The sequence below is a fragment of the Tropicimonas omnivorans genome, assembly GCF_031846565.1.
GTDB lineage: Bacteria > Pseudomonadota > Alphaproteobacteria > Rhodobacterales > Rhodobacteraceae > Tropicimonas_B > Tropicimonas_B omnivorans.
In genome coordinates this window covers 729,514-786,373 of record NZ_JAVRHL010000002.1, presented here as the reverse complement: position 1 = coordinate 786,373, position 56,860 = coordinate 729,514, and the positions used below count along the sequence as shown (strand labels likewise).

50 protein-coding genes and 1 tRNA gene (2 of these 51 running past the window's edge) are annotated in these 56,860 nt (G+C 68.3%); 12 read left to right on the top strand and 39 right to left on the bottom strand.

The annotated features are described in order from the left end of the window. Window positions 1-1,036 carry the 3' portion of a capsule polysaccharide biogenesis protein gene (locus RM543_RS09110; RefSeq protein WP_311690774.1) on the top strand. Its footprint begins 995 nt before the window's first position, so only the last 1,036 of its 2,031 coding nucleotides appear in the window; its start codon lies off the left edge, out of view; its stop codon occupies window positions 1,034-1,036. Here RM543_RS09110 and ribD read toward each other — a convergent pair. Both ribD and nrdR read right to left on the bottom strand, forming a co-directional pair. Beyond that, complete coding sequence (gene ribD, locus RM543_RS09105; protein WP_311691358.1) at window positions 1,033-2,115, bottom strand: bifunctional diaminohydroxyphosphoribosylaminopyrimidine deaminase/5-amino-6-(5-phosphoribosylamino)uracil reductase RibD; 1,083 nt, start codon at window positions 2,113-2,115, stop codon at window positions 1,033-1,035. The two genes, RM543_RS09110 and ribD, sit on opposite strands and share 4 nt — an antisense overlap. Before the next feature lie 29 nt (window positions 2,116-2,144). Beyond that, the gene (gene nrdR, locus RM543_RS09100) at window positions 2,145-2,606 is read right to left on the bottom strand and encodes a transcriptional regulator NrdR (RefSeq protein WP_311690772.1); all 462 of its coding nucleotides are present in this window, start codon (window positions 2,604-2,606) and stop codon (window positions 2,145-2,147) included. 200 nt (window positions 2,607-2,806) lie between these two features. On the opposite strand from nrdR, the gene RM543_RS09095 reads away from it, so the two are divergent. Continuing rightward, complete coding sequence (locus RM543_RS09095; protein ID WP_311690770.1) at window positions 2,807-3,481, top strand: SDR family oxidoreductase; 675 nt, start codon at window positions 2,807-2,809, stop codon at window positions 3,479-3,481. Between the two features lie 3 nt (window positions 3,482-3,484). On the opposite strand, the gene RM543_RS09090 is transcribed toward RM543_RS09095, so the two are convergent. The 10 genes from RM543_RS09090 to mgtE form a co-directional block, all read right to left on the bottom strand. Further along, complete coding sequence (locus RM543_RS09090) at window positions 3,485-3,898, bottom strand: secondary thiamine-phosphate synthase enzyme YjbQ (RefSeq protein ID WP_311690768.1); 414 nt, start codon at window positions 3,896-3,898, stop codon at window positions 3,485-3,487. Then, window positions 3,895-4,335 (bottom strand): hypothetical protein, encoded by a 441-nt coding sequence (locus tag RM543_RS09085; protein WP_311690765.1) that lies wholly within the window; start codon window positions 4,333-4,335, stop codon window positions 3,895-3,897. The genes RM543_RS09090 and RM543_RS09085 overlap by 4 nt, the downstream gene beginning before the upstream one ends. 2 nt (window positions 4,336-4,337) lie before the next feature. Beyond that, on the bottom strand, window positions 4,338-4,742 hold the full coding sequence (locus RM543_RS09080) for a hypothetical protein (RefSeq protein ID WP_311690763.1): 405 nt from the start codon (window positions 4,740-4,742) through the stop codon (window positions 4,338-4,340). Between the two features lie 74 nt (window positions 4,743-4,816). Beyond that, entirely contained in the window at window positions 4,817-5,209 is a 393-nt protein-coding gene (locus tag RM543_RS09075; protein ID WP_311690761.1) for a hypothetical protein, read from the bottom strand. A gap of 160 nt (window positions 5,210-5,369) precedes the next feature. Then, the gene (locus RM543_RS09070) at window positions 5,370-6,866 is read right to left on the bottom strand and encodes a DNA recombination protein RmuC (RefSeq protein ID WP_311690760.1); all 1,497 of its coding nucleotides are present in this window, start codon (window positions 6,864-6,866) and stop codon (window positions 5,370-5,372) included. An 86-nt stretch (window positions 6,867-6,952) separates the two neighbouring features. Continuing rightward, window positions 6,953-8,941 (bottom strand): RNA polymerase sigma factor RpoD, encoded by a 1,989-nt coding sequence (gene rpoD, locus RM543_RS09065; protein ID WP_311691356.1) that lies wholly within the window; start codon window positions 8,939-8,941, stop codon window positions 6,953-6,955. A gap of 126 nt (window positions 8,942-9,067) precedes the next feature. After that, window positions 9,068-11,089, bottom strand: a complete 2,022-nt coding sequence (dnaG, locus tag RM543_RS09060) for a DNA primase (RefSeq protein ID WP_311690759.1) — start codon at window positions 11,087-11,089, stop codon at window positions 9,068-9,070. A gap of 119 nt (window positions 11,090-11,208) precedes the next feature. Continuing rightward, on the bottom strand, window positions 11,209-12,708 hold the full coding sequence (locus RM543_RS09055) for an FAD-dependent oxidoreductase (RefSeq protein WP_311690758.1): 1,500 nt from the start codon (window positions 12,706-12,708) through the stop codon (window positions 11,209-11,211). Window positions 12,709-12,760: 52 nt separating this feature from the next. Beyond that, a complete protein-coding gene (locus RM543_RS09050) occupies window positions 12,761-13,321 on the bottom strand; it encodes a 5-formyltetrahydrofolate cyclo-ligase (protein ID WP_311690757.1) in 561 nt (186 codons plus the stop codon). Beyond that, window positions 13,309-14,703: a magnesium transporter gene (mgtE, locus tag RM543_RS09045; protein ID WP_311690756.1), complete on the bottom strand. Its 1,395-nt coding sequence runs from the start codon at window positions 14,701-14,703 to the stop codon at window positions 13,309-13,311. Before mgtE ends, RM543_RS09050 begins: the two co-directional genes overlap by 13 nt. Before the next feature lie 119 nt (window positions 14,704-14,822). Between mgtE and guaD the strand changes: the two genes are divergently transcribed. After that, window positions 14,823-16,127, top strand: a complete 1,305-nt coding sequence (gene guaD / locus RM543_RS09040) for a guanine deaminase (RefSeq protein ID WP_311690755.1) — start codon at window positions 14,823-14,825, stop codon at window positions 16,125-16,127. Window positions 16,128-16,257: 130 nt separating this feature from the next. On the opposite strand, the gene hisN is transcribed toward guaD, so the two are convergent. From hisN to RM543_RS09025, 3 genes are all read right to left on the bottom strand, one after another. Beyond that, window positions 16,258-17,103 carry a histidinol-phosphatase gene (gene hisN / locus RM543_RS09035; protein WP_311690753.1) on the bottom strand — a complete coding sequence of 282 codons (846 nt, stop codon included), beginning with the start codon at window positions 17,101-17,103 and terminating at the stop codon, window positions 16,258-16,260. A gap of 69 nt (window positions 17,104-17,172) precedes the next feature. Continuing rightward, complete coding sequence (locus tag RM543_RS09030; protein WP_311690751.1) at window positions 17,173-17,541, bottom strand: helix-turn-helix domain-containing protein; 369 nt, start codon at window positions 17,539-17,541, stop codon at window positions 17,173-17,175. 313 nt (window positions 17,542-17,854) lie between these two features. Then, complete coding sequence (locus RM543_RS09025; RefSeq protein WP_311690749.1) at window positions 17,855-18,769, bottom strand: LysR family transcriptional regulator; 915 nt, start codon at window positions 18,767-18,769, stop codon at window positions 17,855-17,857. A gap of 106 nt (window positions 18,770-18,875) precedes the next feature. On the opposite strand from RM543_RS09025, the gene RM543_RS09020 reads away from it, so the two are divergent. Together RM543_RS09020 and metG are read left to right on the top strand one after the other, a co-directional pair. Continuing rightward, window positions 18,876-19,109 (top strand): DUF1127 domain-containing protein, encoded by a 234-nt coding sequence (locus RM543_RS09020; RefSeq protein ID WP_311690747.1) that lies wholly within the window; start codon window positions 18,876-18,878, stop codon window positions 19,107-19,109. A gap of 220 nt (window positions 19,110-19,329) precedes the next feature. After that, window positions 19,330-21,051: a methionine--tRNA ligase gene (gene metG, locus RM543_RS09015; RefSeq protein ID WP_311690745.1), complete on the top strand. Its 1,722-nt coding sequence runs from the start codon at window positions 19,330-19,332 to the stop codon at window positions 21,049-21,051. On the opposite strand, the gene recN is transcribed toward metG, so the two are convergent. From recN to RM543_RS08935, 16 genes are all read right to left on the bottom strand, one after another. Beyond that, the gene (recN, locus tag RM543_RS09010) at window positions 21,052-22,701 is read right to left on the bottom strand and encodes a DNA repair protein RecN (protein ID WP_311690743.1); all 1,650 of its coding nucleotides are present in this window, start codon (window positions 22,699-22,701) and stop codon (window positions 21,052-21,054) included. It abuts the gene before it with no gap. A gap of 92 nt (window positions 22,702-22,793) precedes the next feature. Further along, entirely contained in the window at window positions 22,794-23,645 is an 852-nt protein-coding gene (locus RM543_RS09005) for an outer membrane protein assembly factor BamD (RefSeq protein WP_311690741.1), read from the bottom strand. 164 nt (window positions 23,646-23,809) lie between these two features. After that, window positions 23,810-24,730, bottom strand: coding sequence for a UDP-3-O-acyl-N-acetylglucosamine deacetylase (lpxC, locus tag RM543_RS09000; RefSeq protein WP_311690739.1), 921 nt, complete (start codon window positions 24,728-24,730; stop codon window positions 23,810-23,812). A gap of 308 nt (window positions 24,731-25,038) precedes the next feature. Beyond that, window positions 25,039-26,790 (bottom strand): cell division protein FtsZ, encoded by a 1,752-nt coding sequence (gene ftsZ / locus RM543_RS08995; RefSeq protein ID WP_311690737.1) that lies wholly within the window; start codon window positions 26,788-26,790, stop codon window positions 25,039-25,041. Between the two features lie 273 nt (window positions 26,791-27,063). Beyond that, window positions 27,064-28,398, bottom strand: a complete 1,335-nt coding sequence (gene ftsA, locus RM543_RS08990; protein ID WP_311690735.1) for a cell division protein FtsA — start codon at window positions 28,396-28,398, stop codon at window positions 27,064-27,066. Beyond that, a complete protein-coding gene (locus tag RM543_RS08985) occupies window positions 28,395-29,615 on the bottom strand; it encodes a cell division protein FtsQ/DivIB (protein ID WP_311691354.1) in 1,221 nt (406 codons plus the stop codon). Before RM543_RS08985 ends, ftsA begins: the two co-directional genes overlap by 4 nt. Beyond that, complete coding sequence (locus RM543_RS08980) at window positions 29,612-30,499, bottom strand: D-alanine--D-alanine ligase (RefSeq protein ID WP_311690733.1); 888 nt, start codon at window positions 30,497-30,499, stop codon at window positions 29,612-29,614. The genes RM543_RS08985 and RM543_RS08980 overlap by 4 nt, the downstream gene beginning before the upstream one ends. Before the next feature lie 154 nt (window positions 30,500-30,653). Next, complete coding sequence (gene murB, locus RM543_RS08975; RefSeq protein ID WP_311690731.1) at window positions 30,654-31,589, bottom strand: UDP-N-acetylmuramate dehydrogenase; 936 nt, start codon at window positions 31,587-31,589, stop codon at window positions 30,654-30,656. Between the two features lie 59 nt (window positions 31,590-31,648). After that, on the bottom strand, window positions 31,649-31,930 hold the full coding sequence (locus tag RM543_RS08970) for a DUF2484 family protein (protein WP_311690729.1): 282 nt from the start codon (window positions 31,928-31,930) through the stop codon (window positions 31,649-31,651). 5 nt (window positions 31,931-31,935) lie between these two features. Beyond that, window positions 31,936-33,357 (bottom strand): UDP-N-acetylmuramate--L-alanine ligase, encoded by a 1,422-nt coding sequence (gene murC / locus RM543_RS08965; RefSeq protein WP_311691352.1) that lies wholly within the window; start codon window positions 33,355-33,357, stop codon window positions 31,936-31,938. A gap of 22 nt (window positions 33,358-33,379) precedes the next feature. Beyond that, window positions 33,380-34,501 carry a UDP-N-acetylglucosamine--N-acetylmuramyl-(pentapeptide) pyrophosphoryl-undecaprenol N-acetylglucosamine transferase gene (locus RM543_RS08960; RefSeq protein WP_311690727.1) on the bottom strand — a complete coding sequence of 374 codons (1,122 nt, stop codon included), beginning with the start codon at window positions 34,499-34,501 and terminating at the stop codon, window positions 33,380-33,382. A gap of 1 nt (window position 34,502) precedes the next feature. After that, window positions 34,503-35,669, bottom strand: a complete 1,167-nt coding sequence (ftsW, locus tag RM543_RS08955; protein ID WP_311690725.1) for a putative lipid II flippase FtsW — start codon at window positions 35,667-35,669, stop codon at window positions 34,503-34,505. 380 nt (window positions 35,670-36,049) lie between these two features. Beyond that, complete coding sequence (locus RM543_RS08950; protein WP_311690723.1) at window positions 36,050-37,051, bottom strand: LLM class flavin-dependent oxidoreductase; 1,002 nt, start codon at window positions 37,049-37,051, stop codon at window positions 36,050-36,052. 286 nt (window positions 37,052-37,337) lie between these two features. Then, window positions 37,338-38,744 (bottom strand): UDP-N-acetylmuramoyl-L-alanine--D-glutamate ligase, encoded by a 1,407-nt coding sequence (murD, locus tag RM543_RS08945; RefSeq protein ID WP_311690721.1) that lies wholly within the window; start codon window positions 38,742-38,744, stop codon window positions 37,338-37,340. Window positions 38,745-38,754: 10 nt separating this feature from the next. Then, a complete protein-coding gene (locus RM543_RS08940; RefSeq protein WP_311690719.1) occupies window positions 38,755-39,420 on the bottom strand; it encodes an SDR family NAD(P)-dependent oxidoreductase in 666 nt (221 codons plus the stop codon). A gap of 163 nt (window positions 39,421-39,583) precedes the next feature. Next, a tRNA-Leu gene (locus RM543_RS08935) sits at window positions 39,584-39,669 on the bottom strand. A gap of 90 nt (window positions 39,670-39,759) precedes the next feature. Between RM543_RS08935 and RM543_RS08930 the strand changes: the two genes are divergently transcribed. Then, complete coding sequence (locus RM543_RS08930; protein ID WP_311690717.1) at window positions 39,760-40,485, top strand: rhomboid family intramembrane serine protease; 726 nt, start codon at window positions 39,760-39,762, stop codon at window positions 40,483-40,485. Window positions 40,486-40,538: 53 nt separating this feature from the next. Here the strand turns inward: RM543_RS08930 and RM543_RS08925 are convergent, their stop codons facing one another. Continuing rightward, window positions 40,539-41,327 carry an inositol monophosphatase family protein gene (locus RM543_RS08925; RefSeq protein ID WP_311690715.1) on the bottom strand — a complete coding sequence of 263 codons (789 nt, stop codon included), beginning with the start codon at window positions 41,325-41,327 and terminating at the stop codon, window positions 40,539-40,541. A gap of 167 nt (window positions 41,328-41,494) precedes the next feature. On the opposite strand from RM543_RS08925, the gene RM543_RS08920 reads away from it, so the two are divergent. Together RM543_RS08920 and metF are read left to right on the top strand one after the other, a co-directional pair. After that, a complete protein-coding gene (locus RM543_RS08920) occupies window positions 41,495-42,610 on the top strand; it encodes a hypothetical protein (RefSeq protein ID WP_311690713.1) in 1,116 nt (371 codons plus the stop codon). Between the two features lie 334 nt (window positions 42,611-42,944). Then, window positions 42,945-43,814 (top strand): methylenetetrahydrofolate reductase [NAD(P)H], encoded by an 870-nt coding sequence (gene metF / locus RM543_RS08910; RefSeq protein WP_311690711.1) that lies wholly within the window; start codon window positions 42,945-42,947, stop codon window positions 43,812-43,814. Between the two features lie 138 nt (window positions 43,815-43,952). Here the strand turns inward: metF and RM543_RS08905 are convergent, their stop codons facing one another. After that, window positions 43,953-46,238, bottom strand: coding sequence for a xanthine dehydrogenase family protein molybdopterin-binding subunit (locus tag RM543_RS08905; protein WP_311690709.1), 2,286 nt, complete (start codon window positions 46,236-46,238; stop codon window positions 43,953-43,955). Between the two features lie 96 nt (window positions 46,239-46,334). Beyond that, window positions 46,335-47,483, bottom strand: a complete 1,149-nt coding sequence (locus RM543_RS08900; RefSeq protein ID WP_311690707.1) for a type III PLP-dependent enzyme — start codon at window positions 47,481-47,483, stop codon at window positions 46,335-46,337. 220 nt (window positions 47,484-47,703) lie between these two features. Between RM543_RS08900 and RM543_RS08895 the strand changes: the two genes are divergently transcribed. Together RM543_RS08895 and RM543_RS08890 are read left to right on the top strand one after the other, a co-directional pair. Next, window positions 47,704-48,135, top strand: coding sequence for an Lrp/AsnC family transcriptional regulator (locus RM543_RS08895; protein ID WP_311690705.1), 432 nt, complete (start codon window positions 47,704-47,706; stop codon window positions 48,133-48,135). 119 nt (window positions 48,136-48,254) lie between these two features. Further along, window positions 48,255-51,194 carry a valine--tRNA ligase gene (locus tag RM543_RS08890; protein ID WP_311690702.1) on the top strand — a complete coding sequence of 980 codons (2,940 nt, stop codon included), beginning with the start codon at window positions 48,255-48,257 and terminating at the stop codon, window positions 51,192-51,194. A gap of 157 nt (window positions 51,195-51,351) precedes the next feature. Here RM543_RS08890 and RM543_RS08885 read toward each other — a convergent pair whose 3' ends face one another. The 5 genes from RM543_RS08885 to RM543_RS08865 form a co-directional block, all read right to left on the bottom strand. Further along, window positions 51,352-51,570 carry a hypothetical protein gene (locus RM543_RS08885; RefSeq protein ID WP_311690700.1) on the bottom strand — a complete coding sequence of 73 codons (219 nt, stop codon included), beginning with the start codon at window positions 51,568-51,570 and terminating at the stop codon, window positions 51,352-51,354. 50 nt (window positions 51,571-51,620) lie between these two features. After that, window positions 51,621-52,787 carry an acetate/propionate family kinase gene (locus RM543_RS08880; protein WP_311690698.1) on the bottom strand — a complete coding sequence of 389 codons (1,167 nt, stop codon included), beginning with the start codon at window positions 52,785-52,787 and terminating at the stop codon, window positions 51,621-51,623. A 71-nt stretch (window positions 52,788-52,858) separates the two neighbouring features. Beyond that, entirely contained in the window at window positions 52,859-54,346 is a 1,488-nt protein-coding gene (ggpS, locus tag RM543_RS08875; protein ID WP_311690696.1) for a glucosylglycerol-phosphate synthase, read from the bottom strand. Then, window positions 54,336-55,109 (bottom strand): HAD-IIB family hydrolase, encoded by a 774-nt coding sequence (locus RM543_RS08870; protein WP_311690694.1) that lies wholly within the window; start codon window positions 55,107-55,109, stop codon window positions 54,336-54,338. Before RM543_RS08870 ends, ggpS begins: the two co-directional genes overlap by 11 nt. Beyond that, entirely contained in the window at window positions 55,106-56,242 is a 1,137-nt protein-coding gene (locus RM543_RS08865; RefSeq protein ID WP_311690692.1) for an NAD(P)H-dependent glycerol-3-phosphate dehydrogenase, read from the bottom strand. The genes RM543_RS08870 and RM543_RS08865 overlap by 4 nt, the downstream gene beginning before the upstream one ends. 363 nt (window positions 56,243-56,605) lie before the next feature. Here RM543_RS08865 and RM543_RS08860 point away from each other — a divergent pair, with 363 nt between their 5' ends. Then, entirely contained in the window at window positions 56,606-56,794 is a 189-nt protein-coding gene (locus RM543_RS08860) for a NepR family anti-sigma factor (RefSeq protein ID WP_311690690.1), read from the top strand. Continuing rightward, window positions 56,791-56,860, top strand: the 5' portion of a protein-coding gene (locus RM543_RS08855; protein ID WP_311690688.1) for an RNA polymerase sigma factor. It continues 488 nt past the right edge of the window; 70 of the gene's 558 nt are visible here — the first part of the coding sequence; it begins with the start codon at window positions 56,791-56,793; its stop codon lies beyond the right edge, outside the window. Before RM543_RS08860 ends, RM543_RS08855 begins: the two co-directional genes overlap by 4 nt.

The following is a 56,860-nucleotide window of genomic DNA, read 5'->3' as shown; positions in this document are numbered from 1 at the left end:
TGCCTACCGCGAAGACCGGGAGGGTCATGTGGCTCTCGGGATGCGGCTCTGGAAGCGGGGCCACCTCCAGCGGTTCTTCGGCCGGGAACGGCGCCTGCGGTTCGCGGGCTCGGAGGGTGCGGCCCTCAAGGCGAACCGCCCCATCCTCGCCTGGGCCGGAACGGCACCCGCGATCGCGGACCGCCCGCTTCGCCGTGTCGAGGACGGTTTCCTGCGCTCCCGCGGCCTCGGGGCGGAGCTGGTTCCGCCCCTGTCCCTCGTCTCCGATGATCTCGGCATCTACTACGATCCGGGCACGGAGAGCCGCCTCGAACGTCTCATCTCAGCGTCCGCGAGTCTGCCGCCGCACGCCCTCGCCCGCGCCGAACGCCTCGCCGCGCGGATCACGAAGGATCGTCTGACGAAGTACAACACCGGCGGAGCGGCGGATCTGCCTGAGCGTTCCGGGCGCCGCGTCGTCGTCGTCCCGGGCCAGGTCGAGGATGACGCCTCGATCCGTCTCGGCGCCGGAGACATCCGCACGAACCGGGACTGCCTCGCCGCCGCGCGCGCGGCGCATCCGGACGCCCTCCTGATCTACAAGCCCCATCCCGACGTCGAAGCCGGCCTCCGCATCGGCGCCGTTCCGGACGCGGCAGGGATCGCCGACGTGGTGGCGTCCCGCGCCGATCCCGCCTCGCTGATCGACGCCGCGGACGAGGTCTGGACGATGACGTCCCTCATGGGCTTCGAGGCGCTCCTGCGCGGGCGCGCCGTCACCGTCCTCGGCGCGCCGTTCTATGCCGGCTGGGGGCTGACGCGGGACCTCGGGCCGGTGCCGGCCCGCCGCACGGCACGCCCCGCGCTTGCCGGCCTGATCCACGCCACCCTCATCGGCTATCCGCGATATCTCGACCCGGTGAGCTCCCTGCCCTGCCCGCCGGAGATCGTGGCCGAACGTCTGGCCGCCGGCACCGGGCCGAGGACGGGACCCGCCCTGCGGCTCCTGTCGAAGGCGCAAGGCGTGGCGGCGGGCTTGGGCCCCTTCTGGCGCTAGGGGTTTTCGCGGTGCGGGCGCCAATACGCCACCGCGTCTCCCCCGATCTCCTCGAGCCGGTTCAGCCGGAACCTTGGCGCCTCGTCGAGCGCTCCGATCCCCATCGCCGCGAGCCCCGGCCACCCCTCGGCGCCGAGCGCGACACCGCCGGTGAACGCGATCAGCTCATCGACAAGCCCGGCGCCCAGGAGGCTCGCAGCAAGCTGCCCGCCGCCCTCGCAGAACACCCGCGTCAGGCCGGCGGCGCCGAGCGCGGCCATCAGTCCGGCCATGTCGAGCTGGGATCCCGCGAGGGGGCATTCGAGGAGAATCGCGCCCTGCTCCGTCCACTCTGCGATCCGCTTCGTCGGCGCGTCAGGCCCGTGGCAGAGCCAGAGCGGCACATCCCGGGCCGAGGCCGCGAGGCGGCCCTTCGGATTCAGATCGAGCCTGCGGGACGCAACGATGCGGACCGGCTGGCGATCCACACCGAGCCCGCGCACGGTCAGCATCGGATCGTCCGCACGCGCCGTACCCGACCCTATGAGAACGGCATCGTGCCGCGCCCGCATCCCGTGCACGAGCCGCCGGGCCTCCGGCCCGGTGATCCACCGACTTTCACCCGACGCGGTCGCGATCCGTCCGTCGAGACTGCCAGCGAGCTTCAGCGTCAGCATGGGCCGACCGGAGGTGACGCGGGCCAGGAACCCCTCCTGCAGACGCTCGGCCTCGTCCGCGAGGACCCCCGTCACGACATCTATGCCCGCCGCGCGGAGACGCGCGTGGCCCTGGCCGGCTGTCCGCGGATCGGGGTCCGTCAGGGCCGTGATCACGCGCGCGGGGCCCGCGGCGACGAGCGCATCGGAACAGGGCGGTGTCTTTCCGTGATGGGCGCAAGGCTCGAGCGTGACGTAGACATCGGCCCCCTCCGCCGCCCGGCCCGCCTGCGTCAGCGCGACCACCTCGGCATGGGGTCGCCCGCCATCCTGCGTCCGCCCCCGGCCGACGACACGGCCATCCCGGACGATGACGCAGCCAACAGCGGGATTGGGCCAGACCCGGCCGAGGCCGCGCGCGGCCAACCCCAGGGCCGCCCGCATCCAGCGGACATCAGCCTGTCGCACCGTACTCAAACCTTGGCGTCGGGGCGAAGCTCGCTGACGAATTTGTCGAAGTCGTCCGCTGCCTGGAAGTTCTTGTAGACACTGGCAAATCGCACGTAGGCCACCGTGTCGATCGACGCCAGACGCTCCATGACGATCTCGCCGATCACCTTGCTCTCGATATCGGTATCACCAAGGGATTCCAGCCGCCGGACGATGCCTGAGATCATCTGCTCCATGCGCTCGTGTTCGATGGGGCGCTTCTGCAGCGCGATCCGGATCGAGCGCTCCAGCTTGTCACGATCGAAATCCTCGCGCCGGCCGTTCGTCTTGATCACGACGAGATCGCGCAGTTGCACGCGCTCGTAGGTGGTGAATCGACCCGCGCAGGCCGGGCAGAAACGGCGCCGCCGGATCGCGACATGCTCCTCCGCCGGCCGGGAATCCTTCACCTGAGTATCGACATTTCCGCAAAACGGGCAGCGCATCCAGGCCGTCCCCCTCTTCGTTGTCCCGCCGTATCGTCGGGTTCGCCCCGACTTGTCCACAGCGACTATAGGGAGGCCGCGAGGGATTGGGTAGGGCGAATGGCCGGACGCATCATGTGGCCCGAATCATCTATGTGAAACCGTTGCAGCGAGGACGCGTTGATCGGCGTCATTTCTCGGGATCACGGAAAAGAGGCGACATGTCAGGCAAGGTTCTCTTCATCACAGGCGCGTCCAGCGGCATCGGCGCGGCCACCGCAAAGGCGGCGGCGGCCAGCGGCTGGAAGGTCGGCCTCATGGCCCGCAGTGCGGACAAGCTGGAGGCGCTCGCGGCCGAGATCGGCGAAAACGCCCTCGCCCTGCCCGGCGACGTCACGGATCTCGCGGCGCAGCAGGAGGCCATCGCCCGTCTCGTGGAGACGTTCGGCGGGCTCGACGCGGCCTATGCCAATGCGGGCCGGGGCACCAACTCCGCCGGCGTCGAGGCGGGAGACCCGGAGGCGTGGCATGACATGATCCACGTCAACGTCCTGGCTGCGCTCCATACCGCACATGCCGCCCTGCCCCATCTGCGCGCTCGCAAGGGCCACATGGTCTTCACCGGCTCCGCCGCCGGGCGCGCTCACATCAAGGGCTCGGTCTACGGCGCGACGAAGTTCTTCATCCACGGCCTCGCCGGGAACCTCGCGGAGGAGATGCGGGAGTGGGGCGGGCGCTGCACCCTGATCGCTCCGGGGATGGTGGACACGCCCTTCTTCGACGAGGCCAAGCCGGACAAGCTTCATGCGGAGGACGTTGCGGATGCCGTGGTCCACGCGCTGAACGCGGATCCGCGCAACACGGTGCGCGAGATCTTCCTCATGCCGACGAACTGACGTCTAGCGCGCCAGGTACGCCGCGACCTGGCGCCGATGCGGCCTGGCGCGATGCTCGAAGATGTAGATCCCCTGCCACGTCCCGAGCGCCATCCGCCCCCCTTCGACGGGGATGGAGAGCGAAACGGGCATCATCGCGGCCTTGATATGAGCCGGCATGTCGTCCGGCCCCTCCGCCCGGTGCAAGAGGTACTCCATCGATGGATCGTCGGCGGGGGGAACGAGCCGTCCGAAATAGGCTTTGAGGTCCCGCTGCACATCCGGATCCGCGTTCTCCTGGATGAGGAGCGAGGCGGACGTGTGGCGGATCATCAGCGTCAGTACGCCCTCCCCGCCCTGATCGGCAACCCAGCCGGCAACCTCGGAGGTGATCTCGGTCAGGCCCGGCCCGTTCGTCTTCAGCTCGAACATCTTCATGGGAAGGCAAGACCGAGGCGACGGAAGCGCTTGAGGCTGTCGGGGCAGAACGCCCGGGCATGCAGCGTACGCAGATTGTACCCCACGACGTCGAGCGGAACGGAATAGCTGCCGCCGTCGCCCGGACGCGAGCCGCCGTCGACTTCCGGATACGGCACGATGGTGAACGCGACGGAGCTTCGGCGGGGCGCGGCATTGGATTGGCCGAGCGGGCGGAGGAGATAGAGCCTGTCACTGCCGTCCCGCCCCATTGCGCGGCGGGCGTAATCCCCCGCGGCACACCAGTAATCCACGGGGCCGGCGCCGGCCTTCTGGTATACCTCGATGACGCCGGCCCGCGTCGGGTCCTCAGCGGCGATCATCCTGTTATACGCGATGTAATCGGCGCTCGCGGGGGCCGCGAGCAGCGAGAACGCCGCAGCGAGCAGGCACCGCACCTTCACCGGTCCCTCGTCTGATTGCAGAGCGACACGGCGTGACCGACTGTCCGGTTCTGCCCGGTGCGCTTTGTCGACAGGACCACGTCGCGGAACGTGAAGCCCTGCCGCTCCGGCGGCGTCACGACGAAGGTCACGGCGCGGCGGCCAGGATCGACGCGGGAGGGGCCGAGCGGCCGGGCGATTTCCACACGGTCCGTCGCCCGCGCCCCAAGTCGCTCGCGAGCGAACGTGCCGGCGGCACAGAAGTAGTCCGCGCCGGTCCGGTTGGGGAGGGACAGGACCTCGAAACCGCTCGCATCGCCAGCGGCATAGAGGCCGTTCGAGGCCATCTGTCGTTCGGCCTGCCCTGCCCCGGCGACGAGGCAGAGGGCGGCGGCAAGAACAAAGGGACTGGTGCGGGGCATGGGACGTCTCCTTGATTGGAACAAAGCCTGACCCGGCGCACGCCGCCGATCAAGGGCCTGGAGCGCACGCACCCTCACAGGCGCGGTGCGGCGCGCGAACGAGCGGCGAGATGCGGCACGAAGAGCGCCGCGAGAACAAGCTCGACGGCGATGGACGGCAGGGTCATCCACCCCGTCGTTCCCCGCACGAGCGCGATCAGGCCGAGGATGGCGAGGCCACCGAATGTCACGATCACCGCAAGGCAGATCGCGCGCCGCGCGTGGGAGGGGTCGCAGTCCCGCGCCGCGAAGAGCATCACGGCGAGCCCCGCGAACGGCAATGCGCCGCGGCGCGCCATGAACAGCCCGTCCGCGGTACGCTCCTGCGCAAAGGCGAAGAGTGGAATGGAGGGCAGGAGGAGATAGACCAGCGCCAGGCAGAGCGTGATGGCGGCGAGAAGGGTGGCGGAGGCTTTGAATGTGGGCATGACCGTCATCTAGATCGCCGCGTCCGGCTCGGCCAGTGGGCCGGTGCGCTGCGGGGACCCGGCTCGGGGGGCGAGAAAGCCCGATCTGGCCGCCGCCCTATCCTGAATTCGGCCGCCAAGATGCGGATCCATCGCCCGATTCTCAGGCCTCTAGAACGACTTACTCGGCCGCCTGATCCGGCAGCGCGCGCTGCCCCCCGTCGTCATCGGGCGCGGAATCGTGATCCATCGGCAGGCGCTTGTCGGTGCGGGCGCCGAGCGTGCGAAGCTTGTCCACCTGCCCGAGCACGTTGCCCCGACCGCGGGCGAGACGGTCGACGGCGCGGGAATGGGCATCGCGGGCATTGTCGAGATGCGAGCCGATCTTGTCGAACTCCTCCAGCACGCCGACGAACTTGTCGTAGAGCTTGCCCGCGCGGTCCGCGATGGCCTCGGCATTGCTCTCCCGGCGCTCGACGGCCCAGATATGCTCCACCGTGCGCAGCGTGACCATCATCGTGGTGGGCGTGACGATGCCGATTCCCTTGCGCAAGGCCATCGCGGTGAGATCGCCCTGCACCCGGAGGGCTTCGGAGAGCGCCCCCTCGATGGGCATGAACATCAGCACGTAATCGACGCTCCCGGCCTCCAGCGCCTGGTAGCCCTTTGCCGCGAGCGTCTCGATATGGGTCCTGACGGCGCGCACGTGATCGGCCAGGGCTCTCTTGCGCTCCTCCTCCGAGTCGGCGTTCGTCGCGGCCTCGTAGGCGATGAGGGAGACCTTGCTGTCGATCACGAGGGACTTGCCCTGCGGCATCCGCACGACGACGTCGGGGCGCCAGCGGGCGCCCTCCTCGTCCCGGCGGCTGGCCTGGACCTCGTAATGCACATCCCGTTCGAGGCCGGATTCCTCCAGGATGCGCTCGAGGATCATCTCCCCCCAGGCGCCCTGACGCTGCTTGTCACCCTTGAGGGCCTGGGTCAGGTTCACCGCCTCGCGGCTGATCTCCTCGGAGCGGCTGTGAAGCGTCGCGATCTGTTCCTTGAGGCGCGCGCGCTCCTCGTCCGCGGATTTGTGGACGTTGCGAAGCTCGATCTGGAAGTTGCCGACATGCTCCTTGAAGGGCGCGAGCAGCTCGTTCAGCTTCTGCTGGTTGGCCTTGGCGAAATCCTCGCCCTGCACCTTCAGCGTCTGGCTCGCGAGCTCCCGGAAGCGGGACGTCATCTCCTCGCGCAGGGTCTGGAGCGTGCGAATTTCCCGCTCGGCGGCTTCGCGGTCCTTGGTGATCTCGGTCTTGAGGCGGCTGATCTCCCGCTCGGAGGTGCCGTGAGCGATGCGCGTCTCCTCCAGCTTCTCCGCAAGGTCGGCCCGCTGGGCTCGGGCGCGGTCCACCTCCCGCGACAGGCTTTCGGCAGCTTCCTCCCGCCGCTCCGCGCGAATGCGGGCCGACGACAGGTCCGATCTCAGTTGCTCCGCCAGAAGCTCGAGCTCACCTGAGCGGGCCGTCGCCACGCTGCGCTCCTCGGCGAGGCGCGCCTCCGTCTCCGCCAGACGGCGGGACAGGTCCCGGACCTCCCGCCCCCGCGCCGCGGCACGCAGGAGAAGGGCGACGCAAACGAGCGCAAGAAGCGCGGCAGCGCCCGTAATGTAGAGGGGATCGATCTGGTCGAGCGGCATGGGGGAATCCTAGAGATGTTCCCCTAACGTTTCATGAATGCCCACCGGCAATCAAGATGCGGGCCGCCGAAGCGGCCCGCGGTAATTCACTGATCGAGGAAGCTGCGAAGCTTGCGGCTGCGCGAGGGGTGCTTGAGCTTGCGCAGGGCCTTCGCCTCGATCTGGCGGATCCGCTCGCGGGTGACCGAGAACTGCTGGCCGACCTCCTCGAGCGTGTGATCCGTGTTCATCCCGATGCCGAACCGCATCCGCAGGACACGCTCCTCCCGCGCCGTGAGCGAGGACAAAACGCGCGTCGTGGTCTCCTTCAGGTTCTCCTGAATGGCGCTGTCGAGCGGCAGGACGGCGTTCTTGTCCTCGATGAAATCGCCGAGCTGGCTGTCTTCCTCGTCGCCGATCGGCGTTTCGAGGGAGATCGGCTCCTTGGCGATCTTCATCACCTTGCGGACCTTCTCCAGCGGCATCTGGAGCTTCTCGGCCAGCTCTTCCGGCGTCGGCTCCCGACCGATCTCGTGCAGCATCTGGCGACCGGTGCGCACCAGCTTGTTGATCGTCTCGATCATGTGCACCGGGATACGGATCGTGCGGGCCTGGTCGGCGATGGAGCGGGTGATCGCCTGGCGGATCCACCACGTCGCATAGGTGGAGAACTTGTAGCCCCGGCGGTACTCGAACTTGTCCACCGCCTTCATCAGGCCGATGTTGCCTTCCTGAATGAGATCAAGGAATTGCAGGCCGCGGTTGGTGTACTTCTTGGCGATCGAGATCACGAGCCGGAGGTTGGCCTCGACCATCTCCTTCTTGGCCGCCCGGGCCTCCTTCTCACCCTTCTGCACCTGGTTCACGATGCGGCGGAATTCGTTGATGTCGACACCGACATACTGGCCCACCTGCGCCATCTCGGAGCGCAGATCCTGCACCTTGTCAGACGAGCGGTCGAACAGAGCCGTCCAGCCACGACCGGGCTGCTGGGCCATCCGGTCCATCCAGGTCGGATCGAGCTCGGAGCCGCGATACGCCTCGATAAACTCGCGACGGTTGATGCGGGCCTGATCGGCGAGCTTCACCATGTTCGAGTCGATCGACATGATCCGGCGGTTGATGCCGTAGAGCTGGTCGATCAGCGCCTCGATGCGGTTGTTGTGCAGGTGCAGCTCGTTGACGAGGAGCACGATCTCCGAGCGCAGCGTCTGGTAGGTGGACTCGTTCTCGGCGGAGAAGGACCCGTCCTCGTTCAGGGTTGCCGACATGCGGCGATCCTGCATCTCCTCGAGCCGGAGGTAATTCCGCGCGATGACCTCCAGCGTCTCCAGAACGCGAGGCTTCAGCGCCGCTTCCATGGCCGCAAGGGACATGTTGGCCTGTTCGTCCTCGTCCTCGTCGTCGTCGTCATTGTTGCGGATCGGGTTTCCGTCCGCATCGACCTCGGGCTGTTCGGCGGCGGCGGTCTTGGCGGCGGGGGTGGTGGTGTCCACCACCGGCGTGTCGTCGTCGTCCTCCTCGAGGGAGCGGCCGAAGGTCGCCTCGAGGTCGATGACGTCACGCAGCAGAATGTCTTCGCTCAGAAGCTCGTCCCGCCAGATCGTGATGGCCTGGAAGGTGAGCGGGCTCTCGCAGAGGCCCGCGATCATGGTGTTGCGACCGGCCTCGATGCGTTTGGCGATGGCGATCTCGCCCTCGCGGGACAGAAGCTCGACCGAGCCCATCTCGCGCAGGTACATGCGCACCGGATCGTCGGTCCGGTCGAGCTTTTCGCTCTCCGACTGGGAGACCGTGACGTCACGCCCGGAGGACGCTTCGACCACGGCGGTGGAGCCGCTCTGCCCCTCCTCTTCCTCGGCCTCGTCGTTCTCGATGATGTTGATGCCCATCTCGGACAGCATCGACATCACGTCCTCGATCTGCTCCGAGCTGACTTGCTCCGGCGGAAGGACCTGGTTGAGCTGGTCGTAGGTGATGTAGCCGCGCTCGCGCGCCTCGGCGATCATCTTCTTCACGGCGGCCTGGCTCATGTCGAGCGTCATGCCGTCGGACTGCTCCTCGGTCTTCGTCCCGTCGTTGTCTTTCGCGGCCATGGTCTCTCCCACTGACGAGGTGATTCGGGCATCCGCCCGAACCTGCGAATCATAGGTCATGCGGCTTGGCGTTCCAGATGTCCTACCGTTGCCTGCAATGATTTCCAATACGTTGACCGATTCGGACTAAGGTCCCGTTCCCTCGTATCCGATTCGGCGCAACAGTTCCTGCAACGCATCCTTCTCACGTCGATCCAGTCGCGCCCCGTTGGGCGCGGTCTCCAGCTCCGAACGGCCGCCCTCGCCCGCACTTGCCGCCCGCAGGACGGCATCGGCGGCCTGGGCGATACGCCAGTCGAGGCCCTCGCCCGCGGACCCCGCGATCGCGGCCACGCTTTCCGCCATCTCCCGGGCCATGCCGCGCGCGGCCCCGAGCTTGGCCAGTTCCTCGGTCAGGCAGGCCCGAGCGAGTTCGGCATCCCCGGCCCGGCGGACCGAGGGAGCGATCTGGACATGGCGCGGTGACAGCATCGTTTCAAGGCCGCGCGCCCCCACCTCCTCGCGAAGATGGATGAGCACGCCCTCCGCATCGACCCCGGGCGGCACCCGCAGGAGGCTCGCGGCGATGGCGGCATGGCCCGGCCCGCGGAACTCGAACTCCTCGAGAATATGCGCGAATTCGTCAATCAGGACCGGCGTGTGGATGAGCGTCGCGAGGATCACCGCCTCCCGGAGCCGGTCCGTCACGCCCTCGGCACCGGAGGCCAGAAGCGACGCGCGGGACTGCTCCGTCGAGGGCAGAAGCGGCGCGGCGCCCTTTTTCCACGCACCGCCGCGCTTCTGGAAACCGGAGGCGGGCGGCAGCCCACGAGGTTCCGGCGACGCGCCGGCCCCGGAGCCATCCGCTCCTCCGGGATGGCCATAGCCATAGAGGTCGGCGCGCAGCCGGCGGAATTCCTCCGCATAGTGCATCTTGATGGAGCGGTCGCGGATCTCGTCGAGCACGGCGCGCAGATCCCGGTCGAGGGACGCGCGCCGTTCGGGGCTGTCGAGAACGAGCCCCTCCGTCTTCTCGCGCCACAGGAGCTTCGCCATCGGCTGGGCGCTGCCGATCAGCTCCCCCATCGCTTCCGGCCCGCCCTCGGAGCGCAGCAGATCGTCGGGATCCTTGCCCTCCGGCAGCAGGACGAAGCGCAGTTCTCGCCCCGGCTCCAGCATCGGAAGGGCGCGCGAAATCAGACGGTAGGCGGCGCGCAGACCGGCCGTGTCCCCGTCGAGCGCGACGACCGGCTCGCTGGAGATCCGCCAGATCAGGGCAAGCTGCGCTTCCGTGATCGCCGTGCCGAGCGGGGCGACAGCGGCGGGGAAGCCGTGTTCATGGAGCGCGATCACGTCCATGTAGCCCTCGGCGACGATCAGGGCGCCAGAGCGTCCCGCCGCGGACCGGGCCGGCGCGATGTTGTAAAGCCCGGCGCCCTTGTCGAAAATCGGCGTCTCGGAGGTGTTGAGGTACTTCGCCTGCGCATCGGCGGACATCGCCCGTCCCCCGAATGCGACGGCCCGGTCCTGCCCGTCCCGGATCGGGAAGACGATGCGGTCCCTCAGGAAATCGTAGAGCGAGCCGTCCCGCTCCGAGCGGCGGCAGAGGCCGGCTTCGACGAGCAGATCCGCCTCCATGCCGCGGCCGGTCAGCGCATCGGCAAGCGCGGTGCGGCCGCTGGGAGCATAGCCGATGCCGAAGCGCTCCAGCGTCTCCGCCTTCACGCCCCTCCGCTCGAGATAGGCCCGCGCTTCGGCGGCGGCGGCGGTCGACAATTGCGTGCGGTAAAAGCGTGCGGCGGCGTCCACCGCCTCCCTCAGGCGGGTGTTCCGGTCGGCCCGTGCCTGCGCCTTCGGATCGCCCTTCGGCACCTCCATCCCGGCCTCCCGGGCGAGGATCTCCACCGCCTCCATGAAGCCGACATTCTCGGTCTCCTGCACGAAGGTGAACGCGTTGCCCTTCGCCTGGCATCCGAAGCAGTAGTAGAACCCCTTGCGGTCATCGACGTGAAACGAGGCCGTCTTTTCCTGGTGGAACGGGCACGGCGCCCACCAATCTCCCTTGCCCTGCTGGGACTTGCGCTTGTCCCACAGGACCTTCTTGCCCACCACCTGCGAGAGGCTGACGCGGGCGCGAAGCTCGTCGAGAAAACCGTCAGGAAGGGCCATCGAGAAACTATCCTATGCCCGGCGCGATTCTGGAAGCGGCTCCGGGAGTGACCTGCGGTCTATCGCGGCGCGGGGCCGGGCTGGAAATCACGATTTCAGCGCGGGCCGGGCGCGCGGTCCTAGGTGCCCGGGTCCATCTTCGCAGCAAGCTCCTCGATGCCCATGCCGGAGGCCTGCGACAGGTAGCTCAGAGCCAGAAGGGAGGGCGGCGCCGGCAGGGCGCGCCCCTTGGAGGCGAGAGACCGCACGTCCGCGGTCGTCATGTCCCGCGCCAGATCGACGAAGGCGCGTCCCTTGAGCGGCACGAAACGGGGCGGTCTCGGCGGATCCGCCTCCGCGGGCGCCTGCGGAAGAGGGACATCCGCCGCCATCCACCCGAGTGGTTCGAGGACGGCGCGCGCCGCGTCACGCCCCGATGCGAGGCACTCCCCCGTCGATCCGGCCCCTGCCATCGCACCCGCCGCGGCCCAGCCCGGACCGGCGGCCGGCTGCGGCAGGAACATCATCAGATCGCGGCTCCAGCCCGGCGTGGCGCCCCGCTCGCGGGCCAGCGTGAGCCGCGGCGCCCAGGTCCCCGAGACCGCGAGCGCGTCGACCCTGAGCGGTCTGGATCTGGTCTCCCCCCGCTTCATCAGAAGCAGCGCCGTCAGACCGCGGCGCCCTCTCGTTCCGGCGATCTCCGTATCGGTCAGGAGCGGCACGCCCTCCGGCAGGTCCGCGCCGTCCGGCGGCCCGTAGGACGGGTCGATCAGCGCCGGCACCTCGATGCCGGCGGCCACGAGGTCGATCGCCGTCCGGCGTGCCTCCCGCCCGTCGCCGTAGACCGCGATCCGAGCGCCCGGCGCCGCCCCGAACCGGTGGAGCGCCATCCGCACGGCCGCCGCGCTCAGAATGCCCGGACGGTCGTTGCCCGGAAAGACCTCCGGCTCCTCGGACGCGCCGCAGGCCAGCACCAGTGCCCGCGCGTCGATGCGCCACAGCCGTGGCGTTCCATCGGGCAATCGCTCAACCGCCCTCACCCGGTCGCCGCCGGCCGTCGTGACGCGTATTCCGAACCGGACCTGAACGCCCTGCTGCGAAAGGCGCTCCGCCTCCTCCGCCGCCCAGTCCGCCCCGGACTTGCCGCCGACCGTTTCGCGCTCACCGAGGAGATATCCGCCCGGCCTCGCATCCGCCTCGACCAGGAGGACACTGGCGCCGGCCTCCGCCGCAGCGCGCGCGGCCATGAGGCCCGCCGGCCCCGCGCCGACGACGAGGACATCGCAGGAGGTTTCCTCAGGATCGGCGCTCGTCTCGTCCGGCGCGCGCACGTCGGCACGTCTGCCGATGCGCCAGGCGCTGCGATCGAGCGGTGACGCGTCCAGCCCTTCGCTCAGCACAAGCTCGGTCGCGCGGATCGCCCGCCCCTTCACCACGACGACGCCGTTCGGCTCCTCGGGCTCGAGCCGCGCGAGACCGCGCGGACGCCGATAGATCGGCGAGCGCCCGACGACGCGCACACCCGCCGCCAGGAGCGCGGACGCCAGCGTATCCCCGGGATGGCCATGACAGGTCCTGCCGGCGAACCGAAAACTGATGCGCGTCGTCCGGTCGATCAGACCGCCCGTTTCCAGCCGCATGGGATCTCCTTTGGGTCTCTCCGAGCATGGGCCGGAGACGTTAACGCGGGGTTCATGGCAAAGGCCGCCTGGCCCCTTGCTCGGTGACAAGCCGGTCAAGGGGCTGATCCGTCGGCTCGAGCGGCACCTCCGTCAGCTCCTGCGCGGCATAGGCGAGGCCCACCGCCTCCGGCGCCCCAGTCTTGCGCAGCGCCTCGAGCGTTCGATCGTAGAACCCGCCGCCGTAGCCGAGACGAAAGAGCCGGGCGTCGAAGGCGAGCATGGGCACGATCAGAAGATCGGGGGTCAGATCCGCACCCCCGGCCGGCACCTCGACCCCGAAGGGCCCCCTCTCGAGCGCGCATCCCGGCACCCATTCGCGAAAGCGCAATGCTTCTCCCGGACCGACCACGACGGGCACGCAGATCCGGTTCCGCGCCGCCAGGGCCGTCATCGCTGGCAGAGGATCGGCTTCGGAGCGGATCGGCATATAGCCCGCGATCACCCGGCCCGCCTCGCCCGCCAGACACTCGACGAGCGCCGCGGACACCATAGGGCCCGCACCCGACCGGTGCGCCGCGTCCCGCGCCCCGCCGGCCCGCGCCCGCGCCTCGGCCTTCGTCAGAGCAGCCACAAGGCCGCCAGTCCGAGGAACGCGAAGAAGCCGACCACATCCGTGACCGTCGTGACGAAGGTGCCAGAGGCCAGGGCTGGATCGACCCCCGCCTTGTCGAGCAGGAGCGGAATCAGGATCCCCGCAAGCCCTGCCATCAGCATGTTGATGACCATCGCGGCCGAGATCACGTAGGCGATGCCGATATCGCCGAACCAGAGGATCCCCACCGCGCCCATCAGGACGGCGAAGATCACCCCGTTGATCAGGCCGACGGCCGCCTCCCTCCGCACGATGCGCAGGACGTTGGAGCCGGTGAGATCCTTCGTCGCCAGCGCCCGGACCGCCACCGTCAGCGCCTGTGTGCCGGCATTTCCGCCCATGCTGGCCACGATGGGCATCAGCACGGCGAGCGCCACGACCTGCGCGATCACCTCCTCGAACTGGGCGATGACAAGGGAGGCGAGGATCGCCGTCGCCAGGTTCACCGCCAGCCAGGGAAGACGGCGGCGCGTGGTGTCGACCACCCGGTCGGAAATCCGCGTCTCGCCGACACCGGCGAGGCGCAGGATGTCCTCCTCGTGCTCCTCGTCCATCACCACCATCGCGTCATCTATGGTGATCACGCCGACGACGCGCTTCTCCTCGTCGACCACGGGGACGGAGATCAGGTGATACTGGTTGAAGGCATAGGCCACCTCGCCCTCGTCCTGATCGACGGGCACGGTGCGGAAATCCTCTTCCGTCAGGTCGCGGAGAAGTGCGCCCCGGCGAGAGGAGAGGATCTTCCCGATCGCAACCTGCCCCACCGCCCGCATCCGGGGATCGACGAGAATGACGTGGTAGAACTGGTCCGGCAGGCTGTCCGGGTTGGTCCGCAAGAAATCGATCGCCTCGCCGACACGCCAATGCTCCGGCGCGCGGACGATCTCGCGCTGCATCAGGCGGCCGGCGGAGAACTCGGGGTAGGTCAGCGCCTGCTCGACGGCGGCGCGGGACGAGGCGGACAGCGCCTCGAGGATCATGGTCTTCTGCTCGCCCTCTAGATCCTCGACGAGGTCGACCACATCGTCGCTGTCGAGTTCGCGCACCGCCTCGGAGAGCACGTCGGGCGGCAGAAGGTGGATCACCTCCTCGCGAAGACTCTCGTCCAGCTCGCTGAGAACCGCGCCGTCCAGCCGGCCACCGTAAAGGTGCAGCAGGGCCGCACGCTGCCAGCCCTCGATCTGCTCCAGAAGGTCGGCCATGTCGGCCGGGTGGAGCGGCTCCAGCAGCTCGGCCAGGCGCTCCGCATCCTCTGCCTCCACGGCCTCGAGGACACTTCGCGTGAACGGCCCGTCGAGCGTGTAATGGCCCGCCTCCCGCTCGTCGGAGGCCTCCGGCGTAAGAATGTCGTCAGCCATGATGGAGCGCCCCCGGATCTGCGCGGTAAGCGCCGACAATAGGGCCGGCGGTGGCAGGAGCAACCTGAACCCGCCGGCATCCCTTTCGCCCGCCGCGGGAGAGCCATAATGTCCCCCTCATGACACAGACACTCATCCTCGGGCAGGTGCTCGACATCCACTCGGACCCCTTCGGCAGCACGCCGGACGCGGCCAGCCGATTCGACGCCCATGGCGGTGTCCTGGTGGAGGACGGACGCATCCTCGCCACCGGTCCCGCGGATGAGCTGCGGTCCCGCGCGCCCCGGGCGACGGTCGAGGATCACGGGCAGGGGCTGATCCTGCCGGGCTTCGTCGATGCGCATGTCCACTATCCCCAGACGGCGATCATCGCCTCCTGGGGCAAGCGCCTGATCGACTGGCTGAACACCTACACTTTCCCCGAGGAGATGCGGTTCGGCGATCCGGCCTATGCGGACGAGATCGCAGAACGCTACCTCGATCTGCTGATCGCGAACGGCACCACGACCGCCTGTTCCTTTTGCACGATCCACCCGGCCTCCGTGGAGGCCTTCTTCATCGCCGCCGAACGGCGCGGCATGGCCGTCGCCGCCGGCAAGACCTGCATGGACCGCAACGCGCCGGATGGACTGCGCGACGATGCCAGATCCGCGTACGATGACAGCGCCGCCCTCCTCGCCCGCTGGCATGGCAGGGGCCGCGCGCGCTACGTCATCACGCCCCGGTTCACGCCCACCTCCACGCCCGCACAGCTCGAGGCGCTCGGCGCACTCTGGGCCGAGAATCCGGATTGTCTGATGCAGACCCACCTCTCCGAACAGCTGGACGAGATCGCCTGGGTGAAGGAGCTGCACCCGGAGGCCCGGGATTATCTGGACACCTACGAGGCGCACGGTCTCTTGCGGGAGGGCGCGCTCTTCGGCCACGCGATCCATCTCGAGGACCGCGAGCGGGATCGTCTCAGGGACGCGGGCGCCGCCCTCATCCATTGCCCGACGTCCAACGCCTTCATCGGCTCCGGTCTCTTCGGCATGGCGCGGGCCAAGGCGGAGGGCCAGATTGTCGGCCTGGCCACCGATACCGGCGGCGGCTCCTCCTTCTCGATGCTGCGGACCATGGCGGCGGCCTACGAGATCGGCCAGCTGACCGGAACGCCGCTCCACCCGGCCGAGCTCATCTGGCTTGCGACCGCGGGATCCGCCGCTTCCATGCGCGCACCCGATCGGATCGGCACGCTCGCGCCGGGATCCGACGCGGATCTCGTCGTGCTCGACCTCGCCTCCACCCCCGCCATCGCGCAGCGCGCCGGGCGGGCGGAGACGATCTGGGATGCGGTCTTCCCCACGATCATGATGGGCGACGACCGCGCAACGGCGGCCACCTATGTCGCCGGTCGCAAGCTGTTCTCGCCCCATCGCGGCTGACGGGCCGGCGCCTGCCTCCCGCGCGGAATGATCCGGAGTTCAGAAGGATCCTGTGTTCCCCGCATGGCCGGCGCGTTCCGCATGGTCGCCGGGCGTGTGCCGTACCGACGCGCAAGAGAGGCGCGTTCGATCAGGAGGCCCGTCCGGTCCCGTCCGCCAACCGCTCCAGGGCCCAGGCATGGAGTTCGGGTGTCGCCGCAGCGATTGCCCGGCCTCCCTCATGGGCCGGACCACCCTCCCAGTCTGTCACGATCCCTCCGGCTGCCTCGATCACCGCGATCGGCGCGCAGATGTCGTAGGGTTTCAGCCCCGCCTCGATGACCAGGTCGATCTGCCCCAGCGCGACGAGACCGTAGGCATAGCAGTCGAGGCCGTAGCGCGTCAGCTTCACGTCGCGGGCAACGCGGGCGAACGCTGCGGCGTCCTCTGGCGATCCGACCTCGGGAAAGGTGGTCATCAGGATCGCGCCGGCGGGATCCGTTTCCCTCCGCACGCACAGGTCCCGTGTCCCCTGCGGCCCGGAATGGGTCGCGACAAGGCCCGCGGCGCCTTCCCACCGCTCCGACGTAAAGGGCTGATCGATGATCCCGAAGATCGGGCCGGCCTCGTCGGACAGGGCGATCAGCACACCCCAGCTTGGCGTACCGGCGAGAAAGGCGCGCGTGCCGTCGATGGGATCGAGCACCCATGTCAGACCACTCGTTCCCTCCTGTTTGCCGAACTCTTCGCCGTGGATGCCGTCCTGCGGGCGCCTGCGGTCCAGGATGTCTCGCATCGCCGTTTCCGCGGCGCGATCGGCAGCGGTGACGGGATCGAAGGCCTCCGCCTCCTTGGATTCGGCCACGAGACCGGGCGCGCGGAAATACGGCAGGATCGCCCCGCGTGCGGCCTCCGCGAGTTCAGCGGCAACGCGCCTCAGCTCGGAGGATGCGGCGGCCCCGCCGAAACGGGCCGTCGTCTGTTCTGTGCTGGTCATGGAACCGCGGTACGCCCGGCCGCGACACCGGTCAAGCGGCTGGGACGCATGGGGGCGAGGCTGGGTCGATCAGGCAGCCTGGCCGAGGGCCCGGGCAAGATCGAACAGGCGGCGCCGCTGGGCTTCGGGGATGGCGTAATAGGTGCGAACGAGATCCATCGCCTCCTTGTCGGCCAGCACGTCGGGCGTTGTGCCCTTGGCGCCATCAGGACCGCTGGCCCCCTCGAGTCCATCGAAGTAGAAGGAGACGTCCGTCCCGAGGACCTGCGCGATGTCGAACAGACGGGACGCGCTGACACGGTTCATGCCGGTTTCGTACTTCTGGATCTGCTGGAACTTGATGCCCACCTTCTCGGCGAGCTGCTGCTGGGTCATGCCGATCATCCAACGACGATGCCGGACGCGCTTGCCCACATGTATATCAACCGGATGTGTCACTATTGCCTCGCTACAACTGGAATACGTCATCCCCGGGCACGACCCGAGCTGCCACCAATATCCCCTAGGATGAACTCAATTAATACATGCCGAAAAGGTCAGGTCTCTGGCAAGCTTTTTCATTAACTATGTTTCGTTAAACTTCAACGTACTAGCGAAATATTTGCAAAATGCGAAGTTATGCGCGTGAAGCAAATATCAGCCGGCAGTTGCGTTCTATTTCGCAAAAGTAATTTCAGCGTTGATCGAAGTTGAGCGCCGCTGACCGCTTTTGGCTGTTGCGAGATTCCCGCATACGGCGACTCCACCGGGGTCACGGATTCTCAGGGACCGGCAGGAGGTCGGTCTGTGCGGTGTTCACGGCCGGGTTCGTCACGGGATTGCGGTACGCCTCCCGCACCAGATCGGCGAGCGCCAGCTCCGCCTTGCCGCGGATCACTTCGGAGACGTAGAGGTTTATGTGGTAGCTGCGTAACTCCGGCAGCGCACCGCCATGGGGGATCCGCTCTAGAAAGGGCGGCGCGGTTCCCTCGAGGTCGGCCGTGATCGCCAGATCGGCGCTGACCGTCGCCTCGATCGCCCGTTCGCTCTCCGCCTCGACCGCCATCTCCCAGGGGATGCCCGCCCGATCGAGGGCGTCGACGACCTCGCTGCGGAAGATGCAGGACCGGGCGAAGGCGAGGCGAAGGGGAAGCCGCCGCCAGGCCTGCCCGCCACGCGCCCCGACCCAGGACAGCGGCGTGTCGGAGAGCACCTCGCCGCCCTCCATGATTTCCTGCTCGGTGGTCAGGATGATCCCGCACTGTCCGCGGCGGTAGAGGTCCTGAAGCTGGCGCGTGTAAAGCGACAGGAGGTTCGCCCGCATCCTCGGATAGGCCGCGGCAAACTTCTGCAGCACCTGCGGAATGAAGGGATAGACGATGTCGTGCGGCACGCCGAGCATCACCTCGCCCTCGAATTCCTGCGATGTCATGCGACCGATTGCCTCGTCGTTCAGCGACACCATCCGCCGTGCATAGGCGAGGAGCTGGTCGCCTTCGGCCGTCAGGGCGATGCCGCGGCGGGAGCGATCCATGAGCGACAGGCCCAGCCCCTCTTCCAGCCGCTTGAGCTGCATGGACACGGCGGATTGCGTCAGATTGAGCAGACCCGCGGCCCTGGTGACCCCGCCGCTATCGGCCACGGCCACGAAGGAACGCAGGGCGGTCATGTCGAGATTTCGCGGCATATCAATTTCCGTGATACTTGGGTTCATGAACATTCGTTTGAACGATAGCACAAGAGCAGACAGATACAGCCCCGAAAGAGATTTTGACGCCTCCCGACGTCACCAGATGAAAGTCCGCACCATGCACGCCCAGTCGACCCTCTCCCGCCTCCCCCTCGCCTCCCTTGGCCGCCGGCATCCGTTCCGGACGTTGTTCGACCTCTTCGCGCTCGGCCGCCAGCGCCGCGAGCTGTCGGGTCTGGACGAGTCCCGCCTCGCCGATCTGGGCCTGACCCGGCACGAAGCGATGCAGGAAGCCTCCCGCCCGGTCTGGGACGTGCCCGCCAGCTGGCACTACTGATCAAAGCAAGGCCCCGACCTGCCGAACAAAGGCGCGGGCAGCCCCTCCCCCGGGGCCGCTCCGCGCCTTTTCCATATCCCTGACGTGATCCATCAGGCCCCCTGGACGGCCCGGCCGGCACCGGCCCCCACTGCATTTGGCAAGGCCCCGGCGCTGGCGCCCCGCGCAGGCTTGGGCTAGAGGGGGCGCGGACCCGACCCGTGCCCGAAGGCCAGCATTCATGACGCGCATTCTCATCACTTCCGCGATTCCCTACATCAACGGCGTCAAGCATCTCGGCAATCTTGTCGGCAGCCAGCTTCCGGCGGACCTCTATGCCCGCTACGCCCGCGCGCGGGGACACGAGGTGCTGTTTCTGTGCGCCACGGACGAGCATGGCACACCTGCCGAGATCGCCGCGACCAAGGCCGGCATGCCCGTCGAAGAGTACTGTCACCAGATGCACCGGGTGCAGGCCAAGCTCGCTGCGGGCTTCCGCCTCTCCTTCGACCATTTCGGCCGCTCCTCCTCGATGCAGAACCGCCGGCTGACCCAGCATTTCGCCGGCGCGCTCGCCGATAACGGCCTGATCGAGGAGCGCAGCGAGCGGCAGGTCTTCTCGATCGACGACGACCGCTTCCTGCCCGACCGCTACATCGAGGGCACCTGCCCCAATTGCGGTTACGACAAGGCCCGCGGGGACCAGTGCGAGAACTGCACCAAGCAACTCGAGCCGACGGACCTCATCGAGCCCCGCTCCTCGCTGTCCGGCTCCACGAGGCTGGAGGTCCGCGAGACGAAGCACCTCTACCTTCTTCAGTCCAAGCTGAAGGGCGACCTGGCCGAGTGGATCGACAGCAAGTCCGACTGGCCGATCCTGACCACCTCGATCGCCAAAAAATGGCTGAACGACGGTGACGGGCTCCAGGACCGCGGCATCACCCGCGATCTCTACTGGGGCGTTCCGGTCACCAGGGGCGGCGAGCCGTGGCCGGGCATGGAGAAAAAGGTCTTCTACGTCTGGTTCGACGCTCCCATCGAATATATCGCCTGCGCCGCCGAATGGGCCGATGCGCAAGGCCTCGACGAGGAGCATTGGTGGCGCTGGTGGCGAACCGACGAGGGCGCGGACGACGTGCGCTACGTCCAGTTCATGGGCAAGGACAACGTCCCGTTCCACACCCTCTCCTTCCCCGCGACGATCATGGGATCCGGCGAGCCCTGGAAGGTCGTCGACTACATCAAGTCCTTCAACTACCTGACCTATGACGGCGGCCAGTTCTCCACGAGCCAGGGGCGCGGCATCTTCATGGACCAGGCGCTGGACCTGCTGCCGCCCGATTACTGGCGCTGGTGGCTCCTGTCCCATGCGCCCGAGACCTCGGACTCGGAATTCACCTGGGACTCCTTCCAGTCCGGCGTGAACAAGGATCTGGCCGACGTGCTCGGCAATTTCGTCTCCCGCGTGACGAAGTTCTGCCGCTCCAAGTTCGGCGAGGAAGTTCCGGAGGGCGGCGAGGAGATCAGCGAGCGCGGCCGCGCCCTCGTCGCGGAGTTGCAGGAGCGTCTCGAGACCTACTGCAAGCACATGGATGCGATCGAGGTTCGTCGCGCCGCGGCGGAGTTGCGCGCGATGTGGGTGGCCGGCAATGAATTCCTGCAGGACGCGGCCCCCTGGTCGACCTTCAAGGAGGATCCGTCTCGCGCGGCGGCGGACATTCGCTTCGCGCTCAACCTCATCCGCGTCTATGCCGTGATCTCCGCCCCCTTCATCCCCGACGCCTCGGCGAAGCTGCTCGAAGCCTTGCGGACCGAGGAGACGAAGTGGCCGGTGAACATGGAGCAGGCGCTCCTCCGTCTGCCCGCCGGCCACGGCTTCGTGGTGCCGGACACGCTCTTTGCCAAGATCGACGACGATCAGCGCGAAGAATGGAAGGTCGCCTTCGCCGGCAAACGCGACTGATCAGGCGCCGAGGAGGGCCCGTGCCGCGGCGCGGGCCTCGTCGGTCACGATATCCCCCGCCAGCATACGCGCAAGTTCGTCGGTGCGCTCCTCCCCGCCGAGCGGCACCACGGTGGAGAGCGTCATCCCGTCCGAAACGCGCTTCTCCACCCGCCAGTGATGCGCGCCGCGTGCGGCGACCTGCGGGGAATGCGTGACGACGAGGACCTGCGCCCGCTCGGACAGGGCGGCAAGCCGCCGGCCGACCGCATCCGCCGTTGCCCCGCCGACACCGCGATCGATCTCGTCGAAGATCAGCGTCATCCCGGCACCGCCGCCCGTCAGGCAGACCTTCAGCGCGAGGAGAAACCGGGAGAGTTCGCCGCCGCTGGCGATCTTGTTCAGGGGTCCCGGCGGAGCGCCGGGGTTCGTGGCCACGGTGAAGGTCACCGCGTCGCGCCCGTCCGGCCCCGCCTCCCCGGCCTCGATCACGGTGCGAAAGACCGCCCGCTCCATCTTCAGCGGCGCAAGCTCCGCCGCCATCGCGGCGTCGAGCCGCTCGGCCGCCGCACGCCGCATGTCGCTGAGCGTCCCTGCGGCGGCATCGAAGCTCGCCTCCGCATCCTTCAAGGCCCGCTCCAGGTCTTCGAGGCCCCGCTCGGAGGCGTCGAGTGCGGCGAGCCGGCCCCGAAGATCGGCGGCATGACCGCCAAGGTCGTCCGGCAGCACCTGGTACTTCCGGGCAAGACCGCGGATCGCGAACAGCCGTTCCTCGACCGCCTCCAGCTCGCGCGGATCGTAGCTCATCGCATCGAGTGCCGCCTCGATCCCCTGCTCTGCCTCGCTCAGGGCGTCGGCCGCGCGCGTGAGCGCCTCGAGCGCTCCGTCGAGACGACCGCCAGCCCCCTCGGAGGCACCATCGAGCCACCGCGCAGCATCCGAGACCATCCCCTCGGCGCCATCGCCGGACACCGCCGCAAGCGCACGGGTGATGTCTTCGCGGACACGCTCGGCGCCCTGCATCTCGCGGCGACGCCCGTCGAGTTCGGCTTCCTCACCGGGTTGGGGATCGAGCTTGTCCAGCTCGGTCACGGCGTGACGCAGGAACTCCTCCTCGCTTTTCAGCGTGTCTGCCTCCTCGCGCGCCCGCGCAAGCGCCGCCTCGGCGTCCCGCCGCGCGCGCCAGGCGCCGCGCACGGCCGCCAGCTCTGCGCCCGAGCCTGCGAAGTCATCGAGAAGGCCGCGATGGCCGCGGGGGTTCAGGAGGCCGCGGTCGTCGTGCTGGCCGTGCAGTTCCACGAGGGTGTCCGACAGCGCGCGCAGCACCTCGCCGCTCGCGCGCCGGTCGTTGACGTAGCCGGTCTTGCGCCCGTCGGCCGCGTTCACGCGCCGCAGGATGAGTTCGTCCGAGACGGGCAATCCAGCCTCGTCCAGAACCGCCCGCGCGGCATGGCCCTCCGGGAGATCGAACACCGCGACCACCTCGCCCGCGTCGGCGCCGGGGCGCACCATCTCGGCGCGGCCGCGCCAGCCCAGAACGAAGCCGAGCGCATCGAGGAGGATGGACTTGCCCGCCCCCGTCTCCCCGGTCAGCACGTTGAGGCCGGAGCGGAAATCGAGCTCCAGCCTGTCGATGATCAGAAGATCGCGAATGTCGAGTGAGCGCAGCATCGGGGCGATCTATCGCACCCCGCGGCGGGACATGAAAGATCCCGCGCGCACCCCGTGAACGGAGGACCGCGCGGGCGCCGGGACCTACCCGATCAGAGCCAATCGCCCTTGACGGTCTGGCGATAGATCTGGCGCAGCCAGCTGTCGCCCTGCGCCTCGGCCTTCAGCCCGCGCTGGACAAGCAGACGGTAGCTGTCCTCGTACCACTCGGTCGAACGGAAGTTGTAGGCGAGGATCGCGCCGGCGGTCTGCGCCTCATTCTCGAGCCCGAGCGAGAGATACGCCTCCACGAGACGGTGCAACGCCTCCGGGGTATGCGTGGTCGTCTGGAATTCCTCGACGACGACGCGGAAGCGGCTTATCGCGCTCGTGAAGTGATCGCGGCGCAGGTAGTAGCGACCGACCTCCATCTCCTTCGCCGCGAGATGGTCGAAGGCAAGGTCGAACTTCAGGATCGCGGAGCGGGCATATTCGCTGTCTGGATACACCTCGATCACGGTGCGGAGCGATTGCAGCGCCTGGAAGGTCAGGCCCTGGTCGCGGCCGACCTCGTCGATCTGGTCGTAATAGGACAGCGCGAGGAGATACTGCGCGTAGGCAGCATCCTCCTCCGCCGGGTAAAACTGGATGTAGCGCTGCGCGGCGCCGCGGGAATTCTCGTAATCCCGGTCCAGGTGATGGGAGTAGGCCTGCATGATCAGCGCACGGCGCGCCCACTGGGAATACGGATAGAGACGCTCGACCTCCGCGAAGAGCTCCGCTGCGTCCTCGTACTCCTTGTCCTGCAGATCCGCCTCGCCGCGCTGGTAGATCTCCTCGGGGCCGAAGTTCTCGAGCGGCACCTGACGGCTCGAGAAGACGCCGCGCTCCTGCCCGCAGGCGCCGAGCGCCGCGACAAGGGCAATCACGGATGCGAGCCGAGTCGCGCGCGTTCCGATACTCATGAGCGCCGCTCCGTCATCTGGTCCGTCTCCCGGAAACATCGCTTGATCGCGCACCGGCCCTGGCTCGGCCCGATCGGCGCCCGCACCGTCTAGCACAGAAGATTTGGGGAGCAAAAGCCATAGCCCGGCATTTCGGGATCGCAGCTGCGCGAGGCGCGAGGCGTTCAGGCAACGGCCCTGAGATCGGAGGCGCGCACCCCTGCCCCGGGCAACTTGCGCAGCGTCACGGCATCGCAGGTCACGATGTCCACCGCGCCCGGCACCGAGAAGAGCCGCCGGAGGAGCTGGTTCGTCAGCGTGTGGCCCGCACGGACGCCCTCGTAGGCGCCGAGGATCGGCGCGCCGGCGAGCGCGAGATCCCCGAGCGCATCGAGCATCTTGTGGCGGACCGGCTCGTCCCTGTGCCGCAGACCGCCGGGGGACAGGATCCGCTCGCCATCGACCACGACGGCGTTGAAATATGTCCCGCCAAGCGCCTGACCGCGGGCTCGCATCGCCTCGACATCGGCGGCGCGGCAGAACGTGCGGCTGTCGCAGAGCTCGCGCAGGAACGCGCCGTTGGCCATGTCGAGCCGGCGGGATTGCGCGCCGATGGCGCGATCCGGGAAATCGATGTCGAACGAGATATGGAGATGATCGGCGGGCGCCAGCCTCGCGCGGGCGGCGCCGGAGCGCACTTCGACCGGCCGCAGGATCCGCAGCGCCTTGAGCGGTGCATCCAGATCCACCAGGCCCACATCGAGGATCGCCTCGGCAAACGGCGCAGCGCTGCCGTCGAGGATCGGAATTTCGGGTCCGGAGACTTCCACGATGGCGTTGTGCACACCGCAGCCGGACAGGGCCGCCATGACGTGCTCCACGGTGGAGATCGAGGTGCCGAACTCGTTCACGAGCCGAGTGCAGAGCGGCGTCGGCTCGACGAGATCCCAGCGTGCGGGAATGTCGGCCAGCGTGGGCAGGACATCGACGCGACGAAACCGGACGCCGGTTCCGGCCTCGGCCGGGCGAAGGATCACGCGAACGGGCGCGCCCGAGTGAAGGCCGACGCCGTCGAGCGTCACGTTTGCATGAAGTGTCGTCTGCATCGCAGCCTCGCACGCCAGTGTCCGGAACGGCTTTTGCTCAAGTGGCGCACGTTGCGGCGCCGCCGTTCTCTCGATGAGGTCATGCCTTTGCGGCACACCCGGCCCGAACCCACTTCGGGCAGTGCAAGTGACGTAAAAGGGGGGAGGCCAGTCGACAACTCAAAGATTGTGACCGTTTGTAACACCCGCCAAAAGGGATCGGCGATACTTCGCGAGGCATCGGGTCGCAGGTGCTATCGCTTTGGTCGCCATACGAAAAAGGGGCCGCCCCAAGGCGACCCCTTTCATCGTTAACGTGTACGTGACCCTCAGTTGGCCTGGCGACGCAGGAACGCGGGGATCTCGATCTTCTCCTGCTCGGTGGACGCTTCGTCCTCCTCGTAGGCCTGCTCGAACTGCTGACGCTCCATCGGCGGCTGCTGGCGCGCGGTCGCGGCGGTTCCGCGGTCCTGCGGCATGCCGCCCTCGTGACCATGGCCGGACATGCGGCCGATCAGGTTGCCGATGCCGAAGCGCTGGCGGTCGCCGGCGGCCTGTTGCGGCTGATCGGACGCCTGCTGCGGCTGCGGACGACGGGCCTGGACCTGCGGCTGCGGACGGGGCGTCGTGCCCTGCGCGGCGCGGGGAGCGGCCTTGTTCACCGCAGCCTGAAGCCGGGCGATTGCCTCCGGGGAGGGCTGACCGCGGCTGCCGCCCTTGGGCGCGACGAAGGCCTCGCCCGGAACGTCGGCATTGCCGCGAGGCGCTTCGCGGCGGGGCGCCGGCTCCGGAGCGCGGGCCGCCGGCCTGTAGGCCGGAGCGGGCAGACCGTCATCGCCGTTCTCGTCTTCGCCGATCCCCTCGAAGAGGGAGGGGCCGCCGGCGTCTTCGTCGTCATAGGACTGCTCGGGTGCGGGCGCCGGCGCGGGACGCGGGGCGGCGCGGAAGGCCGGGGCCTCCTCGCGGACGGCACGGACCGGAGCGGGGCGCGGCGCTTCCTCGTAGTAGTGGTCCTGCTCCTGGACCTCCTCGTACTCCGGCTCGGCAACCTGCTGGGGCTGCTGGAGCGGCGCGGCGAGGGAGCGGCGCGGAACGGGGATGTCGCTCTTGACCACCGCATCGATGCCGGTGGCGACGACGGAGACGCGCATCTTGCCCTGCATCTCGGGGTCGAGGGTGGAGCCGATGATGATGTTGGCTTCCTCGTCCACCAGCTCGCGGATCACGTTGGCGGCCTCGTCCAGTTCGAAGAGGGTCAGATCCTCGCCGCCGGTGATGTTGATGAGGACGCCCTTGGCGCCGGCCATGCTGATCTCGTCGAGCAGCGGGTTGTTGATGGCGCGTTCGGCGGCCTGCTTGGCGCGCTCGTCGCCCTCGGCCTCGCCGGTGCCCATCATCGCCTTGCCCATCTCGTCCATCACGGCGCGGACGTCGGCGAAGTCGAGGTTGATGAGACCCGGACGGACCATGAGGTCGGTCACGCCTTTCACGCCCTGGTAGAGCACGTCGTCCGCAAGCGCGAACGCTTCGGTGAAGGTCGTGTTCTCGTTGGCCAGACGGAAGAGGTTCTGGTTGGGAATGATGATCAGCGTGTCGACGACCTTCTGAAGGCGCTCGACGCCCTCTTCGGCCTGCCGCATCCGCTTGCCGCCTTCGAACATGAAGGGCTTGGTCACGACGCCCACCGTCAGGACACCGAGCTCGCGGGCGGCCTGAGCGATGATCGGCGCGGCGCCGGTTCCGGTGCCGCCGCCCATGCCGGCCGTGATGAAGCACATGTGCGCGCCGGCGAGATGGTCGACGATCTCCTCGATCGTCTCCTCGGCGGCAAGGGCGCCCACCGACGGCCGCGCACCGGCGCCGAGACCCTCGGTCGCCTTCACACCCATCTGGATGCGGGCCGCGGCCTGGCTCTGGGACAGCGCCTGGGCATCGGTATTCGCGGTCACGAACTCCACGCCCTGCAGGTTCTTCTCGATCATGTTGTTGACAGCGTTGCCGCCCGCACCGCCGACGCCGAAGACCGTGATACGCGGCTTCAGTTCGTCGGATCTGTCATGCATGCTGAGGTTGAGTGTCATGTCCGCTCCGCCTGTTTTCCGGACCCTGCCCGCCCCGGCATTCAGGCCCTGTTCTCGTTGCCTTTTGGTCTTCGCGACCCGAAGGATCTCTGCCCCCGTCTCCCCGTCAGCCCGGGGCCAGGTGTGGCCGAAAGGGCATTGTCCAGTGGATTAAGAGAATCTTACGCGGTCACGATCCCGGCGTCACCCGAAAAACGCAGCAGCACTGCAGAATATGGTGTGGGCGGCAAGTGTTCGCCGCCCGTGAAGGTAGGTCCACGCAAGATCCTGCGGTCACCAGTTGTCGCGGAACCATCGAACCGCGCGCTTCAGCGATCGGGCCGGGTAGCGATCGGATGGAATTTCGAAGTCCCACCACTCGTCCTGCGGATGCGCGGCGAAGAGCGCGAGCCCGACGGAGCTGGCGAAGGCCGGACCCGTCGCCGCCTGCGGCAGACCCTGGACACGCAGCGGACGGCCGAGCCGGACCTGTTGCCCCAGGATGCGGGATGCGAGCCCGTCGAGACCGGGGATCTGGCTGCCGCCCCCGGTGAGGACGATCTGTTGCGCCGGCAGGTGGTCGAAACCGGCGGCGTCCAGCCTTGCGCGGACCTCCTCGAGGATCTCCTCGACCCGCGGCCTCATGATGCCGATGAGCTCGGCGCGGCTGACCGTGCGCCGGTCATGCTCCCAGTCGCCGGTATCGCCGCCGATCTCGATCATCTCCCGATCGTCCATCCCGGTGGCGACGACGCCGCCGTAGAACGTCTTGATGCGCTCCGCGGTGGAGAGCGGGATCTGAAGGCCCTTGGAGATATCCACCGTGACGTGGTCCCCGCCGATGCGCACCGCGTCCGAGTAGATCATGTGCTTCTTGATGAAGACGGAGAGGCCCGTCGTCCCGCCGCCGAGGTCGATGCAGGCCGAGCCCAGCTCCTGCTCGTCCTCGACCAGCGCCGAAATGCCGGCGGCATAGGCCGAGGAGGCGAGGCCCGCGAGTTCGAGATCGCAGCGCTTGATGCAGTAGAGCAGGTTCTGGATCGGCTGCGTGTCCACTGTGAGCAGGTGCATGTCCGCCGACAGCGAATTGCCCATCTGGCCGCGCGGATCCCCGAGACCGGAGCGATGGTCGATCGAGAAGTTGACCGGCTGTGCGTGCAGAACCTCGCGGTTGTTCCCGAAATCGGGAACGTCGCAGGCCGCCAGCACCCGCGCGACATCGCCGCCCTCGACCACGCTGTCGTCGAGATCGATGCGGCCCTCGAGACCGTAGGAGCGCGGATGGGCGCCGGAGAAGCAGGCGATGACGTGATCGACCCTCATGCCCGCCATCTTCTGCGCCGCCTGGACGGCCGTGCGGATCGCCCGCTCGGTCTCGTTCATCGTATCGATCTCGCCGAAGGCCACGCCGCGGGAGCGCGTGGTCGCAGCCCCGATCACCCGGAACCCCGCCTGCCCTGCAAGAGACCCGATCCCGTCACTCTCGCGGAAGCGCGTCTCGCCGTCGAAGCGCAGCACGAGGCAGGCGATCTTGAACGTACCGACATCCAGGATCGCGATGACGCCGCGATCGAGCGCCTGCTGCCGCATGCGCCGCATCATTCGCTGAGACTGGTAGAGGTCGGTCATTCGCTCACCTTCTGGATGGACCCGGCCATGATGGCCCGGAGCTGGTCGATCGACGCCGCCGCGACCCTCAGGGTCGGACGCGCTGGATCGCGCAGGTCGACACGGGTCACGGCCCGCTCGAGAATCTTGTGCGCCTCGTCGAGAGCGATCAGGCGCTCGAGCACCTGCGCCGGTTGCGTCTCCGGCAGCATGATGCGCTGGCCGCGGTCGAGCACGACGTCCCAGCGCCGCTCGCCCATCCGCACCAGCCCGCGGAAGCGCTCCTGAAGCGGCTGCGCGGCCGCCACGAGGTTCATCGCCTCGGTCACGGCGTCGTTCGCCCCGTCCCCTGCAATGAGCGGCAGTGCCGGCCAGTCGCCCCGCTCCTCGATGCCGGCGATGCGCACGCCCTCGGAGTCGAGGAGCGACAACCCTTTGCGGGAGCGCCAGACCATGGCCGGCTCACGCTCGGACACCTCGATCTGCAGGACGCCGCCCGGACGAACCCTGAGCTGCGCCTCGCGCACCGCCGACAGGGCCTCGATATCGGCGCGCATCCGGTCGAGATCGAGATCGAAGGAGGACAGCGGCAGGTCCGCACGCGTCGCCTCCCGCACCGCCTGCGTCAGCTCCGGCGAAGCGCCGTCCACCGCCAGCATCTCGACCATGAACTCGGGGCGCTGCTGTACCCAGTCCCGTGTGGTGACCACGTAGGACTCAACCTCGGCGCGCCGCGTCTCGTCCGAGAAGTACCAGCTCGCGGCCATGGCGCAGGCCGCCATCGGCAATCCGATCCGCACCAGGCGGCGCAGGCCGGGCCGCAGCCAGAGACGCTCCATCTTGTAGGCAAGTCGTGACGGCGCCGGATCGCGGCGTTCCTCGTCGGTTGCATGCGCGCCGAAGAGGCCCCGCAACCCGCGCCGTCCGGCCTGGCGCCGGGGCGCACGGGCGGTCTCCGCGGCAGCCGGCTCAAGCGACACGGCCCCCGGACCGGCCCAGCCGGGTCCGCTATGCTCGGGCTCGGCCCAGTCCGGCTCGTTCCAGACCTCTGAGTTGTCATCGAGGGGCTCAAGCAGGGCGTCCTCGTCGGGCGCCTCCACCCAGATGTCGTCCTCCTCGGGCTCCGGCCCGCGGAACGGTGCCCAGTCAGGCCCGGACCAGCCCGTTTCGGGCACGTCGCCGGCGCCCGGGGACGGCGTCCGGCTCCCTGAGCCGCGAAAACCGGGGTCGCTCCTCATCTGTCGCACGAGGCGTCCTCCACGAGCCAGCGGCAGAGTGCGCCGAAGGGGATGCCGGCATGGGCCGCCTGCTCGGGGGTCAGCGATGTCGGGGTCATGCCGGGCTGCGTGTTCGTCTCCAGAAGCACCAGCCCCTCGAGCCCGAGCGCCTCGTTCCAGCGGAAGTCGGTGCGGGAGATGCCGCGGCAGCCGAGCGCCAGATGCGCGGCCTCGGCGAAATGGCGGCAGGCCTCCTCGATCTCGCGGGGGATCTCTGCGGGAACCACGTGGCGGGACCCGCCGGGGACGTATTTCGCCTCGTAATCGTACCACCCCTCGGTGACGATGTCGGTCACCCCGAGCGCGCTGCCGTTCAGGACCGTCACGGTCAGCTCGCGGCCCGGCACGAAGGCCTCGACCATCATCACCGCGGGGGAGGCGGCGCCGAGCGCTGGCCCGTTGCTCCCGTCCCGAACGATGTAGACGCCGACCGAGGATCCCTCGTTGTACGGCTTCACCACGTAGGGGACCGGCAGGACGTGGCCCGCCATGATCTCGTCACGCGTCGCAAGGCGGCTCTCCACGACGGGAAGCCCGGCCGCGCGATAAGTGTCCTTTGTGCGCTCCTTGTCCATCGCGAGGGACGAGGTGAGAACGCCGGAATGAGTGTAGGGGAGGCGCATCCATTCGAGCAGGCCCTGGATGCAGCCGTCCTCGCCCCAGCGCCCGTGGAGTGCATTGAAGACGACGTCCGGTGCATGCTCCTCGAGCCGGGCGCAGATATCCGCGCCGGCATCGATCTCGACCACCTCGAATTGTTCGCCCCTGAGCGCGGCGGCGCATTCACGCCCCGAGGAGAGCGAGACTTCGCGCTCCGCCGAGAGTCCTCCCTTGAGGACCGCCACTATGGGGGATGCCCTGCCCGACAAACCGCCCGCCTCGTGTTCACGGGCCTTATCGCGTGGCCCTTGTTGTCTCTTGAAAACCGGGGCCGCGCCTGTATCGGCCCCGCACTGTCCTCGTTACCGGCCGTCCTGCGGCATTGGATGCCGCCTATTGTCAGGCCCCGGGTTCTCCGACCCGCATGATTTCCCACTCTAATGTTATTGCGCTGGAATCGTAAACCTTTTTCCGCACATCTTCGCCCAGACCTTCGAGATCGGCCGCCGTTGCGTCCCCCTCGTTCAGCAGGAAGTTGCAATGCTTCTCGCTCATTACCGCACCGCCGCGGCGCGCACCGCGCATCCCGGCCTCGTCGATCACCTTCCAGGCCTTCAGATCGTGGACGTCGTCGGCCCGCCCGGTGGAGGAAAACCCGGCCGGATTGCGGAACGTGGAGCCGGCCGAGCGCGCCTTGACCGGCTGGGACGCATCCCGCGCCGCGACCTGCTCCGCCATCCGCGCTTCGAGCGCATCCGCCTCGCCGCGGGGCGCCCGGAACGTCGCGGAGACGATCACGGCGCCGTCCGGCAGCTCGCTCGAGCGGTAGGCGAAGTTCAGCGCCTCGGCGGCCAGCGTCTGCCGCGTGCCGTCCCTAAGGACCAGCTCGACGCTCTCCAGCCGATCCGCGGTGTAGGTGCCGTAGCAGCCGGCGTTCATCCGCACGGCGCCGCCGATCGCGCCGGGGATGGTGCGAAGATAGGTGAGGTCCAGCCCCGCCGCGGCCGCCTTGCGCGCAACATGGGCGTCGAGCGCCGCCGCTCCGGCGACGACGCGATCCCCGTCCACCTCGACCCCGTTGAAGCCGCGTCCGAGGCGGATGACCACGCCGCGGATCCCGCCATCGCGGACGATCAGGTTCGAGCCGACACCCATGGTGAAGACGGATACGTCACCCGGCAGGGCCGACAGGAAGGCAGACAGATCCTCGACATCGGCGGGCCGGAAGAACCAGTCCGCCGGGCCGCCCACGCGAAGCCATGTCAGATCGGCCATCGTCCGGCGCTCCTCGAGCTGGCCGCGTATCTCGGGCATCTGCATCTCGGACCTCTTCATCTTTCTTCAAGTACCCCCGCCGGAGGCACGCCGCCCGTGAGGGCGGCGGAAACGGGCGCTCACTCGCCCCCGGCCCCCGCATCGCCCTTGTGGCCGGCGACCCGGCTCGCCGTCCAGCGGCCGGCGAAATAGAGCGGCCAGCGCAAGACGGAGATCCCGGCAAGCAGGAAGAGGAGGCCGAAGAGCGGCCCCGTCTCGAGCGTGATCCATCCCAGAAGCGGGATGCCGGTGGCGACCAGGATGAGTGCGGCCGGCCAGTGCCTGCGGCGCGAGGGCAGCATTCCGGCGACCTGGCTCGCCAGCATCCAGAGGAAACCGGCAAGGAGGGCGGCGCCGGCCACCGGGCCTAGCCCGCGGCCTGCGCGGCCGCGTCGCGGCAGAGACGATCCGGCAGATTGTTCGCCCAGGTCGAGATCGTGCCCGCCCCGAGACAGACGACGATGTCGCCCGGACCCGCCTGCTCCCGCACCAGCCGCTCGAGATCATCCTCGGAGACGATGGCGCGGGCATGGCGATGGCCGTGCCGGATCAGCCCCTGCACCAGCGCATCGCGGTCGGCGCCCTCGATCGGATCCTCGCCCGCGCCGTAGACCTCGGCGATGGCAACGACGTCGGCTTCGTTGAAGCAGTGGCAGAAGTCATCGAAAAGCGAATGCAGGCGCGAGTAGCGATGCGGCTGGTGCACCGCGATGACGCGGCCTTCGCTGGCCTGACGCGCGGCCTTGAGGACGGCCGAGATTTCCACCGGGTGATGGCCGTAATCGTCGATCACCGTCACGCCGTTCACCTCGCCGACGCGGGTGAAGCGCCGGTTGACGCCGCCGAAGCTGGCCAGCGCGCTGCGGATCTCCTCGGTCTTCATGCCCAGATGCCGGGCCACGGCAACTGCGGCGAGCGCGTTGGAGACGTTGTGATCCCCCGGCATCGGCAGGGTGCAGCCCTCGATCACCTTCTCCTCGGAGCGCAGCGCGATGTCGAAACAGGCGACGCCCTTGCGATAGGTCAGGTTCACCGCCCGGACATCCGCCTGGGCATTGAAGCCGAAGGTGACGACCTTGCGATCCGTCACCCGCCCGACCAGCGCCTGGACCTCGGGATGGTCCGTGCAGCAGACGGCGAGGCCGTAGAACGGTATGTTGGAGACGAAATCGGTGAACCCCCGGCGGAGGTTCTCGATCGTGCCCCAGTGCTCCATGTGCTCGGGGTCGATATTGGTCACGACCGCGATGGTCGCCGGCAGCCGGTTGAACGTGCCGTCGCTCTCGTCGGCCTCGACCACCATCCACTCGCCCTGCCCCGCCCGTGCGTTGGAGCCGTAGGCATGGATGATCCCGCCGTTGATGACGGTCGGATCGATCCCGCCGGCGTCGAGAAGCGTGGCGACCATGGTGGTCGTCGTGGTCTTGCCGTGGGTGCCGGCAATGGCGACGTTGGACTTCAGCCGCATCAGTTCGGCCAGCATCTCCGCACGGCGAACCACCGGCAGCCCCCTCAGCCGCGCCTCGTCGAGCTCGGCATTGCCGGACTTGATGGCCGACGAGATCACGACGACCTCCGCACCCTCGAGGTTGTCCGCCGACTGCCCGATGAAGACGCGGGCGCCGAGCGCCTCGAGCCGCTCGGTGATCGGGCTCGCCTTCAGATCGGAGCCCTGCACCCGGTAGCCGTGGGTCAACAGGACCTCGGCGATGCCGGACATCCCGATCCCGCCGATCCCCACAAAGTGGATCGGTCCGACATCGGTCGGCAGCTTCGTCGCGGGGCTCATGAGCAGGCTTCCGTCCATTTATTCAGTGTCCTTTCCGTCCCTGAGCAGAGGTTGCATCCCCTGTCAATTCGAGCACCAGCTCGACCAGCCGGTCGGTGGCGTCCGGTCGTCCCTGCGACAGCGCCGCACGGGACATCCCGAGCGCCGCGGCCGGGTTCGACAGCACGCCGGAGATCTGCTCCGACAGGGCTTCGACCTCGAACAGGCGCTCCGGCATCACGATGGCGCCGCCGGCATCGGCGAGGCCGCGGGCATTGGCGCTCTGCTCGTCGCGGATCGCGGCGGCGAGCGGCACGAGGATCGAGGGGCGCCCGATCACCGAGATGTCCGCGACCGAGGAGGCGCCGGCGCGGGAGATCACGAGCTGCGCCTCCGTCATCCGGCGCGGCAGGTCGTCGAAGAAGGGCTCGACCTCGGCATCGATCGCGTGCTCGGCGTAATACGTGGCGACCCGTTCGATATCCTCGCCGCGCGCCTGGTGGGCGACGCGGATGTTGCGCACCGTCTCCAGCGGCAGCGCGGCGATGGCCGGCGGCACCACGTCGGACAGGATCTTCGCGCCCTGCGATCCGCCGATGACGAGCACCGACATCGGGTAGTCGCCGGGCGGAATGTAGGCCGCCTCGGCCCTCTCCAGGACACGCGCGCGCACCGGGTTGCCCGTATGGACGCCCTCGACGTTCTCCGGCAGCTCCGTCGGCCACGTCCCGCACGCGACCGCGTTCACGCGCTTCGCGAAGATCTGGTTCACCCGGCCGAGAACCCCGTTCTGCTCGTGGATCATGCGCGGCAGCCGCAACGCCGTCGCCGCCGCCATGGCAGGGATCGCTGGGTATCCGCCGAAGCCCACCACGATCGCGGGGCGATCGCGCATCATCCGGGTCATGGCGCTCAGCGTTCCGGCGGCCACGCGCGGGCCGACCGTCGCCTTGCCGAGCAGTCCGCCGCGGGAGGGGGTCGCCGAGGAGACGCGCTGGATCTCGACCTCGGGCGGAAAGCCCCCGGTATAGCGTGCGCCGCGCGCATCGGTGGAGAGCGAGACCCGCCAGCCGCGCGCCAGCATCGCCTCTGCCAGCGCCTGAGCAGGGAACATGTGGCCGCCGGTTCCGCCGGCGGCGATGACGATCAGGGGTGCCGCACCCATCTCAACGGCCCCGCCGCAGCAGGATGTCGCCGATCTCGCCCTGCGGCCGAGCCCGGGTCATCGCAAGCAGCATGCCGACGAGAAGACCGCCCGCGATCAGGGAGGAGCCGCCGTAGCTGACGAAGGGCAAGGTCATCCCCTTCGCCGGCAGGAGCCGGACCGCGACGCCCATGTTGATCATCGCCTGCACGCCGAAGATGCAGGCAAGCCCGGCACCGGCGAGGCGTGTGAAGGGATCGCGCTCCTTCATCAGCCGCATCAGCGAGCGCACCACGATGACGGTGTAGAGCAGGATGATGAAGCTCACGAGGACCACGCCGTACTCCTCCGCCGCGACTGCGATGATGAAGTCGGTATGCGCGTCCGGCAGCGACCACTTGACCTGCCCCTCGCCGACGCCGACGCCGAAGAAGCCGCCCTCCTGGATGGCGTTGGTGGCATAGCCGAGCTGGGTACGCGGATCGATCTCGGGGGACAGGAAGCCGTCGATCCTGCGGGCGAAGTGTTCGGAGGAAGAATAGGCCCCGATCCCGAACAGGACCGCGCAGCCCGCCAGTCCCATGAGCAGCAGGATCGGCGCGCCGGCGATGAAGTACATCACGCCCCAGGCGAAGACGATCAGCGCCGACTGGCCGAAATCGGGCTGCAGCACGAGCAGGGCGACGACGAGGATCGTCACGCACAGCGACAACGTCTTGCCCGGAGGCCCGCCCGGCTCCTGCCCCGCGGACAGCATCCAGGCGCAGACGACGACGAAGGCGGGCTTGAGGAACTCGGACGGCTGCACCGAGGCGAAGCCGAAGGAAAACCAGCGCGTGGCACCCTTGCCGAAATCGGTGCCGAAAACCGGCAGCAGGAGAAGAGAGACGAGGGTGATCAGGAAGCCCACCACCGCCCAGCGGCGCACCGCATCCGGCGTCATCATCGACACGACCAGCATGACGGCCATCGCGACGCCGCCGAAGAAGATCTGCCGCTCGACGTAGTAGAACGGGTCGAGCCCGTTGCGCTCCGCCAGCGGCGGAGAGGCCGCGAGGCCCAGAAGCAACCCCACCCCGAAGAGGAGGAAGATGCAGGACATGGTCCATTTGTCGATCGTGCGCCACCAACGCGGCAATACTGCATCGCCCGTGCGCATCGGCACGGCGCCATAGACCATTTCCGTCATGGATTACTGCCCAACTGCTCTGCCTGTCCGGTTATCCGGATCTCGTGAGAGTGACAGTAGCGCAGCACCCACTAGGATTCTAGGAAAATGCGCGCCGGGATCGATTGCTTTTCCCGGAGCGTTCAATCGGGCGGCGGGGAGGTGCCCTGTTGTGACCGGGACGAGGGCCGGCCGGGCCGCGCCGGAACGTGGGCTCGGCCCGGGGGAGATCTCCGGGAGACAGTCGTGAAGGTCGGCCGACGACCAACCCCCTGCCCTGCCCCATGGGCCTGCCGATGACGGCGCCCCGCGTCATCCAGGCGCCCCCCGTCACCTAGCCCCCCCCCTCGCCCGGGATCAGAGGCCGGAAAGGGACTACGACCGTGGGCGAACAGCGCCCCTCACGCCGCCGCGCGTTCCGCCCCCAGATCCCTCAGGATATCTGCCGCGCGCTCGAAGCTCTCCTTGCGCGCCTCGTGGTCGTGGATCTGCCCGGTGAGGATCACCTCGTCCGGACGATGCTCGGCGATCAGCGCCTCGAGCCTGTCCCGCACCGTCTGCGGACCGCCAACGGCGGTGATCCTCAGCGCCTCGTCCGCCATCTCGACGGCCTGCGCCGGCAGGATCTGGGTCACGTCGTCCACCGGGCGCGGCAACTTGCCCGGCTGACCGAGACGCAGCCGCGCGAACGCCTGCTGGATGGACGAGCGGAGGTAAGCCCCGCGCGCGTCGCTCTCGGCGGCGAAGACGTTGATCGCGAGCATGAAGCGGGGCTGATCCAGCGCGCCCGGCTGAAAACGCGTCCGATAGAGCTCCCGCGCCTGCTCCAGCGCCTGCGGAGCGAAGTGGCTGGCAAAGGCGTAGGGCAGCCCCAGCATCGCCGCCAGCTCCGCACCGTAGAGCGACGAGCCGAGGATCCAGACCGGCACGTGCGTTCCCTCGCCCGGAAGTGCCCGCACCCGCGCGCCCTCGCGCGGCGCGCCGAGATAGTTCATCAGCTCGACGACGTCGTTCGGAAACTCCTCGCCGTTTCCACCGCCCCGCCGCAGAGCCCGCGCCGTGGCCATGTCCGTCCCCGGAGCGCGCCCGAGGCCGAGATCGATCCGGTCGCCATGGATCGTCGCAAGCGTTCCGAAGGCCTCGGCGATCATCAGCGGCGAATGGTTCGGCAACATGATGCCGCCTGCGCCCACGCGAATGCGCTCGGTGGCCCCGGCGACATGGCCGATCAGGACGGAGGTCGCGGCGGAGGCGATGCCGGGCATGTTGTGATGCTCTGCCATCCAGAAGCGACGATAGCCCTGCGCCTCGGCGTGGCGCGCGAGATCGACGGTGTTGGCGATCGCTTCGGCGGCATCGTGCCCCTCGGGCACGGGGGACAGATCGAGGACGGAATACTGCATGGGTGAACTCCTTTGTTCACTGACGTAGGCATACGCCGCCAGCACGCAAGACGCCCCAACCCTTTCCCCTGCGGCGCGCCCGGCTCGTTTCCTCCCCGGGGCCCCACCCGGCGAACATGCCACCGGCAAGCGGAGCGGCGCCCTCTTGCCGTGCCGGATCCTTCTCGGCAGCGCCTCACCCAGGTGCCCCCCTCAGCCCAAGGTGCCCCACGGGGCCCGCCCCTCCGGCATGCTGCTGCCAAAGACGTTTTCCCGGTGCCAGCGGAGGTTCTCCGGGTGCGGCCCCTCAGCCCGCCAGGGCGCGCGCGACTTCGCTGGCGAAGTCCTCGCCGCGTTTTTCGAAGTTGTCGTACTGGTCGAAGGACGCCGCTGCCGGGGCGAGGAGGACCGTCTCTCCCGGCTCCGCCTCTTCCGCCGCCCGCGCGACCGCTTGTGCCATCGTGGTGCAGACCTCCGACGTCACCCCCGGCCCCAGCGCCAGGGCAAATGCCTCGGCCTCCCGACCGATCACGTACGCCTTCGCCACGCGGTCCAGATGCGGGTGCAGAAGGTCGAGGCCTCCCTCCTTCATCAGACCGCCGCAGATCCAGCGCACCTTGTCGAAGGCCTGGAGCGCGCGGGACGCGGCGTCCACGTTCGTCGCCTTGCTGTCGTTGACGAAGCGAATGCCCCCCGCCTCGCCCACCGGCTGCGAGCGGTGCGGCAGGCCCGTGAAGGTGGCCAGCGCGCCCTTGATCACCGAGGGCGACAGGCCGAGGGAGCGGACGGCGGCCCAGGCGGCGCAGACGTTCTGGTGATTGTGCGCCCCCGGCAGGCCCGGAAGCTCGCGCAGATCGGCGGAGGACACCTGGCGCGACTTCCGCCGCTCGGACAGAAAACCCTTGCGCGCATGGACCGTCCAGCCCGGCCCGTCGAGCTTGCCGGCGGCGGAGATGCGGATGACCCGGTCGTCTCCCGGCCCCTCGGCGAGCTGACCGGCGAGATAAAGGCCCTCTGCCTCGTCCACCCCCACCACGGCGCGGTCCGGCCCGCCCTCGGCGAACAGCCTGCGCTTGGCGGCGAAATACCCGCCCATGCCGCCGTGACGGTCGAGATGGTCGGGGGAGAGGTTGATGAAGACGGCGATATCCGGGGTCAGCGCGCGGGCAAGATCGGTCTGGTAGGAGGACAGCTCGAGCACCGCGATCGACCCGTTCACCGCCGGCGCGCAGTCGAGCACGCCGACGCCGATATTGCCGGCGAGCTGAACGTCCCGCCCCGCCTCGCGCAGGATATGGGCGATGAGGGCGGAGGTCGTGCTCTTGCCGTTGGACCCCGTGACCGCGATCACCTTCGGCGGTAGATCGAAGCTCTCCCAGCCCTCCTCCGCCCAAGAGCGGAAGAAGAGGCCAATATCGTTGTCGAGCGGCACGCCGGACTTCAGCGCAGCGAGCACCGCCGGATGGGGCGCGGGGTAGAGATGCGGAATTCCGGGCGAGACGATCATGGCGGCGACGCCTTCGAGGGCGCCGGGCGCGGTCGGATCGAGAAGGTCCAGTCCTTCCGCCTCCGCCGCGGCACGCCCCGAGGCGCCGTCATCCCAGCACAGCGGCAGCGCGCCGCCCGCCCTGAGGGCCTTCGCCGCGGAGAGGCCCGACCGGCCCAGCCCCAGAACGGCGATGCGCTCGCCCTCGTGTCCCCTGACCCTGATCATGCCGATCTCCCTACCATTCGGCCCGATATCCGTGACGCCAGAACCCGCCCGTCGGTCCATCCTCGGGCAGAAGCGCGAGCCGCACCGCTTCGGCCGCTGCATCTTCGGGATCGCCGGGCGCGTGCTCGCCGCCCATCCGTGTCGCGACCCAACCGGGGTCCATCGCGTTGATCTTCACGCCCTCCGGCAGGTCCCGCGGCAGGACATGCGTCAGCGCGTTCAGCGCGGCCTTCGCGATCCCGTAGCCGTTCGGCCCCGAAAGGCCGGAGGCGAAGCTGCCCATGCTCGAGGACAAATTGACGATCCGGCCCCAGCCCCGACGTCCCATGCCGGGCGCCAGCGCGCGGATGAGCAGGAAGGGACCCGTCACCATCACCGCCATCGCGTCCACGAACCCTTCGGGATTGTCCAGAAGGGAGCCCTCGGGAAGGATCCCGGCATTGTTCACGAGAATGTCGAAAGGCATATCGATCAGGCCGTGGAGCGTTTCCGGCTCGGCCACGTCCGCCCGCATCCAGTCGCAGCCGAGCGCCTCCGCCGCCGCTTCCCCCGCGGCCGGATCCCGCGCGGTGATCGTTACGGCGCAGCCCTCAGCGATCAGGGCGGCCGCGATGGCCCGTCCGATCCCCCGGTTTCCGCCCGTGACAAGGGCGCGAGGTGTGTCTGGTCTCGTCACGTCGTCCTCCTCGAGGCGGGGCGGCCCGGGCGCATTACCGCCCGTGGCTGATCGGACCGGTCCGGGCTCGGGACCCTCCCGGCACTGCGGCCCATTGGAAGCGGAACGGGCGCCCGCCCCGGCGGAGCTGCATCCGAGATGTCTCCACCGGTCCGCGAGACGCTGGTACGGGCGGGGGGACTCGAACCCCCACGGGCATCAGCCCCAAGCATTTTAAGTGCCATGCGTCTACCATTCCGCCACGCCCGCGCAGCGAGGAGAGGCATAGAACAGCCCCGAGGGGTCCCACAAGCGCCTCCCTGCGCTTGACGGCACGGCGGCGGGATGTAGCGTCGCGCCATGTTCCCCATCCGCGACCACAATCCCTCGGGCGGCAGGCCCTACGTCGTCTGGACGCTGATCGCCGCGAATGTCGCGATCTTCCTGATGTCCCTCGGCATCGCGAACGACCCCATGCGTCTCGCCGCCTATTACGCCGACTGGGCGCTGATCCCGGCGCTCTCATCGCCGCTGAGCTTCGTGACCTCGATGTTCCTGCATGCCGGCTGGATGCACCTCTTGGGCAACATGCTCTACCTCTGGATCTTCGGCGACAACCTGGAGGAGGAGATGGGCCATGCGGGGTTTCTGGGCTTCTACCTCGCCGCCGGGATCGGGGCGGGGCTCGCCCATGTCGCGGCGGCGCCGTACTCGACCGTCCCGACGGTCGGAGCCTCGGGCGCCATCGCGGGCGTGATGGGCGGGTACCTGCTGCTCTTCCCGAAGGCGCGGGTCGACGTGCTCTTCATCTTCGTCATCATCTTCAAGGTGATCCCGATCCCGGCCTGGATCGTGCTCCTCGGCTGGTTCGCGCTTCAGCTGTTCAACTCGGTGGGGAGCGATCCGACGGGCGGCGGCGTCGCGTACTGGGCCCATGCTGGCGGCTTCGTCATCGGCCTTGCCCTGACCCTGCCAGTCTGGCTGAAGCGCGGCGCGATGGCCTTCTGGTCGCGCACCCATGGCCACCCGCCGCACGAGGAGGCCAGGTACAGCAAAAGCCGGGTGCCGGTGGTTCGGCGGCGCTGAGCCGGGCGCCGGCGGGGGCGCACCCGATCCATCGGAGGACCGGGCGGCGCGGCTCAGGCCTCGCGGATGATCCCGGCGAAGCGCTCGAACAGATCGCCGTTGCAGGCGATGACGCCGCCGCTTTCGAGGATGTTCTGCCCCTCGCGGATCGGGCCGATCAGGCCGCCCGCCTCGCGCACGATGACGAGGCCCGCGGCCATGTCCCACGGCGACAGCTCCCGCTCCCAGAACCCCTCGCACCGCCCTGCGGCGACATAGGCGAGGTCCAGGGACGCCGCGCCCCAGCGGCGAAGACCTGCGCAGGCCGGCATCAGGCGCCCGAGGTCGCGCAGCATGGCCGGCAGGGTGCGCTTGGCGCCGAACGGCATGCCGCCCGCGAAGACGGCCTCGGACAACTGGAAGCGACCGGAAACGCGGATCCGGCGCTCGTTCATCCAGGCGCCCTGCCCCTTCTCGGCATAGAACATCTCGTCCTTGGTCGGATCGTAGATCACGCCGGCGACGATCTCGCCCTTGTGCTCCAGAGCGATGGAGACGGCCCAGTGCGGCAGGCCGTGCAGGAAGTTCGTCGTGCCATCGAGCGGATCGACGATCCAGCGGCGCGTGGGATCCTTGCCGTCGACCGGATCACTCTCCTCGCCGAGCCAGCCGTAATTCGGGCGGGCATGGGTCAGCTCTTCGCGGATGACCTTCTCGGCGGTGATATCGGCGCGGGACACGAAATCTCCGGGGCCCTTGCGGCCGACCTGGAGGTTCTCGACCTCGCCGAAATCCCGCACGAGGCCGCGCCCGGCCTTGCGCGCGGCTTTCATCATCACGTTGAGGTTTGCGCTGCCCTGCATCGGCGGCTCTCCCGGGGAGGTTCGGTCAGGCGCGGGGTATAGGCCACAAGAAGCGGCGGACACAAGCGATGCGGGGACCGAAGGGCGCTTGCGCGGTGCGGGGCGGCGATTAAGGTGGCCGCGCCGGCCATCATTCAGGCCGCGGTCTCGAGAACCGGAGTCATTTCATGGAAGCACTTCAGGGCCCGCCGGGCATCCGCAACGCGCGGCAGGGTGTCATTTACCTGTGGCAGGGCGTCGACGTTGAATCGCCCTACGCGGATCTGGCCGTGAACGGCTCCGTCCGCGCCTTCACCGCGCTCGCCAATCGCCGCCTGGACGGCTTCGGCGACTTCAACGAGGCCATCGGCGACCCGCTGACGATGTTCGGATCGGCCGCGGCGGGAGCGAACGGCGCCGGGACCGGATTTGCCAGGGTGATGTCCTGGGCGACGTCCTTCGTGGCCGAGCTCCGCTCCCAGATCGCAGAGCTCTTCGGCGGGCCGCACGAGCTCATCAGCTTCAGCAAGAACCTCGCCCTGTGGATCGCGGCGCAGGTGATGGACGATGCCGACAGTCTCGACAGCGTCGGGGATGTCGCAAACCTCTGGAATGCCGGGAAATCCTTCGTCCAGAAGCTGAGGAGCTACGTCGCCGGGTACAACGTCAGGATCAATTACGGCCATCCATCGACACTGGTGAAGGGCGTCGAATCGGGGATGAACCGGGCGATGCTCTCGGGCGTGTTCGAACTGGCGAAATCCTCGATCTCGGGCACCCTGTCCTCCTTCGGGGCCTTCGCCTCGAAGGCGGTGGATTACATGGCCGGGATCTTCGAGTTCGCCGTGGAATCCCTCTGGCGCTACGCCGAGTTCCTCGTTCTCGACAAGTTCACCACGAAGGCGAAGACGCTCTGGGCCGCGCGCGGAACGGCATCCGACCTGTCGCGCAGCAATCGCAAGTTCAACCTCTGGCTGCGCGGCGCGGTGGACAAGGTGCCGCTCATCGCCGCCGTCACCCTCGTCTCCGGTCTCGGCGGGGACAAGATGCGGCTCCTGCAGATGTTCGGCGGCGGCAACACGGTGATCTCGCAGTCGGATTTCGACTCCGGCGTCGCGTATCTCGACCGGCTCAAGCGCACGGCGGCCCACATGATGAAAGATGCCGAACTGGCTCTGGATTCGGATGATCCGCTCATCAAGTCCTCGCTCGGAATGCACGAGACGCTGATCGCCGCGCAGCAGGCGCAGCAGGGCTGGTGGGGCAGCGTGTCGCGCTTCGTCGATTCGTGGATCCGCGCCTGAGGCCTCGGCGCGCCCATCTCAGGCGGGATCCTGCGGCTAGCGGAGGCCGCCGGCCCGCGGCGGAGAGGCGCAAGGGCGGAGACGTCCGTCCGCCCCTCGGCACCTTTGGCTTGGTGGGACAGCACGCTTCGTGTTAACTTAAACGCCGTGGCGGGCCGTGCGAGGCCGCCAGCGTCATGTATGGCTTTGATTGTCCTGAGATGACGGAATTCGATATGCATCGGAACTCATGATCGTCCCGCAGATTATGAAGTTGCCTCAAGTGTACGCCGATGCAATATCCGGTTGCGACAAAACAAGGTCCGATTGCGACTGAACAAGGGTGGTATCCGCCATGGCGACCGTGCCGAGTGTGTCTTTCGAGTTCTTCCCGCCGCGCAGCGTGCAGGCGTCCTTCAAGCTGTGGGACACCGTTCAGGCGCTGGCGCCGCTCGGCCCCCGGTTCGTCTCCGTGACCTACGGAGCCGGCGGCACGACCCGCAAGCTGACCCATGAGGCCGTGGACGCGATCAACGCCTCCACCGATCTGACCGTGGCCGCGCACCTCACCTGCGTCGACGCCTCTCGCGAGGAGACGCTGGAGATTGCGCGAAGCTATGCCAAGGCCGGCGTGACCGACATCGTCGCGCTTCGTGGCGATCCGCCCAAGGGGATGGACACCTTCACGCCCCACCCCGAGGGGTTCCGGGACACCTGCGAGCTCATCGAGGGCCTTCGCGAGGCGGGCGACTTCACCATCCGCGTCGGCGCCTATCCCGATCCGCACCCCGAGGCGACGCGGGACGGGCAGGACGTGGAATGGCTCAAGCGCAAGATCGACGCGGGTGCGACCGAGGCGATCACGCAGTTCTTCTTCGAGGCGGACACCTTCTTCCGCTTCCGCGATGCCTGCGCCAAGGCCGGGATCGACGCGCCGATCATTCCGGGCATCCTGCCGATCGAGAACTGGAAGAACACCCGCCGCTTCGCCACCGCCTGTGGCGCGCGGCTTCCCGCATGGCTCGGCGAGGCCTTCGAGGCGGCGGAGCGTGACGGTCGGCAGGATCTCCTGGCGACGGCGCTGGCCACCGAGCTCAGCTCCGAGTTGATCGACGGCGGGGTGGACAAGCTGCACTTCTATACGCTGAACCGTCCGCACCTGACGCGTGACGTCTGCCATGCCTTGGGCGTGACGCAGGACTCGACGCTCGAAGACGTGGCCTGAGGCGCCATAGCCTCGACGCACGGAACGGCCCGGGGCGACAGCCCGCGGGCCGTTTGCATGTCCGAAAGCCGTCTTGTCCGCCGAGCTTCCGTTTGGAGGTGTGGAAGTGCTCCGAGAGGCGCAACCAGCGGGTAAAGATCAGGCGGGATCGCGGCCGGCGGCATCCCGCAGCATCGCCCAGACGCGGGAGGCGGTGAACGGCATCTGCGCGTTGCGCACACCCCGCGCCCAGAGCGCATCCTGCACCGCGTTCGACACCGCAGCGATGGCCCCCACCGTTCCGGCTTCACCACATCCCTTCATGCCGACCGGGTTGCGCGGGGACGGGATCGGGCGCTGCGAGAACTCGATCATCGGCAAATCGTAGGCCCTCGGCATGGCGTAATCCATGAAGGTGACAGCCAGCGCCTGCCCCTCCTCGTCATGCGCCGCCCTCTCCATCAGCGCCTGTCCGACACCCTGCGCCACGCCGCCATGAACCTGCCCGATGGCGAGGACCGGGTCGATCAGCGTGCCGAAATCGTCCACCACCTTGTAGGACAGAAGGCTGACATCCCCGGTCTCGGGGTCGACCTCGACTTCGGCGGCGTGGGCGCCGTTCGGGAAAGATCGCCCCGGCAGGGTCGCCGTGGCCGTGTGCTTCAGCAGATCGCCCCGCCCCGCGTCGTGGGCCATCCGGGCGGCCTCCATGAAATCGGGCGCGGCATTGGTGCCCTCGGCGCGGAAGCGGCCATCCTCGAACGTCAGGGCGTCTTCGGGCACACCGAGCTCGGCGGCGAGGAACGACGCGAAGGCCGCCTCCATCATCTGCCCCGCGCGGTCGGTCACCATCGCCTGCACGGTGACCGACCGGGAGCCGCCGGTGCCGCCGCCCTTCGCGATCAGGTCGCTGTCGCCCATGACGACGTCGACGGCATGCGCGGGGATACCGGTCCGCGCCTCCAGGAGCCGCGGGTGCACCGTCTCGTGTCCCTGGCCAGCCGATTGCGTGCCGACATAGAGCCGCACGCGTCCTTCCTGCGTGAACTCCACCGTGGTCGTCTCGTCCGGCGCGCCGAGGATCGCCTCGACATAGGAAACGAGGCCGATGCCGCGAAGCTTGCCCTTCGCCTCGGAGGCCGCGCGCCGCGCTGCGAAACCGCCCATGTCCGCCTTACTGCAGAGCGCGTCCAGGACGCCCGGGAAATCGCCCACGTCATAGCTCTCCCCCGTCGCCGTTGCATAGGGAAGCTGGCCCGGGCGGATCATCGAGCGGCGGCGGAAGGAGGCGGGGTCCTCGCCGAAAACGCGCGCCGCCTGATCCATCGCCCGCTCGAGTGCGTAGATCGCCTCGGGCCGCCCGGCGCCGCGATAGGCGTCCGTCGGCGTGGTGTTGGTATAAATTCCCACCGTCTCCATCGCCGCATCCTGCACGTCGTAGACGCCGGTCAGCACGCGGGCGAAGTTGCCGCACTGGATGCCCTGGCCGAACTGGGAATTGTAGGCACCGAGATTGGAGAGGTTGCGCACGCGGTATGCGGTCAGGCGCTTCTGTGCGTCGAACCCCATCTCCACGGTGGAGACGAGATCCCGCGCGCCGGCGTCGGTGAGCATGGTCTCGCTGCGATCGGAGGCCCAGCGTACGGGGCGACCGAGGCGTCGCGCGGCCAGTGCGAGGACGGGATATTCGGGGTAGAACATCGCCCTTGTGCCGAAGCCGCCGCCGACATCGGGGATCGTCACCCGCACCTGGCTCTCGGGCACCGAGAACCACGCCGCGAGCCGCGACTTCAGCCACCAGACGTTCTGTCCACCGCAGCAGACATGCAGCCGCCCCTCCGTCCATTCGGCCCAGGCCGCACGGGGCTCCATCGGATTGCAGATCACGCGGTGGTCGGCGATCTCGAAGGACAGGCGGTGCGCGGCGGTCTCCAGCCCCGCGTCGGCCGCGTCCCACGCCCCGGCCCGGAAGGTATAGGCGCGGTTCCCCGGCGCCTCCTCGTGCAGACATGCGCCGCCCTCCGCGAGGTCCAGCTTCGCCGGCAGTTCCTCGAAATCGAGCGCGATGGCTTCGGCGGCGTCCAGCGCCGCTGCCCGGCTCGTCGCCACGACGCAGGCGATCGCCTCGCCGACATGCCGCACGCGGCCCTCCGCGAGCGCGGGCCTGAGCGGGCTTGCCCCGCCCTTCACGAGTGTCGCCGGCAAATCGGGGTCGATCCCCTCGGCGCGGATCTCGGCGGCGGTCAGGATATCCGCGACGCCCGGCATGGTCCGGGCCTCCTCCAGCCCGTCCAGGCTGATCGTCGCATGAGCCACGGGCGCGCGCAGGAAGATCGCGACGAGGCTATCGGCCGCCGCCGTGTCGTCCGTGTACCGCCCCCGTCCGCTCAGGAGGCGGCTATCTTCGAAGCGTCCGCCCTGCGACGTGCCGGATTTCGGGGTCATGGCTCGTCTGTCCCGTCTGGAGGTTCAGGTCAGAGCCTAGCCACCCCGGCGGCGCCGTCCATGCCAAATGGCCGGCCCGCCGGGACAAACGCGCCCTTACTGGGCCGAGTTCAGGGAAAGCGCCGTCACCATGTCCAAGACGCCGAAGCCGTTGAACCGGGTCACGGTCGCCGTGGAGTAGGCGCCCATGCCGTGGAAGATCACGTAATCCCCCTCGGCGATGTCGCCGGGCAGCGGCAGCTCGCCGGGCAGACGATCGACGCTGTCGCAGGTCGGGCCGAACACGATGCGCGGCACCGGCAGGCCTGACTTCCGGCGGCCCTCGCCGTCCCGCAGCTCGACGCGGTCGATGATCCCGATGAGCGGCAGTTCGGCAAGGCCGCCATAGACGCCATCGTTGAGGAAGACGTGGTCGGCATCGCGCACGGCGCGGACGCGGGTCGCGAGCGAGAAGCTCTCGGCCACGAGGCCGCGGCCGGGCTCGCAGACGAGCGCCGGGCGCGCGTCACCGAAGGCCTCGCCCGTGACCCGGTCGACCAGTGCGAAGATCGCGTCGAGCTCGGGCGCCACGGCATTCAGACGATGCGCCGGGAAGCCGCCGCCTACGTTCAGGCGGGACAGCGTCACACCGGCATCCGCGGCGATCTTCGCGGCGGTCCGGATATAGGCATCCCATGCCATCGGATCGGTGCACTGGGTTCCGGGGTGGAACGTCAGGGAGGGAACAAAGCCCATGCCGTTGGCGCGTGCTAGAAGCTCGGTCGCGAGCGGCGCCGTCGCGCCGAACTTCGCACCGAAATCGTAGGCCGCGCCCTTCACGGGCAGCTTGAACCGCACGGAGATCTCGGCGCCCTGCGGTACCAGCTCGTAGAGCTTCTCGAGTTCGGACAGCGAGTCGACCGAGAAGGAGCGCACGCCCTTCTCCACCGCTTCGGCGATCTCGGAGCGGGAGCGGACGGGGTTGTTGTAATGCATGGCGGCGCCGGGGGCGACGCGGGCGATGAGGTCGATCTCGTAGAGCGAGGCGACGTCGTAGCCCCGGATGCCGGCGGCATCGAGGTTGGCGATGACGATCTCGTCCGGGTTCGACTTGACCGCATAGGTCACGAGCCCCGGAAATCCATCGAGGAACCGCCGCGCGGTCGCCTGCAGGATCGCGGGTGAGAAGAAGAGTACCGGATTGTCCGGCTGCTCGGCGCGAATGAAATCGGACGGGTTCGCCCAGATCGTCTTGTTCAGCCCCATCGTCTCTGCCCTTTCTTGCCAACAGAGCGCAGCCACCTCTTGCCCCGCCTGACGGGTTGGGAGCCGCTTACGCAACCTCCGAACCAGGCCAGGTACCGACATTTCGCCGCGCCCTTAGTCCTGAAAGGAATGAAGCGCATATGATGGACATTTTCACCGATGAAAAGCGTCGAATTGTGCAGTATGCTTGTCAAAATGACGAAAATGGCGGGCAGATTTGATGGATGACCTCGACGAGAAGCTTTTGGCCGCCCTTGCGGCGGACAGTTCGACCTCTACCTCCCGCCTCGCGCGGAGATTCAAGGTCGCCCGCTCCACCGTTCAGGCCCGGATCGAGCGGCTGGAACGCAACAAGGTGATCTCCGGATACACCATCCGTCTCGGCGAGGCGGTCACACTGCGGCGGATTCGCGGCACGGTGCTCCTGCAAGTCGAGCCGCGCGCGACGCCGGCGGTCCTCCAGCGCCTGCGAACGATGACCGAGGTCGAGGCCTGCCATACGACGACGGGCCGCGTGGACCTGATCCTCTCGCTCTCGGTGGAGACGACGCAGGCCCTCGACGAGACCCTGGACGAAATCGGAACCATCCCCGGCGTGCGGACGACCGAGAGCCTGATCCATCTCACCACGAAGTTCGACCGCAGGATCTGACCGCCCTTCACCGCCGGAAGCCCGGTCCGGGGCCCATGCCCCATCGCGCTTTCCCTTCGCGCGCGGCTTATGTAGACCGGCGCCCAATCACACATTCAGACGACGGGCGATCCCAAGCGATGGACAAGACCTTCGACCACGAGGCCGCCGAGGCGCGGATCTACGCAGCATGGGAAGAGGCCGGCGCCTTTCGCGCCGGAGCGGGTGCCAAAAGCGGCGCCGAGACCTTCAGCATCGTGATTCCGCCGCCGAACGTCACGGGCTCCCTTCACATGGGCCACGCGTTCAACAACACGCTTCAGGACATCCTCGTCCGCTGGCACCGCATGCGCGGACACGACACGCTCTGGCAGCCCGGAACGGACCATGCCGGCATCGCGACCCAGATGGTCACCGAGCGCGAAATGGCGGCGAACGGAGAGCCGCCGCGCCGGGAGATGGGGCGCGAGGCCTTCGTCGAACGGGTCTGGCAACAGAAGCAGAAGAGCCGCGGCACTATCATCGGCCAGCTCCGGCGTCTCGGCGCCTCCTGCGACTGGTCGCGCGAGGCCTTCACCATGGGCGGTGCGCCGGGAGATCCCGACGCGGGCAGCGGCCCCGATTTCCACGACGCCGTCATCCGCGTCTTCGTGGAGCTCTACGAGCAGGGCAAGATCTACCGCGGCAAGCGCCTCGTGAACTGGGACCCGCATTTCGAGACCGCGATCTCCGACCTCGAGGTGGAGAACGTCGAGACGCCCGGCCACATGTGGCACTTCCGGTATCCCCTCGCCGGCGGCGAGACCTACGAGTACGTCGAGAAGGACGAGGACGGGACCGTCACCCTGCGGGAGACGCGGGACTACATCTCCATCGCGACCACGCGCCCGGAGACCATGCTCGGCGACGGCGCCGTCGCGGTGCATCCCTCCGACGAACGCTATGCGCCCATCGTCGGCACGCTCTGCGAGATCCCCGTCGGGCCGAAGGAGCACCGCCGCCTGATCCCGATCATCACCGACGAGTACCCGGACCCGGCCTTCGGCTCCGGCGCGGTGAAGATCACCGGCGCGCACGATTTCAACGACTACGAGGTGGCCAAGCGCGGCGGCATTCCGATGTACCGCCTGATGGACACCAAGGCGCAGATGCGCGCGGACGGTGCGCCCCATGCCGAGGCCGCCGCCGTCGCGATGTCCGTGGCCAAGGGCGAGCGGACGCTGAACGAGGCGGAGGCCGACGCCGTCAACCTCGTCCCCGACGATCTGCGCGGGCTGGACCGTCTGGAGGCGCGCCAGCGCGTGATCGACCAGATCACCGCCGAGGGCCTCGCCGTGATGGTGCCCCCCACCGATCCACGGCTCGGGGCGAAGGCCGCCAAGGCGCCCGAAGCGCCCGAGGAAGGCGGCGAGGCGCGGGCCGACACGCTCGTCCCCCTCGTCGAGACCAAGCCGATCATGCAGCCGTTCGGAGACCGCTCGAAGGTCGTCATCGAGCCGATGCTGACGGACCAGTGGTTCGTCGACGCCGCCCAGATCGTCGGCCCGGCCCTCGATGCTGTCCGCGACGGGACCGTGAAGATCCTCCCCGAGCGGGACGCCAAGGTCTATTTCCACTGGCTCGAGAACATCGAGCCCTGGTGCATCTCCCGCCAGCTTTGGTGGGGCCATCGCATCCCGGTCTGGTTCGACGACGATGGCAACCAGTACTGCGCGGCGACGGAAGCCGAGGCGCAGAAGAAGGCCGGCGACGGCGTCGCCCTGACGCAGGATCCCGACGTCCTCGACACGTGGTTCTCGTCCGGCCTCTGGCCGATCGGCACGCTCGGCTGGCCGGAGGAGACGGAAGAGCTGAAGCGCTACTTCCCGACCTCGGTCCTCGTCACCGGCTTCGACATCATCTTCTTCTGGGTCGCCCGGATGATGATGATGCAGTACGCCATCGTCGAGGAACGGCCCTTCGATACGGTCTACGTCCATGCCCTCGTCCGGGACGAGAAGGGCAAGAAGATGTCGAAGTCCCTCGGCAACGTCCTCGACCCGCTCGACCTGATCGACGAGTTCGGCGCCGATGCCGTTCGCTTCACACTCTCGGCGATGGCCGCGATGGGGCGGGATCTCAAGCTTTCGAAGGACCGGATCGCGGGATACCGCAACTTCAGCACGAAGCTCTGGAACGCCTGCCGCTTCGCCGAGATGAACGGCGCCTTCGAGGCCGGCGCGCCGGAGGGCATCCCCGAGGCGACCGCCCCGGTGAACCGCTGGATCCTCGGCGAGACCGCAAGGGCCGCGGCGGAGACCTCCGAGGCGCTGGAGGCGTTCCGCTTCAATGACGCGGCCAACACGCTCTATTCGTTCGTCTGGGGCACGGTCTGCGACTGGTACGTTGAGTTCTCCAAGCCCTTGCTGATGGGCGAAGACGCCGCGATGGTCGCCGAGACCCGCGCGGTCATGGCCTGGGTCATCGATCGCTGCCTGGCCCTCCTCCACCCCTTCATGCCGTACGTGACGGAGGAACTCTGGGGCACGCTCGCGTCCCGCGACACGCCCCTCATCCTCGCGCCCTGGCCCGAGCTGGATGTCGAAGCGCTTGCGGACGAGGAGGCGTCGCAGGAGATGGCCTTCGCAATTTCGCTGATCGACGGGATCAGGTCGGCCCGGGCGCAGGTCCGCGTGCCGGCAGGTCTTCAGGTGCCGATGGTTCATACCGGGATGGACGCCCGCGCGGAAGCTGCGTGGGCGGCGAACGAGGCCATGATCAGGCGCCTCGCGCGGATCGAGAGCCTCGAGGCCGCGGGCGAGATGCCGAAAGGGGCGATCACGGTGCCGGTGGGAGGTGCGACCTTCGGCCTGCCGCTCGCGGACATCATCGACGCCGGCGCCGAGAAGGCCCGTCTCGAGAAGACGCTGAAGAAGCTTCAGGGGGAGATCGGCGGCATGCGCAAGCGGCTGGAGAACCCCAAGTTCATCGAAAGCGCGCCGGACGAGGTGATCGAGGAAACCCGCGGCAACCTGAAGGCCCGGCAGGCCGAGGAGGACAAGCTCGCGGATGCCCTTGCGCGGATCAGCGAGATCGCGTGAGGCCGGGAGGGCGGCCGCCGGTCGCCCTCACCCTCCCGTCCTGACGTGGAACGCGCCGCTGATCGGCGCTCCCCGCAGCTTTCGCTGGCGACAGCCATGAAGAAAGGCGCCGTGATCCCTCACGGCGCCTTTCGAATAGCTCACGACAGATCCCCAATCACTCGTCGGTCGCGGCGCCCTCTGCGGGCTCCTCGACCGCTCCCGTGCGGCCGTCGATCTGCGTCTCGGCCTCCACGGGCTCCTCGCCGCGCCAGATCATGAAGACGATGAACACCGCCAGCAAGACGACCCCCCAGAGGATCGCGAAGCCGATCCCCATCATCGCGGGGCGGTGCTGCTTTTCCTGCTTTTCGACATCGGTGTGCGGTGCGGACATTCGTGTAACTCCTTGCGTCGCGGATCCAACGCGGAACCCCGCGATCTGGTTCAATCGGCTGCAATCGTTCTAAAACAGGCCCGGGCGATTACGCCTTCCTCATCGGTCTCGAGAGCGAGGATCTCGGCCGCTCCGATCCCGATGCGCTCGGCCCCGTTCCGGTTCGCCTCAGGATCCAGTTTGAGGCCGAGAAAGTCCAGTCCGGCGAGGGCCATCGTCCTGACGGGCGCGGCATTCCGACCGACCCCGCCGGTGAAGACGAGACCGTCGATCCCGCCGAGCGCCGCCGCCATGGCGCCGATCTCCCTGCGGATGCGGAAGGTGTAGTATTCGATCGCCCGCGCCGCCGCCGGATCGGAGGAGGCGAGAAGCGTTCGCATGTCATGGCTGATGCCGGAGAGGCCGAGGAGACCGCTTTCGCGGTAGAGCATGCGGGCGATGCTCTCCGGCCCCTCCCCCTTCTCCAGGAGATAGAGCAGGACACCGGGATCGAGCTGCCCCGAACGCGTCCCCATGGGGAGACCGTCGAGCGCGGAAAAGCCCATGGTCGAGGCGATGGAGCGCCCGCCCGACATCGCGCACATGCTCGCACCGTTGCCGAGATGCGCGACGACGACGCGGCCGCGCGCAAGCTCCGGCCAGTCTTCCGCAAGGCGGGAAGCGATGTAATCGTAGGACAGGCCGTGGAAGCCGTACCTGCGCACCCCCTCCTCGTAGAGATGCGCCGGCAGTGCGAAGGTATCGTTGACCCATGGATGCCCGCGGTGGAAGGCGGTGTCGAAGCAGCCGACCTGGAGCGCGTCCGGAAAGGCGATTTCGGCGGCCGCGACGCCGGCGAGGTTGTGCGGCTGGTGGAGCGGAGCGAGAGGTTCGAACGCCTCCAGCCGCTTCAGAACATCGGGGGTCAGGCGGACCGGCCGATCGAACTCCGCCCCGCCATGGACAATCCGGTGTCCGACCGCGACGACCGCCCGCCCCGCGAGCCGGCGCTCCAGCGTCACGAGAATGGTGCCGATCGCCTCTCCCATGCCCGCCGGGCCGATCTCGGTCACGCGCGTTTCGCGGGCGTCGTCCAGGGTGAGGCGCGCGGCCGGGCCGAGGGGCTCGATCTGTCCGCCGAGGAGCTTCGCCGGCCCCTGCCCCGCCTGCGTTCCGGCCTCGTAGACCGAGAACTTGAGCGAGGAGGAGCCGGCGTTGAGCGTCAGGACCGCATCCATTGGGGGGCGCCTTCCAAGGGGTGGGGACGTCGCGAACGCCGGGGCGAACCCCGGCGTCCCTCATGGTCCGCTCAGGCGGCGGACGCGCCGACGGCCTTCTTGCCGTAGGACAGCTGCTCGTCGCCCCAGGCCTTGATGTCCGCCCTCTCGATCTGCTCCCGCATGGCCTTCATCCGGTCCCGCCGCTCGGGCTCGGACATGGCGAGACCCTGCTCGATGGCCTTGTCCATGGAACGGCTGGAGAACGGGTTGGTGAGGATGGCCGACGGCAACTCCACCGCCGCCCCGGCGAACTCGGACAGAACGACGACGCCGTCCCCGTCCACGCGCGAGGCGATGTATTCCTTGCAGACGAGGTTCATCCCGTCGGCGAGCGGCGTGATCCAGCAGATATCGGCGGCGCGGTAATAGGCGACCAGCTTGTCGAACGGCACCGCCTGGCTGATCAGGGCGAGCGGTTGCCATTCGAGCGTCCCGAAGGTGCCGTTGATGCGGCCGGCGATCTGCTCCACCTCGCCCTGGATCTCGGCATAGGCGGTCATGTTGCGGTTCGCCATGACGGAGACGTGCATGAGGCGCACCTTGCCGATCAGGTCCTTGCGGCTCTGCAGCAGCCGCTCGTACGCGAGGAGCTGCTCGATCCCGCCCTTCGTGTAATCCGTCCGGGACACCGAGAGGATGAGCTTCTGCTCGCCCATGTCGGCCTTGATCTCCCCCACCAGGTCATCGACCACCTCGGCCTTGGAGCGGACGTAATCCACGTCGATCCCCACGGGGCTGGCGGACAGCGCGACCGTGCGGCCGTCCTCCATCGTCAGTTCGGTGAACATCGACCGCTCGTCGAGCGCGGAGCCGATGGGCTGATCGGATTGCTTGATCCGCCGCCGCGCGGAGATTTCGCAGTCGAACAGCGATTGCGCCACGCGGGCAAAGTTGGCGGCGTAGCGCGGGATGTGGAAGCCGACGACGTCGCACGAGAGCAGGCTCGAGACGATCTCCTCGCGCCACGGCAGGACGTTGAACATGTCCGCCGACGGGAACGGCGTGTGGTGGAAGAAGCTGATCGTGACGTCCGGCCGCAGTTTGCGCAGGTACCCGGGGACCAGCCAGAGGTTGTAGTCGTGCACCCAGACGAGTGCACCCTCGGCGGCCTCGTTCGCGGCGGCCTCGGCGAAGGCCCAGTTCACCTCGCGGAAGGTCGGCCAGTCCACCGGATCGTAGTTGTAGCGATCCTTGAACGAGTGGAGGATCGGCCAGAAGGCCTCCTTCGAGGTGACGTGATAGAAGCTCTTCACCTGCTCCTTGGTCAGCGGCAGCCGGGAGACGTTGTAGGTTCCGAAGCTGTCCTCGATCTCGATGACGCGCTCGAAGCCCGGATCGTTCGGATCCTCGGCCTCCTTCCACGCGACCCAGGAGCCCTTCTTGGCCTTGCCGAAGAGGCCCTTCAGCGTCGGCACGATGCCGTTGGGGCTCTTGTTCTCGCGATAGAGGGTCTCGCCGTTCTCGACGACCTCCTCGTAGGGCTGACGATGATAGACGATGACGAGATCAGACGGCATTGGGGGTCTCTCGGGCTTGGGAATGGAGTCCGAAGGCGGCGATCGCCTCCCAGATCCCGGCGCAGCCATCGGCCTTGGCGCGCCAGATATGGGGGGCGTCCTCGGGCAGGGCCTCGAGGAGCGGAGCTTCGGAATTGCCGACCGCGACGGCAGGAAGGCCGCAGATCAGCATGGACAGATCGTTGAGCGTGTCGCCGGCGCACAGGACGCGCCGCTCCTCGACACCCAAGTACGACACGAGCCGCCGGATCGACGGCCCCTTGGAGATGCCGCGGGGCAGCACGTCGAAGTAGCGGTTGGCGGAGATGAGCGGATCGAACCCCATCTCGGACACCTTCAGCGCAGCGCTGTCGTCGTAGGTCTCGGGATCCATGTCGAAGGAAACGCGGTAGCGGAACTCGGTGTCCTGGACCGTCAGGCCCGGATGTCCGTCGAGCGCCTGGCGGACGCGCGGTCCGGCATCGCCCCAGGTCCGCGCGATCTCCTCCTCCAGTTCGGCGATGGGCTCGACCTGCCCGTCCACGACGCGGGCGATGGTCGTGCCCACGTCGCCGACCACGTAGTCCGGTGTCGGGATCGGCGTGCCGCGGGTCAGATCGACGATGAATTCCGGATCGCGCCCCGTGACGAAGACGAGACCGACGCTGTCGCGGTTCGCGTCGATCCACTCGTAGAGCGCTGCCCGGGCCTCCTCCGTGCCGCCGAGGAAGGTTCCGTCGAGATCGGTGGCGAGGACGAATTCGCGGGTCGTCAGATCGGTCATTGGGCGGCTTTCATGGCTCGTTCAAGGGCTTGGGACGGGTGATCGAGGGCGACGTTCAGCGCCTTGGGTTCGCCCACGAGAGGACGGCCCCAGAGATCGGTGAAGGTCTGGCGCAGGTCCGCGCCCTCGTGAAGGATGTCGTGGACGGCGCGGCAGACGGGCAGCTCGACCCCGATGCGCTCGGCCAGGTCGTTGACGGAGACGGCGTTCACCTCCCCCTCGACCACGGTATCCTGTCCGCCGAAGCACTCGGCGCGGGGAATGCCCTGCCCGAGCTGAAGTCCGAGCTTCATGTTCCGCGAGGTTGGGGACGAGCAGGTCAGGGTCAGATCGCCGGTGCCGGCAAGGCCCGTCACCGTCTCGCGTCGCCCGCCCAGGGCTTCGGCGAGCGTCTTCATCTCGTCGAGGCCCCAGGTGATCAGCGCGGCGCGGGTATTCTCGGCATACCCCGCGCCCGTCATCATCCCGCAGGCAATGGCGATCACGTTCTTCACCGCGCCCGCGACCTCGACGCCGGTCAGGTCGTCCGAGATGTAGGGGCGGAAGGTGTTGGAGCCGAGGGATGTCGCGAGCCGGGAGGCCGGCGCCTGCGACGGCTCGCGCCTGTCCGCCGGGGTGAACTCGAAGGCGAGCGTGACGGCCGTGGGATGGTTCATCGCGGTTTCGCGGGCGAATGTCGGCCCCGAGAGGGCTCCGATGACGTGGCCCGGAAGCTCCTCCGCCGCAACCTCCGACAGAAGCTTGCCGGTCCCCTGCTCGATCCCCTTGGCGCAAAGGACGACCGGAGCACCCTCGGGCACGAGTCCCTTGAGCTTGCCGCACATCTCGCGAAGGCTGCGGGACGGCGTCACGAGGAGCACGCATCCGGTGCCCGCAAGCGCCTCCTCCAGATCCGCCATCGGCTCGATGCCCTCCGGAAGCGCCACCCCGTTGAGGTAGCGGTCATTCCGGCCCGTGCGGGAAAAGGCTTCGATATCCTCCCGCGTCCGGCCCCAGATCCTCGTGGTGCGTCCGGCGCGGCGGGCCATGGCGGCGAGCGCCGTGCCCCATGCGCCTGCGCCGATCACGGTCACCGTGTCGTAGGGTCTGGCCTGCCCCAGACCGCTTTCGCCGATTTCGGATGCCCCGCTCATGTGCGGCCTCCCGATCCAATCGACGAACGGCTCGGCATGTCCCGGATTATCATGAAGTCCCTCTGAATTTGCCGGCGCCCCGCCCCGTTCACCCGGCTCGGTGGCGCCTTTCGCGGTCAACTTATCGTGCCGGACCGCGGTTCCCAATCCCCGACCTGCGCCCCAAGGGGGGATTACGCTTCGGGACGCGACTTGAACGCATGTTCGGCCGGGTTAGATCACGACCCAAGAACGTCGCCTCGACATCGTGGATCGGACCGGCTGCCGGACCGGCGGAAGATGACGGGAACTTTCCTGCGTGGCAGGGAGTTGCTCCGATGGCACGGAACTCTGACAGCAACAACGCGGCGGGCCAGACCTTAGATGAGCGTAGCGACAATGAACCGAACGACGACCGAAAGCGACGCGGGGTACGAGAACGCGGATCCCGAGCGAACGGAATATGTCGATGCAAACCTCCGCCGCGCATACAATGAGATGCTGCAGGAAGAGGTTCCCGATCGGTTCACGGATCTGCTGAAACAGCTAAGAGAGCAAGACAACGCGCAATGAATCATCGGGATCCCCGCGACGAAATCGTCGACCATCTGCCGGCCATGCGCGCATTCGCGCTCTCGC

What these genes read in the sequence shown, in the direction of transcription:
- ribD (WP_311691358.1), bottom strand. Translation starts at nt 2,115, where the DNA reads ATGCGGGCGGCCCTGGGGTTGGCCGCGCGCGGCCTCGGCCGGGTCTGG.
- nrdR (WP_311690772.1), bottom strand. Translation starts at nt 2,606, where the DNA reads ATGCGCTGCCCGTTTTGCGGAAATGTCGATACTCAGGTGAAGGATTCC.
- RM543_RS09095 (WP_311690770.1), top strand. Translation starts at nt 2,807, where the DNA reads ATGTCAGGCAAGGTTCTCTTCATCACAGGCGCGTCCAGCGGCATCGGC.
- RM543_RS09090 (WP_311690768.1), bottom strand. Translation starts at nt 3,898, where the DNA reads ATGAAGATGTTCGAGCTGAAGACGAACGGGCCGGGCCTGACCGAGATC.
- RM543_RS09080 (WP_311690763.1), bottom strand. Translation starts at nt 4,742, where the DNA reads ATGCCCCGCACCAGTCCCTTTGTTCTTGCCGCCGCCCTCTGCCTCGTC.
- RM543_RS09075 (WP_311690761.1), bottom strand. Translation starts at nt 5,209, where the DNA reads ATGCCCACATTCAAAGCCTCCGCCACCCTTCTCGCCGCCATCACGCTC.
- RM543_RS09070 (WP_311690760.1), bottom strand. Translation starts at nt 6,866, where the DNA reads ATGCCGCTCGACCAGATCGATCCCCTCTACATTACGGGCGCTGCCGCG.
- rpoD (WP_311691356.1), bottom strand. Translation starts at nt 8,941, where the DNA reads ATGGCCGCGAAAGACAACGACGGGACGAAGACCGAGGAGCAGTCCGAC.
- dnaG (WP_311690759.1), bottom strand. Translation starts at nt 11,089, where the DNA reads ATGGCCCTTCCTGACGGTTTTCTCGACGAGCTTCGCGCCCGCGTCAGC.
- RM543_RS09055 (WP_311690758.1), bottom strand. Translation starts at nt 12,708, where the DNA reads ATGCGGCTGGAAACGGGCGGTCTGATCGACCGGACGACGCGCATCAGT.
- mgtE (WP_311690756.1), bottom strand. Translation starts at nt 14,703, where the DNA reads ATGGCTGACGACATTCTTACGCCGGAGGCCTCCGACGAGCGGGAGGCG.
- guaD (WP_311690755.1), top strand. Translation starts at nt 14,823, where the DNA reads ATGACACAGACACTCATCCTCGGGCAGGTGCTCGACATCCACTCGGAC.
- hisN (WP_311690753.1), bottom strand. Translation starts at nt 17,103, where the DNA reads ATGACCAGCACAGAACAGACGACGGCCCGTTTCGGCGGGGCCGCCGCA.
- RM543_RS09025 (WP_311690749.1), bottom strand. Translation starts at nt 18,769, where the DNA reads ATGCCGCGAAATCTCGACATGACCGCCCTGCGTTCCTTCGTGGCCGTG.
- RM543_RS09020 (WP_311690747.1), top strand. Translation starts at nt 18,876, where the DNA reads ATGAAAGTCCGCACCATGCACGCCCAGTCGACCCTCTCCCGCCTCCCC.
- metG (WP_311690745.1), top strand. Translation starts at nt 19,330, where the DNA reads ATGACGCGCATTCTCATCACTTCCGCGATTCCCTACATCAACGGCGTC.
- recN (WP_311690743.1), bottom strand. Translation starts at nt 22,701, where the DNA reads ATGCTGCGCTCACTCGACATTCGCGATCTTCTGATCATCGACAGGCTG.
- RM543_RS09005 (WP_311690741.1), bottom strand. Translation starts at nt 23,645, where the DNA reads ATGAGTATCGGAACGCGCGCGACTCGGCTCGCATCCGTGATTGCCCTT.
- lpxC (WP_311690739.1), bottom strand. Translation starts at nt 24,730, where the DNA reads ATGCAGACGACACTTCATGCAAACGTGACGCTCGACGGCGTCGGCCTT.
- ftsZ (WP_311690737.1), bottom strand. Translation starts at nt 26,790, where the DNA reads ATGACACTCAACCTCAGCATGCATGACAGATCCGACGAACTGAAGCCG.
- ftsA (WP_311690735.1), bottom strand. Translation starts at nt 28,398, where the DNA reads ATGACCGACCTCTACCAGTCTCAGCGAATGATGCGGCGCATGCGGCAG.
- RM543_RS08985 (WP_311691354.1), bottom strand. Translation starts at nt 29,615, where the DNA reads ATGAGGAGCGACCCCGGTTTTCGCGGCTCAGGGAGCCGGACGCCGTCC.
- murB (WP_311690731.1), bottom strand. Translation starts at nt 31,589, where the DNA reads ATGAAGAGGTCCGAGATGCAGATGCCCGAGATACGCGGCCAGCTCGAG.
- murC (WP_311691352.1), bottom strand. Translation starts at nt 33,357, where the DNA reads ATGAGCCCCGCGACGAAGCTGCCGACCGATGTCGGACCGATCCACTTT.
- RM543_RS08960 (WP_311690727.1), bottom strand. Translation starts at nt 34,501, where the DNA reads ATGGGTGCGGCACCCCTGATCGTCATCGCCGCCGGCGGAACCGGCGGC.
- ftsW (WP_311690725.1), bottom strand. Translation starts at nt 35,669, where the DNA reads ATGACGGAAATGGTCTATGGCGCCGTGCCGATGCGCACGGGCGATGCA.
- RM543_RS08950 (WP_311690723.1), bottom strand. Translation starts at nt 37,051, where the DNA reads ATGCAGTATTCCGTCCTCGATCTGTCCCCCGTGCCCGAGGGGCACGAT.
- murD (WP_311690721.1), bottom strand. Translation starts at nt 38,744, where the DNA reads ATGATCAGGGTCAGGGGACACGAGGGCGAGCGCATCGCCGTTCTGGGG.
- RM543_RS08930 (WP_311690717.1), top strand. Translation starts at nt 39,760, where the DNA reads ATGTTCCCCATCCGCGACCACAATCCCTCGGGCGGCAGGCCCTACGTC.
- RM543_RS08925 (WP_311690715.1), bottom strand. Translation starts at nt 41,327, where the DNA reads ATGCAGGGCAGCGCAAACCTCAACGTGATGATGAAAGCCGCGCGCAAG.
- RM543_RS08920 (WP_311690713.1), top strand. Translation starts at nt 41,495, where the DNA reads ATGGAAGCACTTCAGGGCCCGCCGGGCATCCGCAACGCGCGGCAGGGT.
- metF (WP_311690711.1), top strand. Translation starts at nt 42,945, where the DNA reads ATGGCGACCGTGCCGAGTGTGTCTTTCGAGTTCTTCCCGCCGCGCAGC.
- RM543_RS08905 (WP_311690709.1), bottom strand. Translation starts at nt 46,238, where the DNA reads ATGACCCCGAAATCCGGCACGTCGCAGGGCGGACGCTTCGAAGATAGC.
- RM543_RS08900 (WP_311690707.1), bottom strand. Translation starts at nt 47,483, where the DNA reads ATGGGGCTGAACAAGACGATCTGGGCGAACCCGTCCGATTTCATTCGC.
- RM543_RS08895 (WP_311690705.1), top strand. Translation starts at nt 47,704, where the DNA reads ATGGATGACCTCGACGAGAAGCTTTTGGCCGCCCTTGCGGCGGACAGT.
- RM543_RS08890 (WP_311690702.1), top strand. Translation starts at nt 48,255, where the DNA reads ATGGACAAGACCTTCGACCACGAGGCCGCCGAGGCGCGGATCTACGCA.
- RM543_RS08885 (WP_311690700.1), bottom strand. Translation starts at nt 51,570, where the DNA reads ATGTCCGCACCGCACACCGATGTCGAAAAGCAGGAAAAGCAGCACCGC.
- RM543_RS08880 (WP_311690698.1), bottom strand. Translation starts at nt 52,787, where the DNA reads ATGGATGCGGTCCTGACGCTCAACGCCGGCTCCTCCTCGCTCAAGTTC.
- ggpS (WP_311690696.1), bottom strand. Translation starts at nt 54,346, where the DNA reads ATGCCGTCTGATCTCGTCATCGTCTATCATCGTCAGCCCTACGAGGAG.
- RM543_RS08870 (WP_311690694.1), bottom strand. Translation starts at nt 55,109, where the DNA reads ATGACCGATCTGACGACCCGCGAATTCGTCCTCGCCACCGATCTCGAC.
- RM543_RS08865 (WP_311690692.1), bottom strand. Translation starts at nt 56,242, where the DNA reads ATGAGCGGGGCATCCGAAATCGGCGAAAGCGGTCTGGGGCAGGCCAGA.
- RM543_RS08860 (WP_311690690.1), top strand. Translation starts at nt 56,606, where the DNA reads ATGAGCGTAGCGACAATGAACCGAACGACGACCGAAAGCGACGCGGGG.